The organism is Xanthomonas codiaei (assembly GCF_002939785.1).
GTDB classification, from domain to species: Bacteria; Pseudomonadota; Gammaproteobacteria; order Xanthomonadales; family Xanthomonadaceae; genus Xanthomonas; species Xanthomonas codiaei.
This window is the reverse complement of sequence record NZ_MDEC01000016.1, coordinates 1-57,671: the sequence shown is the minus strand read 5'-3', so window position 1 is coordinate 57,671 and position 57,671 is coordinate 1. Positions and strand designations below refer to the sequence as shown.

Below are 57,671 nucleotides of genomic sequence, written 5' to 3'. Positions count from 1 at the left end.
TCCCGCAGCGCTCAAGACGGTGGCCGAATGGTTTCCGCGCCGCGAGCGTGCGCTGGCCACCGGCATCTTCAATTCCGGCTCCAATATCGGTGCCATCGTCGCGCCATTGCTGGTACCGGTGGTCGCCACCGCCTGGGGATGGCAGGCGGCCTTCCTGTTCACCGGCGTGCTCAGCGCCACCTGGTTGCTGGTGTGGTGGGTCAGCTATCACCCGCCCGAGCAGCAACCCGGACTGTCGGCGGCGGAACTGGCGCATATCCGCAGCGATGCACACGAGCCGGCGCAACGGCGGCTGTCGTGGCTGCAGGTGTTGCGGCACCGCCAGGCCTGGGCGTTCGTGCTGGGCAAGTTCATCACCGATCCGATCTGGTGGTTCTTCCTGTTCTGGTTGCCGAAGTTCCTGCATGCCGAGTACGGCCTGAGCCTGTTGCAACTGGGCGCACCCTTGATCGTGATCTTCGTGCTTGCCGATGTGGGCAGCATTGCCGGCGGCTGGATCGCCGGGCGCTTCATCGCGCGCGGCTGGAGCGTCAATCGCGCACGCAAGAGCGCTATGCTGATCTGCGCGGTCTGCGTGGTGCCGATCGTGTTCGCCGCACGTGCGGACAATCTGTGGCTGGCGGTGGCGCTGATCGGATTGGCCACCGCCGCGCACCAGGGCTGGTCTGCCAATCTGTTTACGCTGCCCTCGGACATGTTTCCGCGGCATGCGGTGGCCACGGTGGTGGGCATCGGCGGATTCGCCGGTGCGGTGGGCGGCATGCTCATCGCCACGTTCATCGGATTTTTGCTACAGGCGACCGGGAGTTATGTGCCGGTGTTCCTGATGGCGGGCTCTGCGTATCTGCTGGCGCTGGCCCTCGTGCATCATCTGGTGCCGCGGCTGGAGCCGGCGCATCTGCCCGCGGCCACCATCGCGCCGCCATCTTCCTGAGGGACGCATCATGCATCTGCGCATCGTGAGAATGGGTCTGTTGCTTGCCGCAAGCCTCGCTTCGGTGGCGCATGCCGCGCCGCTGGCCGCCGGGGCCTCGAAGTTTCTCGGCAGTGCCTACAGTCCGCAGCAGACACCGGGATTTACACAGTACTGGAACAAGCTCACGCCGGAAAATGCCGGCAAGTGGGGCACGGTGGAGGCGGTGCGCGACCAGATGGACTGGAGCGCGCTGGACACGGCTTACCGGTTTGCCAAGGCCAACGGCATGCCGTTCCAGATGCATGTGATGGTATGGGGCAATCAGCAGCCGGAGTGGATCAAGACGCTGCCGCCGGCCGAACAACGCCGCGAGATCGAGCAGTGGTTCGCCGCCGTCGCGCAGCGCTACCCGGATATCGATCTGCTGGAAGTGGTCAACGAACCGCTCAACGACCCGCCCAGCAAGAACGACAGCGGCGGCGGCAATTATCTGCAGGCGCTGGGCGGTAATGGCGCCAGCGGATGGGAATGGGTGTTGCAGTCGTTTCGGCTGGCGCGCCAGCATTTCCCGCACGCAAAATTGTTGATCAACGACTACAGCATCACCAACAGCGCGCAGGCCACGCAACGGTATCTGCAGATCGTGCAGTTGCTGCAGCGCGAGCGGCTGGTGGATGCCATCGGTATCCAGGAGCATGCCTTCGAAACCACGCCCAACGTGGCGATGTCGGTGCACCGCGCCAACCTGGATGCCCTGGCGGCCACCGGCCTGCCGATCTACATCACCGAATTCGACCTGGATGGGCCCAGCGATGCGCAGCAGCTGGCCGACTACCAGCGCGTGTTTCCCATCTTCTGGGAGCACCCGGCGGTGCGCGGCATCACCCTGTGGGGATTCCGTCCCGGCCTGTGGCGCGACAAGGAGGCGGCGTATCTGATTCGCGCCGATGGCAGCGAGCGGCCCGCCCTGACCTGGTTGCGCAATTACGTGGCCACCCATCCCGGCACGCCCGCGCCATGATGCAGGTGGCCGGCAGAGTGTTTTCCGTCTTTCCCGATGCCCTGATTCCATGCCCATGCCTTCTCCCCTGACACTGCACGACGACCGGCTGTTACCCGCCGACCCTGGCACGCGGGCGATCGCGCGTCGTCTGTATGCGCAGATCGCCCGGCTGCCGATCATCAGCCCGCATGGCCACACCGACCCGGCCTGGTTTGCCAGCAACGCCGCATTCGCCAACGCCACCGAACTGCTGCTGGTGCCCGACCACTACGTGTTCCGCATGCTCTACAGCCAGGGTATCGATCTGGATGCGCTGGGCATTCCGCGTGCCGACGGCACGCGCGCGGCAGTGGACCCGCGTGCGGCCTGGCGTGTGTTCGCCAAGCATTTCGCACTGCTGCGCGGCACGCCTTCGGCGCTGTGGCTCAACCATGTCTTCCACGAAGTGTTCGATCTGCGCATCCGGCTGGACGCGGCCAGCGCCGATCACTATTACGACCACATCACCGCCGCGCTGCAGACTCCGGCATTCGCACCACGTGCCTTGTTCGAGCGCTTCAACATCGAGGTGATCGCCACCACCGAGTCGCCGCTGGATAGCTTGCAGCACCACGCCGCCATTGCCGACAGCGGATGGACCGGACGGGTGCTGACCGCCTACCGTCCGGACCCGGTGGTGGACCCGGAGCACGAGCAGTTCGCCGGCGCGCTGCAGCAATTCGGTGCACTGACCGGCGAGGATGTGCTGACCTGGCCCGGCTATCTGCGCGCGCATCGACAACGCCGCGCATTCTTTGCCGCGCACGGCGCCACCTCTACCGACCACGGCCATCCCAGCGCCGCCACCGCCGACCTGTCGCCGGGGCAGGCGCAACGCCTGTTCGAGACGGTGGTGCGCGGCGCTGCAACGCCGGAACAGGCCGAGCTGTTCCGCGCGCAGGTGCTGACCGAAATGGCCGGCATGAGCCTGGACGACGGATTGGTGATGCAGCTGCATCCGGGCTGCTTCCGCAATCACAACCAGCCGCTGTTCCAGCGCTACGGGCGCGACAAGGGTGCCGATATCCCGATGCGCACCGACTATGTGCATGCGCTCAAGCCCTTGCTGGATCGCCATGGCAACGACCCGCGGCTGCGCCTGATCGTGTTCACCCTGGATGAGACCAGCTACAGCCGCGAACTGGCGCCGCTTGCGGGGCATTACCCGGCACTGCTGCTGGGCCCGGCGTGGTGGTTCCACGATGCGCCCGACGGCATGTGGCGCTTTCGCGAGCAGACCCTGGCCAGTGCCGGCTTCTACAACACGGTGGGCTTCAACGACGATACGCGTGCATTCCTGTCGATTCCCGCCCGCCACGACGTGGCGCGGCGCGTGGACAGTGCATTCCTGGCCAAGCTGGTGGCCGAGCATCGGCTGGACGAGGACGAGGCTGCGGAGATCGCGGTGGACCTGGCCTATCGCCTGCCCAAGCAGGCCTACAAGCTGTGAGAGTGGGTCGGCGCAATGCGCGCGCGCATGCCACGACTGGCGCATTGCACGTGCAATGCGCCGAGGCACTGAGCCGATGACCCTAGCCGCCGCACAGCGCCACGCAGGCGCGGCCCAGGCACGTACGAACCCGTGCGGCGCGCGCGTACCGTTACCTCGCCTCATACCGCGACGGGCGTGGCTGTCCCGCCTGGGCAGGCGCGCCCGTGCCCTGCGCCTGGACACGCGGCAGCCGCATCTCCTGCGCATGCTGCGTGCTGGCCTGGCCGCGCTTGTCTGCAGCGTCAATGCAGCCGGTATGGCCGATGCAGTGGCAGAACAGCCGCGCAGCGCACCGCGCGAACGGCTGTCGCTGGACGCGGGCTGGCGCTTCCAGCGCGGCGATCCGCGGGGAAATACCGTGGTGCTCGATTACGACGTGCGCCCGCAGGTCGTTCGCAGCGAGGATGGCAAGGTGGCCGATGCGCGCCCGGATCAGGCGCAGCAACCGCCGGCACCGTCGAGCGCGGTGCTCAAGCCGTGGATCCTGCCAACCGGCAATGCATTGATCGCCGATCCCGCACAACGCCATCTGCGTCCGCCCGGCCACCCAGGCAGCGGCGTGGACTATGTGCAGGCAGGTTTCGACGACAGCCGCTGGCAGGCGGTGGACCTGCCGCACGACTGGGCCATTGCCGGGCCGTTTCTCGCCGAGGGGCCGTATGGCGGCATGGGCCGACTGGCGAGCTGGGGCGTGGGCTGGTACCGCAAGACCCTGGAGATTCCGGCCAGCGACCGCGGCCGCTCGCTGTTTCTCGATCTCGATGGCGCGATGTCGTATGCCACGGTCTGGCTCAACGGCGAGCTGGTCGGCGGCTGGCCGTATGGCTACAGCTCCTGGCGCGTGGACCTGACCCCGCATGCGATTGTCGGCGGGCGCAACCAGCTGGCGATCCGCCTGGACAACCCGCCCGACTCGGCGCGCTGGTATCCCGGCGGCGGGCTGTATCGCCATGTGTGGCTGACCAAGACCGCACCGCTGCACATCGCACAGTGGGGCACGCAGCTGACCACGCCGCAGGTGTCGGCGGCATCGGCGCAGGTGCAGTTGGCCGTGACGCTGGACAACGCTGCTCGCACTGCAGCGCAAGCGCAGGTCAGCACTGCCATCTATGTGCTCGACGCAGCAAGTGGTACGCCCAGTGGCGAGGCGGTCGCGCAGATCGCCGCAACGCAGATTGCCGTGCCTGCCGGCGGCAGTGCCCGTGTGCAGGGCACTGTGCAGATCGTCAATCCGCGACTGTGGGGACCACCGCCCACCCAGCAGCCGCACCGCTATGTGGCGGTGACCGAGGTCCGCCAGAACGGGCGGGTGGTGGACCGCTACGACACCCGGTTCGGGATCCGCAGCATCGTGTTCGATGCCGACAAGGGCCTGCTGGTCAACGGCGAGCATGTGTCCATCCGCGGCGTGAACAACCACCACGATCTCGGCGCGCTGGGCGCGGCGTTCAATCTGCGTGCGGCCGAACGCCAGCTGCAGTTGCTGCAGCAGATGGGCGCCAATGCGATCCGCATGAGCCACAACCCGCCGGCGCCGGAGCTGCTGGAACTCACCGATCGCATGGGCCTGCTGGTGGTGGACGAGATCTTCGACAGCTGGGAGATGAAGAAGACCCCGCTGGACTTCCATCTGGTGTTCCCGCAATGGCACGAGCCGGACCTGCGCGCGATGTTGCGGCGCGACCGCAACCATCCCTCGGTGATGCTGTGGAGCGTGGGCAACGAGGTCGGTGAGCAATACACCGGCGCGCAGGGCGCGGCGATCGCGCGCCGCCTGCATGCCATCGTGCACGACGAGGATCCCAGCCGTCCGGCCACGGTGACGATGAACTACGCTTCGCCGGACATGCCGTTGCCCGCCGCGCTGGATGTCATCAGCCTCAACTACCAGGGCGAGGGCATCCGCGATGCGCCGGAATTCGAAGGTACCGAGCGTATTCGCAAGCAGCCGCAATACCCGGCATTCCATGCGAAGTTTCCGCACAAGGCGATCCTCAGCAGCGAGACCGCATCGGCCCTGAGCAGCCGCGGGGTGTATCTGTTTCCGGTGAGCCCGGACATCAGCGCACCGGTGCGCGAGGGGCGCGGCGGCGATGCGGTGGCGCATCAGGTCAGCGCGTATGAGTTGCATGCGGTGGACTTCGGTTCCAGCGCGGACAAGGTGTTCGCGGCGCTGGACCGGCACCCCTACGTGGCCGGCGAATTCGTCTGGACCGGTTTCGACTACCTGGGCGAGCCCACGCCGTACTACAGCTCGCGCAGCTCCTATTCCGGCATCCTGGACCTGGCGGGATTTCCCAAGGACCGCTATTGGCTGTACCAGTCGCGGTGGCGCCCGGACCTGCCGATGGCGCATCTGCTGCCGCACTGGAGCTGGCCGGGGCGCGAGGGCCAGGTCACCCCGGTGCACGTGTTCACCTCCGGCGACGAAGCCGAGCTATTCGTCAATGGCGTCTCGCAGGGACGCAAGCGCAAGGGCCCGCTGCAGTACCGCTTGCGGTGGGACGCGGTGGTGTACCAGCCCGGCGAACTGCGCGTGCAGGCGTACCGGAACGGCACACCGTGGGCCAGCGACCGCGTGCAGACCGCCGGCCGTGCCGCACGCATGCAGGCCACGCCCGACCGCAGCCGCATCCGTGGCGATGGCAAGGACCTGAGCTTCATCACCGTGCGCCTGCTCGATCGCGAGGGCCGCGCTGCACCGACCGCGGGTGACCGCCTGCGCTTTCGCATCGAAGGGCCCGGCGAGCTGGTGGCCACCGACAACGGCGACCCCACCAACCTGGAGCCGTTCGGCTCGGCGCAACGCAACGCCTTCAACGGCCTGTGCCTGGCCATCGTGCGCGCACACACCGGCGCGCGCGGGCCGATCATCCTGCATGTGGAATCGGACACGCTGCAAGCGACCCGTGTGCAGGTGCAGGCCGAATGAGTCACGTGTTGCGCGGCGGCGGTGCGGGATGCTTGCGTGGCGCGTTGGGCCCCTCACTCGCCTGGGCTGGCCCAAGGAGACACGCATGCACGCACCGCAGGCGCGTCGAGCGCATGCACGGCGCCATGCGCACAGGCGATGCGGAACACGTGCCTGTGGTTGCGCATCCGGGCTATCGTGCCGGCGGTGCCCGGTGACTGCGCGATGCACGGCCGCTGCCGTCCTTCCCCCATCGGTGTGCACACGCCGCATCCCTCACCAGGCACTCCCTTTGACAGTGAGAACGTCCATGCATCACCTATCCTGGCTGTTGCGCTGCGGCTTGCTGCTCGGCTCGAGCTTGATCGCTGCAGCAGCCATGGCAGCGCCGGCGTGCGCACCCGCAGCGGTGACGCTCAAGTCCGCCTACTCCGAGGGCTTCTTGCTGGGGACGGCGGTCGATGCCGAGATCGTTTCCGGCAAGGATGCTGCCTCGGCGGCATTGGTCGCCTGCCATTTCAATGCACTCACGCCGGAGAACGTGATGAAGGCCGAGGTCGTCGCGCCGCGGCCGGGCGTGCTCGACTTCGCCGCCGCCGACGCGTTCGTCGCCTATGCGCAGCGCCAGCGCCAGCGCATGTTCGTGGTCGGGCATACGCTGGTCTGGCATAACCAGACCCCGGAGTGGTTCTTCGTCGATGCGCAGGGCACACCCAACACCTCGGCTGCGCAGGTCGAACGCATGCGCGCGCATATCGAGCGGGTTGCCGGGCGCTATGTCGGCAAGGTGCAGGCCTGGGATGTGGTCAACGAAATCATCGACGAAGACGGTAGCTACCGCGCCACCAACTGGGTACAACGCGTGGGCGATGGCGACACCGTGGTGCGCAATGCCTTCGCCTTCGCGCAGCGCTACGCGCCGGATGCCGAGCTCTACTACAACGACTTCAATGCCTGGCGCCCGGCCAAGCGCGATGGCATCGTGCGCATGGTCAGGATGCTGCAGCAGGCCGGTATCCGCATCGACGGCGTCGGCATGCAGGGGCATTGGGGGCTGAACTACCCAAGCCTGCGCGATATCGAAGATGCCATCGATGCGTACGCCGCGCTCGGCATCAAGGTCATGATCACCGAACTGGACATCGATGTCTTGCCGATCACCAAGGAAGGCCAGGTAATCGGAACGGGTCTGGCGCACAAGCAGTTCCAGCTGCCGGAATTCAAGCGTTTTCTCGATCCGTATCGCGCTGGGTTGCCGCCGCAGGTGCAGGCGCAGTTGACCGAGCGTTATGCGGAACTGTTCGCGCTGTTCTGGCGCAAGCGCGACAAGCTGGCGCGTGTCAGCGTGTGGGGCGTCACCGACGGCATGTCGTGGAAGAACGATTACCCGGTGCCCGGCCGCACCAACTATCCGCTGCTGTTCGATCGCACTCACCGGCCCAAGCCGGCACTGGATGCGGTGCTGGCGGTGCCCGCCGCCGGCGGGCAATAGCCGCGTTCGCCAGCCTGCGCGGCGCGCATGATGGCATGATGGCATGCACTTGAACCCGGACCTTGCCGATGCGCTTGTCGCCCTATCTGTTGTTGGCCGTTCCGCTGCTGGCCATTGTCGCTGCCTGCACGAAGAAGGACACACCGCCGCCGCGATTCACCGCCATCGGGCATCTGCAAAGCTTCGATGCGCGCTTTGGCAAGGTGATCGCGGCCGATGCGCGCATCGAGAAGCTCACCGAAGGCTTCACCTGGTCCGAAGGCCCGGCATGGGTGCGCAGCGGGGGCTACCTGTTGTTCACCGATGTGCCGGAAAACACGCTGTATCGCTGGTCCGAGGATGCCGGTCTGTCGGTGCTGCTGTCGCCGTCCGGCTACGTCGGCCCGGAACAGGCCACGCTGCGCGAAGCAGGCGCCAATGGCCTGTATGCCGAGCCCGGTGGCACGGTGCTGCTGGCCGATTCGGGCACGCGCATCGTGGCCAGGCTCGATCCGGCCACTCGCAAGAAGACGCCGCTGGCCACTAGCTTCGACGGCAAGCGCTTCAACAGTCCCAACGATGTGGTGCGGCGCAACGACGGCGTGGTGTTCTTTACCGATCCGCCGTATGGCCTGAAGGATCTCAACGACTCGCCGGTCAAGGAATTGCGTTACAACGGCGTCTACCGGCTCGACCCCGACGGCAGCGTGCATCTGCTGGACGACAGCCTGAGCTTTCCCAATGGGATTGCGCTATCGCCGGATGAGCGCACCTTGTACGTGTCCAATTCCGACCCCAAACGACCGATCTGGATGGCGTATGCGCTTGATGCGCAGGGTGCCGTCACCGGCAAGCGCGTGTTCGCCGATGCCTCGGACCTGGTCGCCAAGGATGCTCCCGGCCTGCCCGACGGCATGGCGGTCTCGTCTGACGGCCACCTGTTCGCCACTGGCCCCGGCGGGGTGATCGTGTTCGACCCGTCCGGCCAGCGGCTGGGTCGCATCGAAACCGGTGAGGCCATCTCCAACTGCGCGTTCGGCAACGACGGCCATACCCTCTACATGACCTCGCACGCGATGCTGACCCGCGTGCGGGTCAAGTCGCTGGGCTTGCAGTTCGTGCGTTGATAGCGCAGTGCGCGCCTGCGCACCTGGGCGGCAGCGCATGGAGACAGCCATTGCTCGATGCGCGTGGGCATCGCTGCATCGTGCGATCGCCGACGATGCAACCAGGCGTCGGCGCCAGGCTCAAGCGGCGCTTGACGGAGGCGCTGCTGCTGGATTCGGCAAGCGCGTGTCACGCTGGCGCGCGACAGCTTCCGGTCGCGAGCGATGTGCAGTCGCCAGTGAGGTGACACAAGCTCAATCGGCCGCTGTCTCGCGCTCCAGCATCAGCACATCGTCCAGCTCCGGGCCGCCGCCACGGTTGGCGCTTCCGGCGGCCAGATAGAGCGTGCCGTCGATGGCGGCCACCTGGGTGCCATGGCGGCCTTGCGGCAGTGCTGCCAGCGTGGTCCAGGTGCCGGCGTGGGGGTCATAGGCCTCCACTTCGTCGTGAGCCTTGACCTGCTGCGTGCTCTCCCCGCCCATGACCAGCAGCCGGCCATTGCGTGCGATGGCGGCAGTGCCTGCCCGCTGGGTCGGTAACGCGGCCGGTGCCACCGACCAGGTGCCGCGCCCGATGTCATAGACATCGACCTCCGGGACGGTTTGCGCCAGGGTATTGCCGCTTTCGTGCGCCGACCTGCGCCCACCGGCGGCATACAGTTTTCCGTCGATCACCACCGCATGGAAATGGTCGCGCGCGTGCGGCGCATCGGCCAGCTGCGTCCATTGCTGTGTGCGGGTATCGAAGGCATCCAGCCATGGCACATAGCCGCTCATATGCCCGCGCGTGTTGCCGCCGACCAGATACAGCACGCCGTCGTGCTCCACGGCGCCGGCAGCACCGCGGCGGCGTTGTTTGGGAATCTCTGGTCCGACCTGCCAGCGGTCGGTCTGGGGATCGTAGATCAGCAGATTGGTCAGCGACGTTTCTTCGGGATAGTCGCCGGTAAAGCCGCCCACAAAATACAGCTTGCCGGACGACACCACCGCCTGTGCATGGCTCACCATCAGCGGTGGCGCACTGCCTTGCGACCAGCGACGCGTGCGAGTGTCGAAAATCTCCAGCGGGCGCTGATCGCGTCCACCGACCAGATACAGGCGATCGCCGATGGCCACCATGCTGTTTTCATGCCGCGCATGCGGCTTGTTGCGGGTGATCAGCGCCTGCCATTGGCGCGACTGCTGCGATGGCGCCGGAGCAGCTGCCGGCGCTGCCTTGTCGGCCGCCTGACCCGGCATAGGGAGGGTGCCGATCGCGGCAGCAAGCAGGCTCGCGCAGAACGAGGTCTTCAACAGGCGCATGCAGCACTCTTCCAGTCACCTTGGCAGGCCAGTGTAGCGACACCTGCACGATGATCCACTCGCATAAGCAGGCTGATCTGCAGCCAGCGCTGGCGCGGCGGATGCTGGTGCCACGCGTGCTGTGCGAGCAGCTGGCTTGCCGAACCAACGCCATTGCAGTGTGCGCATTGGACAGCCCGCGTCCTGCTACGACGTCAATTGGCGCGCCGCATGCGCTGACCGGGCTCCCGCTCTTCACATGCAGCAGCACCACGCATGCGAACACTACGGCAACTCGATGCAGCAGGAGAGGGTTGTGGCACGCACACCAGCAAAGCAGGCGATTTCTACGACGCCGCCCAAGAACGTTGCCAGCGCCGCGGCACGCGGACTGCGGCTGCGCGAGCAGCATGGGCGTGGCGGTACCGCGATCGGCGTTGCGCGTGCACGCGATCTGTCAGCGCAAAGATCGCTTTCAACCCAGACCATCCGGCGCATGCATGCGTACTTCGCGCGTCACAGCGTGGACAAGAACGGCAAGGGATGGGCCGACCGTCGCGCGCCATCGGCTGGTTATATCGCCTGGCTGCTCTGGGGCGGCGATGCAGGCCAGCGCTGGGCGGCGCGGCTGTACCAGCGGCTGGAGGATGCCACCAACGCGAAGAGCGCAACAGGCAAGGCCGCAAGAGCCAGCAGCACGGCCGCTACCGACGCGGGGGGTAAGAAGACACGCGCGTCAAGGAAGACGGTAAAGCGCACTGCAAACACCGCCGCCAAGAAGGCCACAACAACAACGGGAGGAACCACCGCCGCGAAGAAATCCTCGGCAAGAAAAACCGCGGGCAAACGAGCGCGGGCCGGTAGCGTGGCTAAACGCACATCATCGACAGGCGCGCGCAAGGCTAGCGGCACAACGGCCGCCAAAAAGTCGGCCGTCAAGAGGACCGCAGCAAGCAAGACTGCAGCCAGGAAAGCGACGGCGAAAAAACGTCCTGCAAAGAAGGCTGCGACAAAAAAGACTGCCGCTCGCCAAGCTGCGGCCAGCAAGAGCGCTTCCACGCGCAGTACCGCGAAGAAAGGCGCGGGCAAGGCCTCTGCGCCATGGAACACGCCAGCCCCGAAGCGGGCTTCGCGGAAACGTTCGCTTTCTCCAGCGCAAAAGACACAGGCCAGACAGCGCGCCAAGGCAGCGGGTCGCCCCTATCCCAATCTGGTGGATAACATGGCCGTTGCACGCAAGGGCAATGCGAGAAGCAAGACGAGCGGATCGGGCGCTGCGAAAAACGGACGCAAGCATTAGCCACCAGCCCTTGCGTATCAGGATGGTCCGGTTTGTGCGGACGCCATCGCGTGTGAGCGCAGCCGGGTCCCAGCCGACAGCAGACTACGGTACCGGACGTTGTCGCTTGCTCTCGCCGCGGCACCGATCCGAACAGTACTTCACCTGGTCCCACACCTTTTCCCACTTCTTGCGCCAGCGAAATGGTCGCCCGCACTGAACGCAGACCTTTTCCGGCAAGTTCTGCTTCTTATGGGGTGCCATGGGGAAGGCTCCGGTGCGGTGCGGTGCGGTGTGGTTCCAGCATGTCACGGCGACGTCCCGGACCGAAGTCCCACCGTGCCGGTTTTTCACTTGGGGCACGCACGGGCATCCTAGGCGGCGTTTCGGCCACAGCGTGCGTGCATTGTCTATAGTGAGCGCAGGCTGGCCTGTACAGATGCGAGCCACACCTCCGCAAACGGCGGCATGCACTGGCCGCATCGTCAGACAAGGACGCCCATGAAACCGTTTCTGCTCGTGTTATCGGCCCTGCTGTACGGCATTGCGCTGTGTTTGCCTGCCTTGCATGGCGGCGATACCAGCCTGGGTGGGTTCGTCATTCTGCTGTTCGGCTGGATGCAGGTGATCGATGGCCAGTGCGTGGCCTGGATGAGTAATCCGTTGTTCCTGCTGGCGTGGCTGTGTTATTTGCTCAAGGTGGACAAGATGGCGGCGGCCCTGTTGGTGGCGGCTTGCCTGATCGGGCTGGATACCTTTCGCGCCACCCGGTTCGACAGGAACGAAGCCGGCCATCAGGTCATGATCGACCACGTGGGTGCTGCGTTCTATGTGTGGGAGCTGAGCTTCGTGGTGCTGCTGGTGCTGGTGCTGATGCGCATTCCCAGCACGTCCGGCACCAGGCAGGGCGTCCGGGCATCGTGATCGAGACGCAGGCCAGGGCGGCTGGACGGTGCTGCCATCCTCGACACCGAGACGGTCTACAGGTTCATCCCCATGTGGCAAATCACCGTGAATCGCAGGGCAGCCGTTGCAGTCACCGCGTTGATGATCGCCTGCATCGCATCGAACCCGCAACTTGCAGCGGCTGTGCCATTGCTGGAGATGCTGGGCATCGATGTATTCGCCTACCTGTTGGTGAGCCAGCTTGGCGCCGTGCTGCTGCAGGGCCTGGCCCCGGCACTTGGAGACGCCTACGCGCGATGGGGGCCACACGCTGCTGCGGCCATTGGGGTATGCAGCCACCTGCTGCATCGGTGGATACTTGCGGCAGGTGAGCTGGTATACCCGTCAGCTAGGGGTGGCCGTCGTGACGGGTTGCACGCGCATCTGAGCGCTTCGTGTGGCCAGCACATGCCTTACCGGTTTGAACCCGATCATCACTTCAGACGAGTTGACGATGAACGCCAAGGCCAACACCACTGACCAGACCATTCCGATCCTGCCCAGCCGATCGATCACGCAGACGCTGGCGTTCTATCGCCGGCTTGGTTTCGAGGGCGATGCGCATCCACACGATGCAGGCTACGCCATCCTGCGGCGCGGCGATCTGGAGCTGCACTTCTTCGCACACCCGGATCTGGATCCGGCAAGCTGCTATGCGGGCTGCTATCTGCGGGTGAGCGATGTCGATGCCCTCCATGCAGCGATGCAGGCAGCGGCGCTCCCGGCCCGGGGAATTCCAAGGATCGATGCGGTGGGCGACAAGCCCTGGGGCATGCGCGAATTTGCGATCGTGGACGAGAGCGGCAATCTGCTGCGGATCGGGCAGGTCATCGGCGACCACTGACCCGCGCTGTCATTGCGCGGTGTCCGGTCGCAGGCCGGTGCCGCCATTGACGTCGTGCATGGAGCCGCAAGGTAAGGATTGCATCGGGTGTCCTTGCCTGTCGGGCGACCCGAGCCCGATGCAGCAACCTGGGTCGAGCGAGCAGCGCACACGCCGGCGGCCATCCTGGCTCCATCACCTCGCTCAGGCACTCAGCGCAGCAAGGACAGCGTCCACGCGGCCTGGCGTGGCATCGCCCAGCGCGGCATAGCCGCTGGTCAGCGCATCGATGAAGCGCGGGTCCGCAGCCAGCGTGCCGAACACGGCTTCCATCGTGACAAAGCGAGCGATATCAGCGTCTGCATCGCCGGTGGCTGCACGCCCCAGCGCGCCCAGCGCATCGCTCAAGGGGTCGACCAGGGCCACGCCGTTGCGCGCCTGCCGGCGCACGAACTGCAGCCACGCGGCGACCGGCAAGCAGAGGCGGTCGATGTGCCGGCCCGCTGCAAGCGCGTCGTCGATGGTGGCGAGCAGGCGCACGGGAATCTTCTGCGAGCCGTCCCAGGCGATCTGCGCAAGCAGATGGCGGATGGCGGGATTGCGGAAGCGCGCAAGAATCGCGTCGCTGTAGCGCTGCGCATCGAAGCCCTCCATCGGTTGCAGCGTGGGTGCGATGTGGTCTCGCATCAGCGCCTCGGCGAACGCCGCCAGCGGCCGATGCGCCATGGCGTCGGCAACGGTTTCCAGCTGCAGCAAGCTGCCCAGATACGCCAGCGTGGAGTGCGGCGCATTGAGCAGGCGCAGCTTGGCGCGCGCATGGCCGGCGATGTCGTCGCTGAGCACCACGCCGACGCGCGCCAGGTCGGGGCGGCCGTTGCAGAAATCGTCTTCGATCACCCACTGGCTGTAGCGCTCGCGCTGGATCGGCCAGGCATCGTGCAGGCCGGTCTGCGCCTGTACCTGGGTGCGCAGTGCCTCGTCGGTGGCCGGGGTGATGCTGTCGACCATCGAGCACGGAAAACTGACCTGCTGTTCGATCCACACCGCCAGCGCGGCGTCGTGCTGGCGCGCCAGCAGCAGCACTGCACGACGCAGCAGGTGGCCGTTATCGGTGAGGTTGTCGCAACTGAGTACGGTGAAGGGTGCAAGGCCGGACTGCATGCGCTGGTACAGGCCGGCCACCAGATAGCCGACCGCACTGCGTGGCGCGGCGGGGTTGGCGATGTCGTGCACGATGTCGGGGTGATGCAGGTCGAGCGTGTCGCCGGCCAGGCAATAGCCTTTTTCGGTGACGGTGAGGGTGACCAGCCGCACGGCGGGATCGGCCAGGCGCGCGAGCACGGCGGCTTGCTCGTCGGCGGCGCACAGCACTTGGCGGATGGCGCCGATGATGCGCAGTTGCGGGTGCTCGTCGAGCAGGGCGAGGGTGTAGAGGCCATCTTGCGGGCGCAACGCGTCGCGCACCTGCGGGCTGTGCAGCGAGACGGCGCAGATGGCCCAGCCGGGATCGTCTGCCAGCAGGTCATCGATATAGACGGCCTGGTGGGCGCGGTGGAAGGCGCCTGCGCCTAGATGGACGATGCCGATGGTGGTGGTTGCTGGATCGTAAGCAGGCGTTGACACCGCTGGCGTCAGGGTGGCAAGGGTATCGAGCGAAAGACGGGGGGCTTGCATCGTGGTGTCCGCGCACTAGGGAGTTGATGGAGTCGCCTGCGCCGTCCCCTCACCGCAACCCCCGCTCCGCGCCCCGCCCCGCGCCAGCAGCGCGGGCGCTCCAAGGCACGCGCGCCAATGGCGCGCAAGCAGTGCCTTCTCGCCCCGAGGGAGAGAGAGGCTTGGGGCAATCGCGGCCGCGGGGGTGTTCGCCATGTCCGCAGGGTGAGGGGTTATCAAACAGGGCTAGTCGTTGGTAACGGTAAAGCGTTGCTTGCTGCGGATATCGGCGCTGGAGGCGCCGACCTGCACCTCGTAGGCACCTGGATCTACCGCATAGGTCTTGCGCTGCTCGTCGTAGATGCGCAGCGCATCGGCGGCCTTCAGCGTGAAGGCAACCTCGCGCTGTTCACCCGGTTGCAGGGTCATGCGTTGAAAACCACGCAGCTCCTTGCCGGCCCGCTCGCGCTTGGGGTCGAGCGGATGCAGGTACAGCTGCACCACTTCGTCGCCGGCGCGCTTGCCGGTGTTGCGCACCTTCAGCGTCGCGCGCAACGTGCCATCGGCGCTGAGGGTGTTGCGGTCCAGGCGCAGGTCCGAGTAGGTAAATTGCGTGTACGACAATCCGTGGCCGAACGGATACAGCGGCTTGCCGGTGAAGTAGCGATAGGTGCGCCCGCGCATGGCGTAGTCGTCGAAGGCGGGCAGGCGCTCGGCCTCGGTGTAGAAGGTGATCGGCAGGCGACCCCCGGGGCTGGCCTGGCCGAACAGCACATCGCCCACCGCGCTGCCGCCGCGCTGGCCTGGGTACCACGCCAGCAGGATCGCCGGCACATGCTGCTGCGCCCAGTCCACCGCCAGTGCGGAGCCGGTGGTCAACACTGCCACCACCGGCGTGCCGGTGGCCTGCAGTGCCTGCAGCAGCTCGCGCTGCGGTTTGGGCAGGCGGGTGTCGGTGCGGTCGCCACCGGCAAAGCCGGGGTAGTTGACGTCCATCTCCTCGCCTTCGACATCGCCGGTGAGGCCGCCGACGAACACCACCACCTCCGCGTTGCGCGCGGCATCCACCGCTTCCTGCAGCGGTGGCTTGGCGCCAGGCATGCGCCAGGCCAGGCGCACGCCGGCGTCGCGGGTGGCTTCGTAATACTCCACACGCAGGTCGTAGGCCTTGCCGGCTTCCAGGCGCACGCTGGCATTGCCGCCGCGCATGCGCGGCGCATCGGTCCACTGGTCGATCAGCAACTTGCCGTCCAGGTACAGACGCACGCCGTCGTCGGCGGCGATCTGCAGTTCGTAATCGCCGGTGACCGGCGGTAACAGCTGCCCGTGCCAACGCACGCTGAAGTCGTCTTTCTCCAAGGCCTGCCCGGGCTGCAGTTCGCCGCGGCCCACCGCGTCCTCGGTGGGTGAGTTGCGATCCCAGCGGAAGGCGATGCGCGGGTCGATGCGGGTCAGCACGGCTTTCCCGGCCAGGTTGCGTCCCTTGAAGTACTCGCCGGTCAATCCGTTCTGTCTGGCACCGGCGGCCGGGCGCAGATAGCGCGCGTCGATCGGTGCGGCAGCGTTGGGGTCTTCGCGTCCTTCCACCAGATCGCTGCCGCGTGCGTACACCACTTCCGCCTGTGGCGCCGCATCGCGGATGCCTTGCAGGATGGTGACCGGCGCGGCGGGCGTGCCGTAATAGTTGCCCAGCAGCGACATCGGATCATCGGCGGTGGGGCCGACCACGGCGATGCGCTTGAGGCCGGGTTTGAGCGGCAGCAGGCCGTCGTTCTTCAGCAACACCAGCGATTCGCGTGCGGTGCGTCGGGCCAACGCATCGTGCTGCGGCGATTGATTCACCGAGGCGGGAATCTGCGCCCACGGTACCTTGGCCGGCGGGTCGAACATGCCTAGGCGCATGCGCGTGGTCATCAGGCGCTTGAGCGAGGTATCGATGGTGGCTTCGTCGATCAAGCCGGCGCGCACCGCCTTGGGCAACGCTGCATAGGTATCGCCGCAATCCAGGTCGGTGCCGTGTTTGACGCCCAGCGCGGCGGCGGCTTCGGGCGTGGACACGATCTTGTGGTTCTGCCAGATATCGCGGATCGCCGCGCAGTCGCTGACGATATAGCCATCAAAGCCCCAGTCGCGGCGCAGGATGCCTTCCAGCCGCGTGCTGGCCGAGGCGGATTCGCCATTGACGCGGTTGTAGGCGCCCATCACCGCGGCGACATGGCCTTCCTGCACCAAGGCCTGGAACGCCGGCAGGTAGGTCTCATGCAGATCGCGTTCGCTGGGATGCACGTCGAAGTGGTGGCGGTCCGCTTCCGGGCCGCTGTGGACGGCGAAGTGTTTGGCGGTGGCATCGAGCTTGCGGTATGGGCCCTGCTGCGCCTGCAGGCCCTGTACGAAGGTCACCCCCATGCGCGCAGTCAGGAACGGATCTTCGCCATAGGTTTCCTGCCCGCGGCCCCAGCGCGGGTCGCGGAAGATGTTGATGTTGGGCGACCAGAATGTGAGCCCTTGATAACGCTTGTGCTCATCGCGCGCCAGAAACGCGTGGTGCTTGGCGCGCGCTTCGTCGCCGATGGCAGTGGCCACTTCGGCCATCAGCGGGGTGTCGAAGGTGGCTGCCAGCCCGATCGCCTGTGGAAACACCGTGGCGCCACCGGCGCGCGCCACGCCATGCAAGGCCTCGTTCCACCAATCGTAGGCGGGCACCCGCAGGCGCGGGATCGCCGGTGCGGCATTCTGCATCTGCGCTGCCTTTTCCTCCAGCGTCATGCGCGACACCAGATCGGCGGCGCGTGTCTCGAACGGCAGTTGGGTATCCAGATACGGCGGCGGCGGCGGTGCAGCCGCCTGCGTGTTGCCGGCGGCCAAGAAGGCAATCGCCAGCAGCAGGCCGGCGGCCAGGTCGCGGCGCGGGGCGGCGGTGAGACGGGCAGGGTGCGAATGCATGGTCAGTCCTCCTTGGTGCGGTCTGGTTGCAACCGGGCGAAGGGCCCGATCATGCTGCCGACGAATCCGCCGGCCTGTGCGGTGCTGAGAAAGCCGGCATCGTCGTTGCGGTGTAGCGACTGCCAGCCGGCACCGCTGGCGTCGTAGTTGAAGCTGTAGGCGCCACCATCGCCGCTGATCCGCAGCCGCAACTGCTTAGTCGTGGCCGGGATGCGGGTGCGCGCAAGCGTGGTGGTGGCGGCGCCGCCACGCTTGTCGACAAACACCTCCAATGCAGCACCGTTGCGGCGCACACCCAGCGCATACCAGGCGTCGGTGTTCTGGAACGCGGCCAGCCCAGCCTGCACGCCTGCTTGCGTGGGCACGGCCAGCGCGGTACTGGCGTCAAAGCGTGTGTGTTGCTGGCGGCGCGCAACGAACGCGGGCGTGCCGCTGCCCTCCAGCCCTTGCTCGGTTGCATGCAGCGTCAGCCAGCCAGCGCGTGCCTGCGTATCGGCCACCGTGCGCTTGGGCACGCGCAAGGTGAGCCATTCGCGCTGCAAGCTAGCGGCAGAGAAGTCGTCGTGCCAGGTGAAGTTGCCCGACAGCGGCGCCTGATCGGCAGTCGCCCTTGCCCCCGCAGGTGCATTGGCGATGTAGGGAATCGGTGCGCCGGCAGGCAGGATCGACGGCCAGCCATCGCGCCACTGCACCGGCAGCAGAAACGTCTCGCGCCCGGTGTTGTAGCGCTCGCCCGCGTACGGCCGGCTGGCCAGAAACACGGCCCACCATTGCCCGTCCGGTGTTTCGACAAAATCCGCGTGGCCGGCATTGCTGACCGGGTGCGGACGCTCGGCAGGCAGATCGCGCTGGGTCAGGATGGGGTTGCGCGGCGAGGGCGTATACGGCCCCCACACCTTGCGGCTACGCAACACCACCTGCGAGTGCTGCGGCCCGGTGCCGCCTTCGGCGCACGACAGGTAGTACCAGCCATCGCGTCGATACAGGTGCGGGCCTTCGATCCAGATCGGCTTGCTGGCCAGGTCCACGCCGCCGTTGAGCAACACCTTGCGCGGACCCACCGGTTGCCGGGTGGTCAGATCGAAGCGCTGCATCCAGATCGCGCGGTGGCCTTCATACAACGGCGTGCCTTGCGGTGGGCCGTTGTTGAGCAGATACGCGCTGCCATCGGTATCGAAGAACAACGATGGGTCGATGCCATCGATAGTTGGCAGCCAGGTCGGCGCCGACCATGGGCCCGCCGCGTCGTTGGCGCTGGCAATGAAATTGCCGCCACTGTCGACGGAGGTGCCCACCACATAGAACACGCCTGCATGGTGGCGAATGCTGGCAGCGAACATGCCGCGCGATACGCCCAGCCCCTCGTAGTCGAGCTGGTCGGCGCGCTCGACCACATTGCCGACCTGCGTCCAGTGCACCAGATCGCGACTTTCGAACACCGGAATCGCCGGGAAATACGCAAAGGTGGAATTGACCAGGTAGTAGCGCTCGCCCACGCGGGTGACGCTGGGGTCTGGATAGAAGCCGGCCAGGATCGGGTTGCGATATTGACCGGCTGCCAACGGCGTGGCGAATACCGCATCGTCGCCGCGATAGTCGAACCAATCGAAGGCGACATCGGCCCCGGCGCTGGCCTGCGCCTGCGCCACGACAGGCACAAGCGCGGCCATCAGCATGCTCAGTGCGGCTGGCAGCAGCCGCATCACCAATCCCACATCGCGCCGTCTTCCAGGCGTGCAATGGGCAACTGCTTGGGCACGTACGGATACTTGGCTGCCAGCTCCTCGTCGATGTCCACGCCATGCCCCGGGGTTTCGCCGCAGTGCAGGCGCCCGTCGCGGAACACGTAGTCGTGCGGGAACACCGCATTGGCCTCGTCGGAATGGAACATGTATTCCTGGATGCCGAAGTTGGGCACCCAGGTATCGAAGTGCAGCGCCGCGCCCATGCATACCGGCGACAGGTCGGTGGCGCCGTGGAAGCCGGTGCGCACCTGATGCAAGGCCGCGAAATCGGCCAGCCGCCGCACGTGGGTGATGCCGCCGGCGTGCACGATCGTGGTGCGGATGTAGTCGATCAGCTGCTGTTCGATCAGGTGCTTGCAGTCCCAGATCGAATTGAACACTTCGCCCACCGCCAAGGGCGTGACCGTGTGCTGGCGAATCACCTCGAACGCACGCTGGTTTTCCGCAGGCGTGGCGTCTTCCAGCCAGAACAGACGGTACGGTTCCAGGTCGCGGCCCAGGCGCGCGGCCTCGATCGGGGTGAGCCGGTGATGCGCATCGTGCAGCAGCTCGATCTCATCGCCGTGGTCGTTGCGCAGTTGTTCGAACAGCTTCGGCACCACCCCCAGGTAGCGCGGCGTGGACCACACGGTTTCGGCGGGCAGCTCGCTTTCGGCCGGCTCGTACGGCTTGCCGCCGCTGGAGATGCCATAGGTCTTCTTGATGCCGGGCACGCCGCATTGCGCGCGGATGGCGATAAAGCCCATTTCGCGGAAGCGGCCCACCTCATCGCTGGTCTCGGCGATATCGCGACCGTTGGCATGGCCGTAGACCAGCGCACCTTCGCGCGAGCGCCCGCCCAACAACTGGTACAGCGGCAGCCCGGCCATCTTGCCCAGAATGTCCCACAACGCCACGTCCACCGCAGCGATCGCGCTCATCGTCACCGGGCCACGCCGCCAGTACGCACCGCGGTAGAAGAACTGCCAGATGTCCTCGATGCGCCCGGCATCGCGGCCGATCAGGTTCGGCACCACATGCTCCTGCAGATACGCCGCCACTGCCAGCTCGCGGCCGTTGAGCGTGGCATCGCCCAGCCCGGTGATGCCTGAGCGGGTGCGGATCTTCAAGGTGACGAAGTTGCGCCCCGGGCAGGTGACGATGACGCGCGCCTCGACGATCTCGCGGTCGCGGGCAGAACCTTGCAGCGGTGCAGGGGAGTCGGAAGTCTGTGACATCGTGATCTCGCTCAGGGGGAAGGTGGGGTGGTGATGGGGAATTCGAACGGGCCAGCCGGCAGGCCGCTGCGGTCGTACAGCGTGCACACCGGGCTGTCGGCCCAGCAGTAGCGCACCCGCGTCGCCTCCACGCCGGAGGGGACGCGCAGGCTGACCACGCGCTCCTGCACGCGCGCGCTGGCATAGCGGCAGCTGCCGGCCGCTGCGCCGCAGATTTCGAAGCCGATCGGCGCATCGCTGCTGTAGCTCAGCAGCGTGGTGTCCACCTCGTCGAAGACGATGCGTACGTTATCGCCATCGCGCTGCACGGACCGTGGTACCGGGCCCGAGGGTGCGATCGCCTCGCCATACACCACATGCCGGGCCGCGCGTGCCAGCCGCCGACCCAGTTCCTGCTTGTTGGCCGGGTGGATGTCGTAGCGGTCGCCGATATCGATGGCCACTGCCAGGCCGGCATGCGCGTCTTCGGCCACGACGCGGCGCTGCGCCTCGCGCAGCTGCGCCCAGCCGCTCTCCACCGGCTGGATGGGCGGCGCGCCGTAGTTGGCCAGCTGCACGATCAGCAGCGGCAGCTGCGCACCGAAGCGGCCGCGCCAGTCGCGCCGCCAGGCATCCAGCAAGGCCGGATAATGCGCCGCATCGCCGGCATTGGATTCGCCCTGGTACCACAGCACTCCGCGCAGGCCGAGATGGCCGAGCGGGGCGATCATGCCGTTGTACAAGGTGGTCAGCCCTGCGGCCGAGGACCACGGCGCGCGCGGCGGCGAGCCCAGCTGCGGCGGCACGATGCGGTACTGCCACGGCGCGGTCAGCGGCAGCGTGCTGCCATCGGCGAACTGCAGCGCGCGCGAGGACGCGTCGCCCAGCAATCCACCACGGCGATAGGTGTTGAGCACGTTGAGCACGATGCTGTTGCGCCCGGCATGCAGATGGCCGCGCGGCAGCGCATAGCGGCGCGGTTGATCGGCCCCGTAGCTGCTGCCCACGCCAACACCGTTGACCCAGGTCTGGTCCAGCTCGTCCACCGGACCCAGCACCAGCGTCGCCTCCTGCGCCGCCTGCGCGGGCGTCAGCTCCACGCTGGTGCGATACCAGACCATGCCGTTGAAACCCACCAGCTGCGGCACGCCCCAGTCGTCCCACGCGCCCAGCGCGGCGGGTGCGGGTTGCCACGCGCCTGGCGCATCCGGCTGCCACGGCTCGCCTTCGCCATGCGCGTGCCACCACGCTTCCCACAGCCGTGCCCAGCGCGGCGCCGCGTCCGTCGGGCTGCCGGCATAACGTGCCAGCACATCCAGCGCCGGGCCATCGTCGCCGGCCGCGCGCAGCGCCGCCTCGCCGATCCAGGCTTGCAGCTGCGAGCCGCCCCACGAGGCGTTGATCAAACCCATCGGCACGGAGACGGTCTTGCGCAGTTCGCGCGCGAAGTAGTAACACGCCGCCGAAAAGTCCTTCACCGTTTCCGGCGTGGTCGGCTGCCATTGCGCCACGCCGCTAAAGTCGCGCTGTGGCGTGGGGCTGGACTGCGCCGGCACCTTGAACATGCGGATGGCTGGTTGGTCGGCATCGGCGATCTCGCTGCGCGCATCCAGCGTGCGATGCACCTGCAATTCCATGTTGGACTGGCCCGAACACAGCCACACATCGCCGATCAGCACATCGTCGACCTGTTGCGTGGTGCCATGCTCGGTGCTGGCGGTCAGCGTGTACGGCCCACCGGCCGCATGGGCAGGCAGCTGCGCCTGCCAGTGGCCCTGGCGGTCCGCGCGCACCTGTCGCTGCTGCGCATCCAGTTGCACGCGCACGCGCGTGCCCGGCGCCGCATCGCCCCACACCCGGATCGGCGCATCGCGCTGCAGCACCATATGCTCCTGGAACAGCGGATGCAGCAGCGGCGCATCGGCGGCGCAGGCCGCATCGGTTGCGAGCGCGGCAGCGGTAGCAAACAGCAGAGGCACACCACGCAGTTTCATTTCGGGTTACCCGGCGCGTACGGAAATTTCAGGCCCTGGTAGTAGGCCAGCGGATGCGCCGGCGCGGCCACGCCTGGCGGCAGGGCGCGCCCGGACACGCTCTGGAAATAGGCGATGCTGGCATCGCGCCACCACTGCGCTTCGTCCTGCTGGATCGCCAGAAACTCGGCGACCTGCTGATAGCGTTGGGCATCGATCCTGCCAGCCAGGCCTTGCCAGGTCGCCCGCATCGCGCGCACCTCGTCCACGCCATGGTCGTAATGCCACACCAGCTCGTTCCAGAGCGGACGTTCGGAGGCCATGCGCCGGTCCCAGGAGACGTGATGGAACCAGAGCAGATACCGTTCGGGTACGCGTCGCACATCGCCGAACACCCGCGCCACCGGTGCGGCATATTGCGCGGCCGCGTTGCTGCCGCTGGCGCTGCGGTCGAAGCCAATGCCGTTGCGGTCGGCGCGGTGGTAATACACCGGGTCCCAATCGGGCCGCTCGCTGCCGGCGTCCCAGGGCGCCGGGCCGTAATGGTGGCCGCGTCCCATCAGGTGGTGCAGGCCTAGCGGGGTCATGTAGTCCACCACCGCCTCGCGCGAACGCAGCATCATGCCCACCACCGGCGTGACCACGGACGGGTCGTTGGACAACGTCATGCGCACCCAGTCCTGCGCGATCGCTTGCGGCGACAGCTGCGGATCCCAGGCCAGCCGCCCGTACGCATACCAGTTGGCCTGGTCGAAGATCGAGCCGCTCCAGTTGCGGTCGGCGCCGATGTTGGCCACGCCGGCGATGCCGGTCAGCCGCGTGCGTTTGGCATCGTTGAACACGCTGCCATCCACCGTTTTCGCGACGGTCGAGCCCTTGCCGCGCGCATAGGTATCGGCCTGCAAGGTCTCGGCGAACAAGCTGCCCAGATACGCCAGATGCGTCGAAAAGCCTAGATACTCCTTGGTGATCTGGAACTCCGGCATCAGCGGCGTCTTGCGCATCGCGCCGAACAACGGATGAAAGGGCTCGCGCGGCTGGAAATCGATGGCGCCGTTCTTCACCTGCACGATCACGTTGTCGGCAAACGCCCCATCGAGCGGCATGAATTCGCTATACGCCTGCTTGGCGCGGTCGTCGGGTTGCTCGTGCGAATACACGAATGCGCGCCACATCACCACGCCACCATGCGGCGCCAGCGTAGCGGCCAGCAGGTTCGCGCCATCGGCATGCGTGCGCCGGTAATCCTGCGGGCCGGGCTGCCCTTCGGAATTAGCCTTGACCAGAAACCCGCCGAAATCCGGAATGCGCGCATAGATCGCATCGGCGGTGTCACGCCACCAGCGCTGCACCTGCGGGTCGAGCGGGTCGGCGGTGGGCAGCCCGCCGATCTCGATCGGCGCACTGAAGCGGGCGCTGAGAAACACGCGGATGCCATACGGCCGAAATACCTTGGCCAGCGCGGCGGCCTTGTCCAGATACTGCGGCGTCAGGCTCCAGGCCTTGGCGTTGACATTGTTGAGCACGGTTCCATTGATGCCCAGCGAGGCATTGGCGCGTGCGTAATCGGTGTAGCGCGGATCCAGATAGCCCGGCAAGGTCTGCCAGTTCCACAGCGAGGCGCCGGCGTAGCCGCGCTCCACCACGCCATCGAGATTGTCCCAGTGATTGAGCATGCGCAGCTGCAGCCGCGGCGCCTCACGCACGTTCAGTGCGCTAAGCGCCTGGCCGGTCTGCAGCAGACGCAGGAGATGAAATGCGCCGTACAGCGCACCGATATCGCTGCCGCCCACGATCGCGATGCTGCGGTGGCCGTCCACGTTGAGCGACTGGATCAGGTAGCCCTCGCGCCCAAGATCGGCGGTACGCAGTTTCAGGGCTGCCACCTGTGGCGCATTGGACGGACCCAGCAGCAGCGTACCGTCGCGCGTCACCGCATCGGTGGGTTGCGGCGCGGCGCCCAGCAGGCCCTGCAGGCCACGTTCCAGCTCCTGGCGCGCGGCCTGCAGCGTGGGTGAGTCGCCAGCGACCACCAGTGCCTGGGTGTGTTCGCGCAATGCCGTGGCGTTGTGCACCGGCTGGTAGCGCAACCACAGCTCGTAGCCATCCTCGGCATGCACCTGCGCAGCGGGCAGGAACACGCCGCAGAGCAGCATCAACCCCAGCAATAACCGTACCGCCATCGGGACGCGATCACCGCTGCTTGCCTGCCTGCTCATGCCATCCGCTCCACTGCGTGTGACGCATGATTGCGCGTCTCGCCGCTCTGTCTGCTTCCCGGTACCATGGCGCGCATCGTCGTGTATGCCGTGGGTGCGGACGTCATTGCCGCAGTCGGTATGCATCGTGCAGCTTCCGCACTCACTTGAAGAGGCCACGCTTGGAGAAGGTCAGGAAATCGGTCCGCCGCACCAGCCGCGCGACCACCATCGACGAGGTGGCGGCGCTGGCGAAAGTGTCGCCGATGACGGTCTCGCGCGTGGTCAACAACAACGGCAGTGTGCGCGAGGCCACCCGCGAGCGCGTCATGCGTGCCGTCGACAAGCTCGGTTACACGCCCAACCTGGCCGCCAGCGCGCTGGCCGCCGCGCAAAGCACGCGCATCGCGCTGATCTACAGCGACCCCAGCGGCGCCTACCTGCGCGAATTGTTGCTCGGCGTGTTGCGGGTGGCGTCGCGCACCTCGATCCAGCTGGTGATCGATTGCTGGGACGATCTGGATGCCGATGCCGAGCGCCGTGCCGCCCGCAAGCTCGCCAAAGGCGTGGCCGGCGTCATCCTGCCGCCGCCGTTGTGCGAGTCGCGCGCTGCGGTGCTGGAACTGGTGCGCGCCAAGGTGCCGGTGGTGGCGATCGCCTCCAATCATTTCAGCCCCGATGTGGCGTGCGTGCGCATCGACGAATTCGCTGCCGCCAAGGAAATCACCGAGCATCTGATCGCACAGGGGCATACGCGTATCGGCTATATCGCCGGCCATCCCAACCTGTCGGCCAGCACGCGGCGCTTCGAAGGATTCCAGGCCGCCTTGTCCGACGCCGGTCTGCGGCTGGACCGGCATCTGGTGCAACCGGGCGACTACACCTACCGCTCGGGGTTGCTGGCCGCGGAAAAGTTGCTGGCACGCAAGCGCCGCCCCAGCGCGATCTTCGCCAGCAACGACGATATGGCCGCCGCCGCCATTTCGGTGGCGCATCGGCGCGGCATGGATGTGCCGCGTGACCTGTCGGTAGTGGGGTTCGACGACACCTCCGCCGCCACCGCCGTCTGGCCCGAGCTCACCACGGTGCAGCAACCCATCGCGGCCATGGCCGATGCCGCACTGGACATCCTGCTGAAGACGATACGCGCCAAGGAGCGGACGCCGAAGATGGTCGATCATGTGGTCGCGCACCTGCTGGTCAAGCGGGATTCGGTGGCCGCGCCGACATCCGTCGATCCGGCCGAATAGAGAGCGCTGCGGGAAGGCTGCGCAGCCGGTGGGCTACCGCAGCCGGTGTCGGTCGCCGACCTGGTCGGACTGTGGACCCACCCAAGCACCTATCGTCTGCTGGCAGGTACGCATTCGCGCCACTGGCTTTTCCTGTCTCGCCTGCTCCTGCATGCGCCGCGCCCGCAACGCATGCAGCCAACGCACACGCACTGCCACCAGCGCGTGCATGTGGATCAACGCGTCAGATACTGATTGATCAGGTTTTCGTAGGCTTCCTGGCGGCCGCTGATCTGCGTGGGCGCATGGCCGGCGGCGTAGCTGGCCAGGTCCGCCAGCGTGCTCTTGCCCGCGGCGAAGTCCGCACCGGCGCCGCTGTCGAAGCTGGCGTAGCGCTCGGCGCGCCAGGTTTCCAGCGGCGAGGAGGTCAGCAGCGCGTTGGCCACTTCCAGCCCGCGTGCGAACGCGTCCATGCCGCCGATATGCGCCAGGAACAGGTCCTGCGGGTCGGACGATTCGCGGCGCACCTTGGCGTCGAAATTCAGGCCGCCCGGTGCCAGGCCGCCCTGGCGCAGCACCACCAGCATCGCGCCGACGGTGTCGTACAGGTCGGTCGGGAACTGGTCGGTGTCCCAGCCGTTCTGCGGGTTGCCGCGGTTGGCGTCGATGCTGCCCAGCAGGCCGGCATCGGAGGCGACCTGCAGGTCGTGCTCGAAGCTGTGGCCCGAGAGCGTGGCGTGGTTGGCTTCGATATTGAGCTTGAAGTCCTGGTCCAGGCCGTGTTGACGCAGGAAGCCGATCACCGTGGCGCTGTCGAAGTCGTACTGGTGCTTCATCGGCTCCATTGGCTTGGGCTCGATCAGGAAATTGCCCTTGAAGCCGATCGCGCGGCCGTAGTCACGTGCCAGGGTCAAAAAGCGCGCCATGTTGTCCTGCTCGCGCTTCATCTGGGTGTTGTGCAGGCAGGCATAGCCTTCGCGGCCGCCCCAGAACACGTAGTTTTCGCCGCCCAATGCAACGGTGGCATCGATGGCGGCCTTGACCTGCACCGCCGCACGCGCGACCACGTTGAAGTCCGGGTTGGTCGATGCGCCATTCATGTAGCGCGGGTGCGAGAACAGGTTGGCGGTGCCCCACAGCAGCTTGATGCCGGTGTCGGCCTGGCGCTGCTTGGCGATGCCCACCATGTGGGCCAGATTCTTTTCGTACTCGCCGATGTCATCGGCATCCGGCGCCAGGTCCACGTCGTGGAAGCAGTAGTACGGCACGCCGAGCTTGGTGAAGAACTCGAAGGCGGCATCGGACTTGGCTTCGGCACGTGCCAGCGCGGTGTTGCCCACATCCCACGGATACGCACGCGTGCCCGGGCCGAACGGGTCGGCGCCGTTGCCGCAGAAGCTGTGCCAGTAGGCCACCGCAAAGCGCAGGTGCTCGGCCATGGTCTTGTCGCCGATGGTCTTGTTGGCGTCGTAGACCTTGAACGCCAGCGGGTTGTCCGAATCGCGGCCTTCGAAGCCGATCTTGCCGATGCCGGGAAAGTATTCCTTGGCGCCGATGTAGACGGTGTTGCTCATGGGGTGAACTCCTGCAGAAAGGGGACCATGGGGGAGAGGGATGGCATCGACACACTGCGGCGCTGGCACGCACAACGATCGGTGGTGCCGCGTCCCTGCAGCGGATCTGTTGCAACGCAATGCACGGAATGTTAGCGCTACCAAAAAACCGACTGAAAAAAGCCGCGCCATGCAGCGAAGCCGAAGGTGTCATGCCGATCCCAGCTGAAACGGTCCTACGGACTTTACCCAGCCCGCCGCCGAAAGGCTTGCTGCGCTGCGAGATGCGAGCTCTTGCTTAGCGGCAAGGTGTGGTGATGGCTGGCGGTTGGTGGGTTGGCACGTAAGGCCCTCACCCGCCCTTCGGGCACCCTCTCCCGCGTGCGGGAGAGGGAAACCATCAGGCGAGTGATCATCAGGAGGGGAGACTGCCGGGAAATGGCCGGGTGCGAGGCACTCAGCCGTGGACGAGGGCTCTCTCCCTTCCCCCGTTCACGGGGGAAGGTGCCCGAAGGGCGGATGGGGGCAGCCACTCTGGCCTCACCACCAAATCCCAATCCCACTCCCCCCGGCAGCTACAATGGGCGGCTCATGACCGCTGTCCTGCCGCTGCCGCAACCCCTGGCCGACCCCGCGCCGCGCAACCCGCGCCAGCGGTTGCCGTCCGATCAGCTGCGCCTGGGCAAACGGCTGCAGCGCCAGGTGGGCCAGGCGATCGCCGACTTCGGCATGATCGCCGCCGGCGACAAGGTGATGGTGTGCCTGTCCGGCGGCAAGGATAGCTACACCTTGCTGGACATGCTGCTGCAATTGCAGCGCAAGGCGCCGGTGCCGTTCACGCTGGTGGCGGTGAACCTGGACCAGAAGCAGCCGGAGTTCCCCGCCGAGGTGCTGCCCAGCTATCTGCGCGAGCAGGGCGTGCCGTTCGACATCATCGAGCAGGACACCTATTCGGTGGTCAGCCGGGTGATTCCCGCCGGCAAGACCATGTGCTCGCTGTGCTCGCGGCTGCGGCGCGGCGCCTTGTACGCCTACGCGCAGGCGCATGGGGTGACCAAGATCGCGCTCGGCCACCACCGCGACGACATCGTCGCCACGTTCTTCATGAACCTGTTCCACCACGCGCGCCTGGCCGCGATGGCGCCCAAGCTGCGCAGCGACGACGGTGCGCACGTAGTGATCCGCCCGCTGGCCTACGTGCGCGAAGCCGATATCGCCGCCTACGCACAGCTGCGCCAGTTCCCGATCATTCCGTGCAACCTGTGCGGCAGCCAGGAAAACCTGCAACGCCAGCAGGTGGGCCGCATGCTGCAGCAATGGGACCGCGACCATCCGGGGCGGGTGGAACAGATTGCGCGTGCATTGGGCGAGGTGCGGCCCGAGCAATTGGCCGACCGCGCCCTGTTCGATTTCCTCGCGCTCGGCCGCGGCGCCGACGCCCCCACAGCTGATTCCAGCGCCTGGCACGCCGCCGCCGACAGCACACACGCTAGCGACTGACGCGCCCGCCTGGTCGCCGTCGGTCTTCCACTTCCACGTTTTTTTCTTCGGTCTTACGCATGTTCTTTCGCAATCTCACCTTGTTCCGCTTTCCCACTACGCTGGATTTCACGCAGATCGAAACGCTGCTGCCGCAAGTGCAGCTCAAGCCGGTCGGCCCGCTGGAAATGAGTTCGCGCGGCTTCATTTCGCCGTTCGGCCGCGACGAACAGGAAGTGCTCTCGCACCGTCTGGAAGAGTTCCTGTGGCTCACCGTCGGCGGCGAGGACAAGATCCTGCCCGGCGCGGTGGTCAACGATTTGCTCGAGCGCAAGGTCGCCGAAATCGAGGAAAAGGAAGGTCGCCGCCCCGGCGGCAAGGCGCGCAAGCGCTTGAAGGACGACCTGATCCATGAGCTACTGCCGCGCGCCTTCGTCAAGAGCTCGCGCACCGACGCCATCCTGGACCTGCAGCACGGCTACATCGCGGTCAACACGTCCAGCCGCAAGAGCGGCGAGAACGTGATGAGCGAGATCCGCGGCGCGCTTGGCAGCTTCCCTGCGCTGCCGCTCAATGCCGAAGTCGCCCCGCGCGCCATCCTCACCGGCTGGATCGCCGGCGAGCCCTTGCCCGAAGGCCTGAGCCTGGGCGAAGAATGCGAGATGAAGGACCCCATCGAAGGCGGCGCGGTGGTCAAGTGCCAGCACCAGGAACTGCGCGGCGACGAGATCGACAAGCACCTGGAAGCCGGCAAGCAGGTCACCAAGCTGGCCCTGGTGATGGACGACAACCTGTCGTTCGTGCTCGGCGACGACCTGGTGATCCGCAAGCTCAAGTTCCTCGACGGCGCGCTGGACCAGCTCGAACACAGCGAGGACGACGGCGCACGCGCCGAACTGGATGCGCGCTTTGCGCTGATGAGCGCCGAGATCCGCCGGCTGTTCCTGCTGCTGGAAACCGCGTTGAAGCTGAGCAAGGCCGAGTAACCGGGCCTGCAGGCGTAGCGTGGTTGAGGCGCGATCCGGGATTCAAGTCACAGCGTTGGACGAGGCGAGGGCGCGCTGCCCTCACCAGCGCCGGGACACGTCGTGAATCCATCCTTGGCGGCGTCCATGCCGCCAAGGATCCCGCAACCGCTGATGACACCGCGCCAGGGAGTTGCCCGGCTGCTTTCTCGAGAGCGTGTTGTCCGCTTTGCACTGCGCCAGGCAATGAGAGGTTGCAGGTTGCGTGTTGAAAGCCTGTCGGCTGCTCGGCCTGCATCGGTTGGCGAGACGCTGGTCGATGCACCGTGATCCGATCAGCGCAGCTCATGCGCTGCGGGCGAATGCGCATACCGACTATCTCGACGGATCCTTGCCCGCTCACCGTCATGGAACCTGGATCAGCATGGATGCCGTGCCAGGGCCGACAAGGGCGTGCTTGCGGCGTGCTCCGGGATGGTGAGCGGGCAAGGCCCCGAAGCGACGTCGCAGGTGTGCCCACCTCGGTGTGAGCATCATCTTTTCGTTAGCCGCTCCAAGCAGCGCCAGCATCAAACGAATCAATCGCCAGGTCTCACCACCTGACACATCGCGGCGCTATCCTGTGCGCATGTTCAAGCCCGTCCGCCGCCTGATCGCGCCCACCGCGCACGTCATCGAACGCGATTGCCTGCGCGTGCAGCTGGATGGCAGCGAGATCGATGTGTTGCGCGTGCGCGACCCACGTGCGCGGCGGATCAAGCTCAGCGTGGACGAGCGCGGCGCGCGGCTCACCCTGCCGCTGCGCGCGAGCCTGGTGGCCGGCGAGCGCTTCGTGCACGCGCACCTGGATTGGCTGGGCACCCAGCTGTCGCGTTACCAGCAGGTCGATGCGTTTCCCGCGCTGCAACGTGGCGTGCCCGGGTTGCTGCCCCTGCGTGGCGCGCTGCTGCCGTTGTCCTGGCACGAAGGGCGCTACGCACGCATCGAACTCGATGACGACGGCGCGCACTTCCATGTGCCGGCACGGCTGGGCGAAGCCGGCCTGCGCCGCACGCTGAAGGAATTCTACGAAGCGCAGGCGCGCGCCGACGTCGGCCGCTGGCTGCCCACCTATCTGCCCGGGTTGCCGCGCCCACCAGCGCGCCTGCGGCTGAAGGTGATGTCCTCGCAGTGGGGCTCGCTGGCACCGGACGGTTCGATGGCGCTGGATCTGGCGCTGGTGCTCGGCCGCTCCTCGGCATTCGAATACGTGCTGGTGCACGAGCTCTGCCATCTGCTGCAGGCCAACCACTCGCCGGCATTCTGGGCCGAAGTGGAACGGCGTTTTCCCACCTGGCGCGACGAGCGCAGCTATTTCCACGACCACGGCCGCCAGCTCAAGGCGCAGCTGCGGCGGTTGTTGCATACGGAATGATGCGTAGTGATGTCATTGAGGACTTCGCACAATGATGATCTCCTTGGTAACGTTCCGACGAATTGTGCTTAAGGTCGCGCCGTCGCTGACAAGTAAGACGTAAGCGTTTTCCGGAGAAAGAAAGACCAACTTGCCCTTTGTCGTTGTACCGTTCTCATAGACGATCTGTACCGGCAGTTCGCCACCAACACCATAGGCCCGTAGACCATTCGCGAGTAAGCCAACCATGTCTTTGGGGTAAAAGACTGCAAAAGAAGTCAGTACTGCAATCATTGCTATGGCCGATCTTATTTTAAACCTACGAGATGCATGTAGAGCAGCGGAAATATAAAGTGCAGTCAAAGCCGCAACTATGAGTGGAAGAAGATGTCGCTCTGTCTGCCATCCATTATTGAAAAATTTTACGGATAACAGTAGCCAACAGAATGAATTTACAATTAGGAAGAAAATCAATTCTGACCAAGGCTTTCTTCCTTTTTTCAAGCAAGCAGTTAGTGGAACGAAAATACCGAAAAGAGCCATGCTCATTACGATAAGCATTAATTCGGCCGTTGCGTAAAAAACAGTCATGCCGAATCCTCCTAGCCTAAACATGTCGTAGGAGAAGAAGTCGTATTCAGACATGAGGATGACAAACAGAATCCGAGAATAGGCGAGGATAAAAATAAACAACGCAAACATCCAAGTTGCCAACAGCTTCGTCGTTTCTAGCAAATTTTTTTTGGTGTTGTTAAATCTAGCGTTTATTAGATTGTTCGAATTACTTGCCATAAATTGATGCCCGGTTGTCCATCTCCGAAATTGATTAGGGCGTCGCCTCTACCAAGCCGACTATGCCCGTGTTGTCTTTTCCAAGAATCCATCGATCACCGCCGCCACCGGCTGCGGTGTTTCCATATGCACATGGTGCGTGCCCGGCAACAGCTCCAGGCGCGCGTCCGGCACCATCGCCACGCGGTGATCGCGCAGCGCATCGGAAAAATACGCCTGCGCCGGCGTGGCGAAGATCGCCTGGGTCGGGCACACGATGGACGACAGCACTGCGTCGATCTGCGCTTCGGTCATGCGGATGGCGGTGGGCAGGGTCAGGCGAGGATCGGTACACCAGCTGTAGCCGCCTTCGACCACGCGCAGGCCGCGCTCCACCAGCAGCCGTGCCGACGGCTCGGTGAGCTGATTGGCCATCATGCGGGCGCGGATCGGCGCTTCCATCGAGGTAAACACCCGCAATGGCCGCTGCGACAGGCTGCGGGTCGAGCGCACCGAATCGCGCAACCGTTCGGCGGTGCTGTCCACCGGTTCGGCCAGGGCGCCCAGCGCCTCGATGACCACCAGCGCTTCGATGCGTTCCGGCGCAGCGGCGGCCATCAGGCTGGCCACCCCGCCGCCCAGCGAATGGCCGAGCAGGGTGAACCGCTCCCAGCCCAGCGCATCGGCCACCTGCAGCAGATTGTGGATGGCGCTGCTGAGGGTGTATTCGGCGCCCACCGGCAGCCACGCACTGTGGCCGTGGCCGGGCAGGTCCAGCAGCACCAGATCCAGGTCCGGCGCCTGCAGGTGCGCACTCAACGGAACGAAGCTGGCCGCATTGTCGAGCCAGCCATGCAAGGCCAGTATCCGGCGCGGTCCCCGCCCGGTGTTGCGCAACCCGGTCACCCGGCCGATGGCCAGTTCGCAGGCAAACGGCTCCAGCCTCACGCGCGACGCACCAGTGCGGCCAAGGCCTGCGCATGTGCCGGGGTGGCGTTGAGGCAGGGGATGTAGCTGAGCGTGGCACCGCGCTCGGCCAGTGTCTCGGCAAAGCCCAGCGCCACTTCTTCCAGGGTTTCCAGGCAATCGGTGGCAAAGCCCGGGCACACCAGGTCGAAGCTGCGCACGCCGCCTTCGGCCAGTTTCCACAGCGTGGGCTCTGCGTACGGCTGCAACCAGCGCTCGGAGCCGAAGCGCGACTGGTAGCCCATCTGCCACTCGTCCGGCCCCAGGCCCAGCGCCGAGGCGATCGCCTGCGCGCTGCGCTCGCATTGCTGCGGGTACGGGTCGCCCGCATTGGCCACGCGTTGCGGCAGGCCGTGGAAGGAGAACATCAACTTCTCGCTGCGCCCATGTACCTGCCAGTGCGCGCGGATGGAGTCGGCGATCGCCGCCACCCAGCCGGCGTCCTCGCAATAGTCCTGGATCACCGAGACCGCGATCTCCGGCGCGCTGCGGCGCCAGGCGTCCACCACGTCCTGGATCGAGGCGGTGGTGGTGGTCGAATATTGCGGATACAGCGGCAGCACCACGATGCGCTTGATGCCGCGTGCGCGCAGGGCATCGAGCGTCTTGCGCAGTGCCGGCTCGCCGTAGCGCATGGCCCATTCCACCTGCCAGTCGGGCATGACGTCCTGCAGGCCCTCGGCCAGGCGCCGGGTATACACCGCCAGCGGCGAGCCGTCCGGCAACCACACCTTGGCGTACTTTTCCGCCGACTTGGGGCCACGGATTGGCAGGATCACCCCGTACAACAGCGGTTTCCAGAACAGCGGCGGGATCGCGACCACGCGGCGGTCGCTGAGGAACTCGGCCAGGTAGCGGCGCACGGCCGGCGCGGTGGGCGCTTGCGGCGTGCCAAGGTTGACGACCAGCAGGGCGGAATCGGGGGACATGTTCATCGGTCCATTCTGGCAGAGCCGGGCAAGCCTGCCGACAACAGCGCGCCGATCGCTGCGATCGGTGCCATCCTGGGCGCCGCTTGCGCTCACCACCGATTCATTGCGCCACCACTAACGTCGCGCCATTGCTATCTTTGACGGACCGCCCCTTGGAGCTTGTCATGCCTCGTTTGTCGCGCCTGGCCCTGTTGTTGTCGCTGACCCTCGCCGCCGGCCATGCGGTCGCCGGCCCGGAAGAGGACCAGCGTGCGCGTAACGCGGTGCGGGTGCTCAACGAGATCATGAAGATTCCCGAGCAGTCCATCCCGGACAAGCTGCTCGATGAGGCACGCGCCATCGTAGTCATTCCCGACACGCTCAAGGCCGGCCTGGTGATCGGTGGTCGCCGCGGTCATGGCCTGATGTCGATGAAGAACGCCGACGGCAGCTGGTCGCAGCCGGTGTTCGTCAAGCTCACCGGCGGCAGCATCGGTTTCCAGGCCGGCGTGCAGTCCTCCGACGTGGTGCTGGTGTTCCGCAACGACCGCAGCCTGGACAACATCGTCAACGGCAAGTTCACCCTGGGCGCCGATGCCGGCGTGGCCGCAGGCCCGGTGGGACGCAATGCCGCCGCCGCCACCGACGGCCAGCTCAAGGCCGAGATCTGGTCGTGGTCGCGCGCGCGCGGGCTGTTCGCCGGCGTGGCGCTGGATGGCGCGGTGCTGCAGATCGACGATGCCGCCGACCTCAACGCCTACGGCGGTGGAGCCACCCCGCGCATGATCTTCGAGGGTCGCACCAACGAGCGCCCCTCCGCCGACGTGGTGGCCTTCCGCGACCGTCTGGAAGAAGTCACCTATACCGCGCGCGCCAATCGCACCAGTGACAGCGACAGCGGGGAGACCGCGCCGCCACCGCCGCCGCGCGCGTCGGCTGCGACTCCGGCCCCGGCGCAGCCCGCACCGCCGCCGGCCAACGCCGCCAGCACCGTACCGATGCAGCCCGCGACTACGCCGCCGGCGCAGCAGGGCTTCCAGCCGGTGTCCGAGGGCGAGATCCGCACCGAGTCCCTGGACGGAACGCGCTGACCGACTGTCATCCCCCTGCGCGGTGCGCTGGGGTATCCTGCGTCTTCCTTCTTTTTCAGCAAGCGAGCAGATCATGGGCGGTTTCAGCATTTGGCACTGGCTGATCGTACTGGTGATCGTGTTGCTGGTGTTCGGTACCAAGCGGCTCACCAGCGGTGCCAAGGATCTCGGCAGCGCGGTCAAGGAATTCAAGAAAGGCATGCACGACGACGACAAGCCGGCCGGCAAGCTCGGCGACGACTCCCGCACTGCCGAGCAGGCGCGTGAGGCGCAGGCCGAACGCGACCGCGACGCGCGCTGATCCGGAGCAGCGTCGGTGTTTGACATTGGTGTTGGCGAACTGACGCTGATCGCGATCGTCGCCCTGGTGGTGCTCGGCCCCGAGCGCCTGCCCAAGGCCGCCCGCTTCGCCGGGCTGTGGGTGCGCCGTGCGCGCGCGCAATGGGATTCGGTCAAGCAGGAACTGGAACGCGAGCTGGAGGCCGAAGAGCTCAAGCGCAGCCTGCAGGATGTGCAGGCCTCGCTGCGCGAGGCCGAAAGCCAGCTGCGCAACACGCAGCAGCAGGTCGAGCAGGGCGCCCGCGCGCTGCATGACGATGTCGGTCGCGATATCGACATCCGTAGCAGCACCACGCTGGCGGCCGCGCCGCTGGAGCTGGCGCCTGTGGAGTCGGCGGCAGATGCCGGTAACGAATTGGCCGCTGACGCAGCAGATGCTTCCGGCCACGCGCCTGCCGCCCCCGTCATTGCACAGGCGCAGCCGATCGCCCCGGCGCCGCATCAGACGCTGGTACCGGCTCCGCACGACACGCTGGTGCCGGCACCGCATGCCGCGCAGACCGCCAGTGCACAGACGCCGGTAGGCGCAACATCGAACCAGCCGCGCACCGCGCCGGCGCCGGCCGCACCGAGCACCCTCCAGGAGAAGCAGCCGTGAGCCTGTTCGACGACGCGCAGGCCGAAAGCAGTCTGATCGAGCATCTGGTGGAATTGCGGGCTCGCCTGGTACGCGCGCTGATCGGCCTGGGCGTGGTGCTGCTGATCCTGCTGCCGTTCTCGCGGGCGATCTATTCCTGGCTGGCCGCGCCGCTGATCTCGCAGTTGCCGCTGGGGCAGACCATGATCGCGATGAACCCAGCCGGCGCGTTCTTCGCTCCGTTGAAGCTGACCTTCTTCGTGGCGGTGTTCATCAGCGTGCCGTGGTTGCTGTTCCAGGCCTGGGCCTTCGTGGCGCCGGGGCTGTACCAGCGCGAAAAGAAGCTCGCGTTCCCGCTGCTGGCCTCGGCGGTGGCGCTGTTCTACATCGGCTGCGCGTTCGCCTATTTCCTGGTGCTGCCGGCGGTGTTCCATTTCCTGACCACGTTCAAGCCGGACGTGATCGCCATCACCCCGGACGCCAATTCCTATCTGGATTTCGTGCTGGCGATCTTCTTCGCCTTCGGCGCGAGTTTCGAACTGCCGGTGGCCTTGGTCATCCTGGTGCTGCTGGGCTGGGTCAGCCCCAAGCAGCTCAGCGAAGGCCGCGGCTACGCCATCGTCGGCATCTTCGTGCTGGCCGCCGTGCTCACCCCGCCAGACGTGGTCTCGCAGCTGATGCTAGCCATCCCGATGTGCCTGCTGTATGAGCTGGGCATCATTGCCTCGCGTGCGGTAGGGCCGAAAGCAAGTTAGGCCTTCGCGTTTTTGTTCTGAAGTTCTTAGCCGAGATCCGTCTTCAATGCTCCTAGATAGGCTTTTCGAGCCGAGCGATAGTGACATGCTGTACCACTATTGCTCCGCTGCTACGTTTCAGGCCATAGCTAGCTACGGCACAATTAGATTTACTGATATCAACATGCTGAATGACGAAAGCGAAGTGCGCTTGGCGTATTCAGTATTCGAGGAAGCTGCAACAAAGCTTATAAGGAGGGAGGGAATTCTTCCCAATGCTCCTGCTATGCCGAAGGAATTCTTCGATAAAGTTGATTCAATAGTTGCTCCTTCTCAGTTAATTGCCCATCCATTTATCGCATGCTTTTCTCTAGAGCCGGACATGCTTGGACAGTGGCGATCGTATGCAGATGACGGTAGGGGCTATGCAGTCGGGTTCAAAGCTCAAGAACTCCAAGACCTCCTTCCGGCCACTTTCCTGCGGGTTTTGTATCAACGCGATCAGCAGGTCAAAGAAATGATGCACGCGCTGGCGACGATCTTCCTACGGCAGCAAAGTGAGGATGAGATAGAGCGAGCGCAGTTTTTTGAGGACTGCATGCTTCTGTCGGTGTACATGACAGCCTTCAAACACCCTGCGTTCGAAGAAGAGAAGGAAATCCGAGCGGTACACGCGATCAACCTTCAGCAGCAAGGCAAGTTGATCAAATTCGTTGATGCCGGCGGTACAGTCCGTGGGGGCAGCATCCCTGTTCCAGGTGATCCAGTGAATTTCCAGATCCGTGACAACCACCTAACAGCTTACTTCGATCATCAGTTCTCAGTGCCAGGTCCCGACACACCGATAAAAGAGATTATTCTGGGACCAAAGAACTATAGCGCTTCGGGAAACATTGAACTGTTCCTTGGAGGGCTGGGATACGTCGAAATGGATCTCCAAGTCTCAGGCGCCCCTTATAGGTAGAGATCGCTCGCTCAATGAAGTTGAAGAAGTCAAGTTTAGGCGACGACTTCAGGTTTATGCCTTGCGACTAAACGATGCCAGTGCTGCATTCAGGATTGTTTGGGCTATTTCAGAGCTTGGCGATGCTAATCATATGCTCGATGACGATTCCAGATCGGCCCCCTTCGCAAAGCGGCTTCATACAAACGCCAGAACTCAGCCATGCAGCTAGCGGCATCGATTCTTGAAATGCAGTTCCGCATGATGACAGCCTCTAGAAACAGAGATTACGCGGCAAGCGCGCGCCTGGTTTTGCGTAGTATCAAGCCGCAAACACATCCGGTCGTGAGGGCTTGATCGGCTGGGCGGCGGCGTCTTCGTGGGTGAACATCTGCTTCCACGCGGCGTAGACCGAACCGGCGAACACCGGCATCAGCACCGCCATCAGCAGCAGCTGGGCCAGCCACATCGCCACGGTCTGGCCGGCCACCAGGCCGACGATCAGCGCCACGATCATCACCGCGAAATAGATCGCGAAAATGGCGATGAAGGCCAGCACGAAGAACACCAGCATCGCCGGCAGGTTGTGCAGGCTGGCGCGCAGGCTCTCGCGCAGCGCATGGCCGCCGGTGCTGCGGTCGAACATCACCTGCGGCGGCATCACGAACAGCGCCAGCGTCATCGCCGCGAAGGTGGCGATGGTCAGCAGCAGCCACAGCAGGATGCGCCCGGCCGGCAGGCTGGCGGCAAGCTGCTCGATCTGCACCGGGTCCGGCTGCGCGCCGGACTGGCTGATCTGGTTGATCTTGATCATCACCTCCGACAGCTGCTGCAGCCCGCTGGAGCCGATCATCGCCAGCAGCAGCACGCCCAGCAGCAGGCCGGCGATCAACTGCGGCAGCAGCGATACCAGCAGGTGCGGCGCGCGGCCGTCCTGCAGGCCGTGCAGCAGATGCGACGGTTTGGCGATGCGGCCTTCGTCGACCTCGCGGATCGCCCACAGCAGGCCGCCCATGAACAGCGGGCCGGCCAGCACCAGCAGGAACTGCAGCGCCGGGCCCAGCAGCGGCACCAGCACCGACAGCGATACCAGCAGCGAGGCGGCCACGCTCCAGATCACCCCCAGCGAGCCCAGCGCCAGCGGCGCCCGCTTCAACAGCGAGAAACCGGTCAACAGCCACTGCGCGCCGGCAGATGCTGGCACCTTACGAATTTCGTTCATTCCCATTCCGGATCGCTACGCGCGCCGGACCATCCGGCGTGACGCGATTATCGCTGCTTTTAGGTGTGCGCGGCGGGACGAGCGTTCACTGTTTGCAGGCCGCGCGCATGGTGCACGAACCGGCGCAGCAGCTTGCGGGCCACCGGCGCGGCGGTGACCTCGCGGGCGACGGTGCGGGCGCAGTGGCCATGGCGGGCGATGCACTCCGCCCGCGCCCGCACGTAGCCGCGCATGTGATGGGTGGCGAATTCCGGGTGGAACTGGACGCCCCAGGTGGCCCGGCCCCAGCGGAAGGCGTGGCAGCGGTCCTGGCGCGAGTGGGCCAGCACGATGGCACCGTCCGGGGCGCGCAGCACCGTCTGCAGATGGGTGGCGTGGGCCGGGAACTGCGCCGGCAACCCGGCGAACAACGGGTCCTGCTCGGCCGGCGGGTGCAGTTCCAGCGCGATGGTGCCCGATTCGCGCCCGGCCGGGTTGTAGTCGACCTCGCCACCCAGCGCATGCGCCAGCAGCTGATGCCCGTAGCAGATGCCCAGCAACGGCATGCCCTGGTGCGCGGCGGCGCGCAGCCAGTCGGCGCTGCGTTCGCTCCAGTCGGCGCGGTCGGTGACGAAGGCGGCCGAGCCGCTGACGATGATGCCGGCGAAGGCGGCCGGGTCGGGCAGCGCATCGCCACTGGCGACGTCGATGGCCACCGTTTCATGCTCGGCCAGCCCGGCGGCCACGCGGATCCAGTGCGGAAAACGGCCGTAACGCTTCATCTCCGGCACGGGTTGCCCGGTTTCGATGATCAGGAACGGCAAAACGGACATGCGCGAAGATCCGGACACGACAGATGTGCCCGATTGTAGGCGGCAGGGGCGGCCTTGTTTCAAGCGTCTCCCCCGGATGGGCCCTGCGCGTCATTGCCGAATGACATGTCTTGATTCCCTCCAGGCGGGGTCGACGGGATCACCACGGCGGTGGCATGCCCTGGATATCGGCAGCGAGCGGCGCTACTGGATTGTCGGCGAGTTCGCCGCCTCGCTGCTTCAGGATGCCGCTGCCTGCCTGGACGGGAGGCGGCATGGCTGGGGCGACTCCGGGCGTGCGGAAAGGGCTGCTGGGTAGTGCGTGTCCGGCGCCCGGCGTGCGCCGGATGCTGCGTTCGCGCGCATGGGGCGTAGGGTGGGTGTGCGGCAGCTGTGATGACTGATTCAGCGCAGCCACCCAGGTAGCCAAGTCGTGTCTGTTTCAGCCGACCATCTGGGTCTTCGCCGCAGGGACCTTCGCCCGTCCAGCGTCGCCGGACACGCTGCAAGTACGTCCATGTGGCCCCATGGCGGCCGCCATGGGGCCCGCAACAGTGAGCGAAGGACCAGTCGCGGTGGTCGGTGGGTCGGTGCAGGCGACAGGCACGGTCCGCTGGCTATGGGAATGCGCGCGGCCAGCCTGCAGCGCAAGCGCGAAGCCGCTCCGCCTTTGCGCCATGAGCAGCCTCATGAAAACCGCCCTCCAACGTTCTGGTGCGTGTTCTTGCGATTGGCAGGCCCTTGGCGGCATGGATGCCACCATCGCGCCTTCGGACGACATCGCGAAAGGTTCCGGCCAGCGGATCGGATGCCGTGCGCTGGACCAGACAGGCCTGCGTTGCATCCAAGACGGCGAACAGAACGCCGCGCTCCCCACATCGGACGCTCGCTATGGTTGTCGGCCGCGTTTCGTTACTCCCGCGGCGGGAGCACCGAGAGCACTTCCTCGATAGTGGTCAGCCCGGCGGCGACCTTCTCCAGGCCGGTGCGGCGCAATGTGCGCAAGCCTTCGCCGCGGGCGGCGTGGCTGAAGCTGGCCAGCTCGGTGTCCGGGCGGATCAGGGTGCGCAGGCGCGGGGTGACCGGCAGCAGTTCGTACAGGCCCACCCGGCCCAGGTAGCCGGTGCGGCGGCATTCCAGGCAGCCGACCGGCGCGTGCACGTTCACCACCTCCGGCAGCGTTTCGCCCGGCTCGCGGATCGCCGCCCACTCGTCGTCGCTGAGCGTATGCGGGCGCTTGCAGTGCACGCACAGCGTACGTACCAGCCGCTGCGCCAGCACGCCGTTGAGCGTGGAGGCCACCAGGTAATGCGGTACGCCCAGGTCGAGCAAGCGGGTGATGGCCGAAGCGGCATCGTTGGTGTGCAGCGTGGACAGCACCAGATGCCCGGTGAGCGAGGCCTGCACCGCCATCTGCGCGGTTTCCAGGTCGCGGATTTCGCCGATCATGATGATGTCCGGATCCTGGCGCAGCAGGGTGCGCACGCCGCTGGCGAAATCCAGGTCGATGTTCTGCTGGACCTGCATCTGGTTGAATTCCGGCGCGATCATTTCGATCGGGTCTTCCACGCTGCACACATTCACGTCCGGCGTGGCCAGTCGCTTGAGCGTGGAATACAGGGTGGTGGTCTTGCCCGAGCCGGTGGGGCCGGTGACCAGCACGATGCCATGCGGGCGCTCGACCAGCGCGCTCCAGCCGGCCGCTTCCTCCGGGCTGAAGCCGAGTTGCTCGATGCTCTTGAACGCCGAATCCGGGTCGAAGATGCGCATCACGCATTTTTCGCCGAACGCGGTGGGCATGGTGGACAGGCGCATTTCCACCTCGCGCCCGCCCGGCGAGCGGGTCTTGATGCGACCGTCCTGCGGGCGGCGGCGCTCGGCCAGGTCCATGCGGCCCAGCACCTTGATACGGCTGACCACCGCGGTCATCACCGAGGGCGGCACTTCCAGCACCTTGTGCAGCACTCCGTCGATGCGGAAGCGCATGCGCCCGGCCTCGCGGCGCGGCTCCAGATGGATGTCGCTGGCGCGCTGTTCGTAGGCATATTGCAGCAGCCAGTCGACGATATGCACGATGTGGTGGTCGTCGGCGTTAACGTCGCCGGCGCGGCCCAGTTCCACCAGCTGTTCGAAGCTGGGCAGGCCGGCATTGGATTCGGTACTGCGCGCATCGCCGCGCGCGCCGCGCACCGACTGGGTCACGCCGAAGAACTCAATCGTGTAGCGATGCAGATCCAGCGGGTTGATCAGCGCCAGCTCGATGCGGCGGCGGCTCAGGTGCTGCACATCGGCCAGCCAGTCCAGCGCCAGCGGCTCGCTGGTGGCGATCAGCACGCGCTCGGCATCCAGCGCCAGCGGCAGGATGCGATGCCGGCGCGCATAGGCGTGCGAGACCACGCCGGTGACGGCGGCCACGTCGATGCGGGTGGGGTCGATGCGCAGATAGCGCAGGCCGGTGCGGGTGGCCAGCCATTCGGTGAGACGTTCCAGGCCCAGTTCGCCGGCCGGCGGCTGCGCGGCATGCAGCTTGAGGTTGGCCAGCAGCACCAGCGGATGCACGTCGCTGGCGGTGCGTGCACCGCTGGCGGAGAACTGCACGCGCTCGTGCTCGTGCGGCACCACCATGCCGTCGGCCAGCAAGGCGGCAGCCACCGGGTCGAACATCAACCGGCCGCGCGGCAGGATCGCCGCTGCGCTGTCCGGGTCGGCGCTACGCCGCTGTTCCATGCTTGTTATCCCCTGCGGCAATCGCCCGCGGCAAAGCGCCGCGGGTGGGCCGGTATACTAGCGCACCCCTTTCGCACGGCCCTTGCTGCATGTCCGATTCCCGCCGCGTTCCAATCACGTTCCAGGGCCTGATCCAGACCCTCAACCAGTACTGGGCCGAGCAGGGCTGCGTGCTGATCCAGCCCTTGGACCTGGAAGTGGGCGCCGGTACGTTCCATCCCGCCACCTTTCTGCGCGCACTGGGACCGGAGCCGTGGAATGCGGCCTATGTGCAGCCCTCGCGCCGCCCCACCGACGGCCGCTACGGCGAGAACCCCAACCGCCTGCAGCGCTACTACCAGTACCAGGTGGCGATGAAGCCCAACCCGGACAACATCCAGGACCTGTACCTGGGCTCGTTGAAGGCGCTGGGCATCGATCCGCTGGTGCACGACCTGCGTTTTGTCGAAGACAACTGGGAATCGCCCACGCTCGGCGCCTGGGGCCTGGGCTGGGAAGTCTGGCTCAACGGCATGGAGGTCACCCAATTCACCTACTTCCAGCAGGCTGGCGGGCTGGAGTGCAAGCCGGTGCTGGGCGAGATCACCTACGGGCTGGAACGGCTGTGCATGTATCTGCAAAGCTGCGACAACGTCTACGACCTGGTGTGGACCTACGGCCCGGACGGCACACCGGTGAGCTATGGCGATGTGTACCACCAGAACGAAGTGGAGCAGAGTGCCTACAACTTCGAGCATGCGAATGTGGCCGAACTGTTCCACCGCTTCGATGCCTGCGAGGCCGAGGCCAGGCACCTGGTGGAGGTGGGGCTGCCGTTGCCGGCCTACGAGCAGGTCACCAAGGCCAGTCACGCCTTCAACCTGCTGGATGCGCGTCGCGCGATCAGCGTGACCGAGCGCCAGCGCTACATCCTGCGCGTGCGCGCGCTGGCCCAGGGCGTGGCGCAGGCGTATCACGCGCAGCGCGAGAAGCTGGGGTTTCCTGGTGTCAAACGCTGATGCCGGCGCCTTGCTGATGCAGTTCTCTTCCCCCGCCTGCGGGGGAAGGTGCCCGAAGGGCGGATGGGGGCGGTACGCCATCCGACCTGGCACCACCCTCTTCCGGCGCTGCGCGCCACCTTCTCCCGCCAGCGGGAGAAGCACATCCTCCAGTCACCTTCGTCCGTTGACGGCAGAAAGGAAGCAACAAGCCCCTCTCCTACGGGAGAGGGGTTGGGGTGAGGGTACGGTGCGCAGCCCTCATGCACCCAACCTCCACAGAGCTTCGCCCGTACCCTCATCCGCCCCTTCGGGCACCTTCTCCCGCAGGGAGAAGGGAATACGCAAAGGTCCATGTCATATGAGCGAACAACTTCCCCTGCTGATCGAACTGGGCACCGAAGAGCTGCCGGTCAAGGCGCTGCCGGGTCTGGCGCAGGCCTTCTTCGATGGCGTGCTGAGCGGCCTGGAAAAGCGCGGCGTTGCGGTCACCCGCGGCGATGCCAAGCCGCTGTCCACCCCGCGCCGCTTGGCGGTGCTGTTGCCGGGCGTGGCCACCGAGCAGCCGGAGCAGCGCTCCGAAGTGCTGGGGCCGTATCTCAACATCGCCCTCGACGCCGAAGGCCAGCCGACCAAGGCACTGGCCGGCTTCGCCGCCAAGGCCGGCATCGACTGGACCGCGCTGGAGCGCACCAGCGATGCCAAGGGCGAGCGCTTCGTGCACCGTGCGGTGACCCCGGGCGCGCGCACTGCCGACCTGCTGCCGGACGTGTTGCGCGAAGCCATTGCCGCGATGCCCATCCCCAAGCCGATGCGCTGGGGCGCGCACGAATACGCCTTCGCGCGGCCGGTGCAATGGCTGGTGCTGCTGTTCGGCAGCGAGGTGATCCCGGCCCAATTGCTGGGCGTGCGCGGCGACCGCGTCAGCCACGGCCATCGGTTCATGCATGAGGGCACGGTGTCGCTGGCAGCGCCTGGCGAGTACATCGATGCATTGCGCGCCGCGCACGTGCTGGTGGATGCCGACGCACGCCGCACGCGCATCGTCGAGGAGGTCGAAGCGGCCGCCAGGCAGGCCGGCGGCAGCGCGCGCATCAGCGACGACAACCTGGAGCAGGTGGTCAACCTGGTGGAATGGCCGTCGGCGGTGCTGTGCAGTTTCGAGCGCGATTTCCTGGCGGTACCGCAGGAAGCGCTGATCGAAACCATGGAGATCAACCAGAAGTTCTTCCCGGTCCTCGATGACGGCGGCAAGTTGACCGAACAGTTCATCGGCATCGCCAATATCGTCTCCAGGGACGTGGCCGAAGTGGCCAAGGGCTACGAGCGCGTGATCCGCCCGCGTTTTGCCGATGCCAAGTTCTTCTTCGACGAAGACCTCAAGCAGGGTCTGCAGGCGATGGGCGAAGGCCTGAAGAGCGTGACCTACCAGGCCAAGCTGGGCATGGTGGCCGACAAGGTCGCGCGCGTGGCGGCACTGGCCGAGGCGATCGCACCGCAGGTCGGCGCCGATCCGGTGCAGGCGCGTCGCGCCGCGGAACTGGCCAAGAACGACCTGCAATCGCGCATGGTCAACGAGTTCCCGGAACTGCAGGGCATCGCCGGGCGCCATTACGCCAAAGCCGCCGGCGAGCCGAGCGAGATTGCCCTGGCCATCGACGAGGCCTACCAGCCGCGGTTTGCCGGCGACGACATCGCGCTCTCGCCACTGGGCAAGGTGCTGGCGATCGCTGAGCGTCTGGATACGTTGGCCGGCGGCTTTGCGGCTGGCTTGAAGCCGACCGGCAACAAGGATCCGTTTGCGCTGCGGCGCAATGCGTTGGGGTTGGCGCGGACGATGATTGAGAGTGGGTTTGATCTGGATTTGAAGAACCTAATTCATGATGCGTACTCTTGCGTCAATGAAGGCATCGCCGACGTAGCTGCTACCCGAAAGACCGACGCTGCTATGACCGCCGCATCAAAAGGTGTAAAGGTCGAGGTCTCGCACTTGGGTGAATCTAGTTTTACGAATAAGGATCTCGCTGAGGTCTACGACTTCATCCTCGACCGCCTACGCGGCTACTACGCCGACAAGAGCGTCCCTGCCACGCACTTCAATGCCGTCGCAGAATTGCGACCCGCTTCTCTCTACGACTTCGACCGCCGCATCGATGCCATCGGCAGTTTCGCCACCTTGCCCGAGGCCGAAGCGCTGGCCGCAGCCAACAAGCGCATCCGCAATATTCTGCGCAAGGTCGAGGGCGAGATCCCCGGCGACATCGATACTACGCTGCTGCGCGAGCCGGCCGAAGAAGCGCTGGCCGAAGCGGTGGAAGCGGCCATCGGCGACACCGGCGATGCGCTGCACCGCCACGACTATGTCGCCGTGCTCGCGCGCCTGGCCCGCCTGCGCCCGCAGGTCGATGCCTTCTTCGACAACGTGATGGTCAATGCCGAAGACCCGCAGTTGCGTGCTAACCGCCTGGCCCTGCTGAAGAAGCTCGGCGACCGCCTGGGCAGCGTCGCCGCCATCGAGCATCTGTCCAGCTGAAGTGCGTGCACACGCGTGGCGATGGCCGGCCGTGCGCGCCGGCCAACACGGACCTGGCCAGCCAACCGCATCGCCACGTCGACGGGAACGGGACGGCTTCCGCCACTGGCGGCTGATCGGTTCATCGACCGGAGGGGCCGGCCGCGCGCTACCAGCGCCGTGTCTCGAAACCGCCGATCGCCAGCCTTGCCGCCGTACGCCAGCGCCCGTGCTTTCCTTCGCACCCGAGGCGTCCCGCGCGTGGCGCTGGTGCGGGCTGGCCGTGCGCCAGGCAGCCATGGTGATGGACGTGCATGCGCACGTGACGGGCAACGTGGCAGGCTTGGATGCCTAGACGTTCCATTAACAGACCTCTGCGGTCCTCCCGGTATCCTGCGCCGATGCGATTCATCTTCCGGGTTCGCCCCGTTCTCCTGCTCCTGTGCCTGCTGGCCGGTCCGGCCTTTGCCCGCGCAACCATCGACAAGATCGAGGTCAAGGGGCTGGACGACGGCGACGACGCCGAGATGATCGAGAACATCGAGGTCTCGTTATCGCTGTATGAGGCCGTGGGCAAGGAGCAGGGCGAGTCGCGACTGGAGTACCTGCTGGCACAGGCCGAGCGACAGACGCGCGAGGCGCTGGAGCCGTTCGGCTACTACTCGCCGACCATCGAACTGGCCGCGCCGCGCACCGGCGACCGGGTGACGGTGGTGATCACGGTGGATCGCGGCGAGCCGGTGCGGGTGCGCACCTCGCATATCTCCATCACTGGCTGGGCCGAGCAGGACCGCTACCTGGGCCAGGATCTCAAGCAGTTCGAGCCGCGCGAAGGCCAGGTCTTCAGTCATCCGCAGTACGAGGCCAGCAAGGTGCGCATCACCCGGCGGCTGGCCGAGCGCGGCTATTTCGATGCCGACTTCACCCAGCGCCGGGTGGCAGTGGCGCGTGCCGAGCATGCAGCCGACATCGATCTCAATTGGGATAGCGGCCGCCGTTACGACATGGGCAAGGTGCGCTTCGAGTACGACTATTTCCGCCCGGGGCTGTTCGATCCCCTGGTTTACTGGGAGGAGGGCAGCTACTACCACGAAGGCAAGCTCGACCGGCTGCGCGAGTCGCTGACCAAGCTGGATTACTTCAGCACCATCGATATCCAGCCCAAGCCGGAAGAAGCCGATGACCAGGGCCGCGTGCCGGTGGATGTGAAGCTCACCCGCGCCAAACGCACCATCTACACCTCCGGCCTGAGCTACGGCAGCGAGAGCGGTGCCGGTGTGCGTGGCGGGGTGGAGCGGCGCTACGTCAATTCGCGTGGCCACAAGATGGACACGCAGCTGGACTACGCGCAGAACCGCAAGAGCCTGACCACCAGCTACCGGGTGCCGGCGTTCCGCTGGCTGGACGGCTGGTATACCGCCTCGGCGCGGCTCTACGACGAACAGACCGAGTACATCGACCTGCGCAACGTCAAGCTCACCGGCAGCCGCAGCGGCCAGATCAACGAGCGCTGGAGCGCCATCGCCTCGATCAACGCCCTGCGCGAGCGCTGGCGCTTCAGCAGCGGCGACGATTTCGAAGGCGCGGTGTACGAGACCTCCACCCTGGTCTATCCGCAGCTGCAGGCCAACTACGTCAACGTCGACGACCGGCTGTTTCCGCGCAGCGGCGTGTCCGGGCAGATGTTCATCCGCGGCGGCGCCGAAGGGGCCGGCTCGGATACCAACTTCGGCCAGCTGTACGGGCAGCTGCGCTGGTTCCTGGGCGCCGGCGACAACGGCCGGCTGATCCTGCGCGGCGAAGGCGGCACCACCTGGACCAGCGACCTGGTGGCGATGCCGCCCAGCCTGCGGTTCTTCGCCGGTGGCGCCAACAGCATCCGCGGCTATGCCTTCCGCGAAGTGGGCCCGCGCACGCCCAAGCCGGACGAATTCGCGCTCGGCGCCAAGAACGTGGTCACCGCCAGCGCCGAATACGAGCATTACCTCAAGGGCGGCCCCTGGGGCGGGGCGGTGTTCGTCGATGGCGGTAGCGCCTTCGACGACCGCCCGGACTGGCACACCGGCATCGGCTTCGGTCTGCGCTGGCGTTCGCCGGTGGGGCCGGTGCGGGTGGATATCGCGCATGGCTTGAACGACCCCGACTCGCAGTTCCAGCTCTACATCGATATCGGGGCCAACCTGTGAGCGCGCCCACGCCGCCGCCCGCCGCCCGCCGCCCACGTTTCTACCGCCGGCGCCGCTTCTGGGTGGGCTCGGGCCTGACCGTGCTGGGGCTGGTGCTGCTGGCCCTGATTGCGCTCTATTGGTTGCTGCAGACCGTGGCCGGGCGCGATGTCTTGCTGGCGCAGGTGGTTGCGCGGCTGCCGGTAGGTGCCAGTTTCACCTACGGCAGCGTCGAGGGCCCGGTCGCCGGCCCGCTGACGCTGCGCAATGTCGATTTCAAATACCAGGACATCCACTTCACCGCCGAGCGCGTGTATCTGGAGCCAGACCTGCGCCCGCTGCTGGGCCGCAAGCTGCAGCTCGACGCCGTGCAGGTCAGCAATGCGAGCTTGAACCTGGGCAAGAGCGAGGAGCCGTTCACCCTGCCCAGCTGGCCCGACTCCCTGCCGCAGATCACCGTGCCGCTGGCGATCCAGGCCGACAAGATCGATGTACAGAATCTGCGTATCACCCAGTTGCAGCAGCCGATGATCGTGCTGCGCAAGATGCAGGGTGGCCTGGAAGTGGCCACCGGCGAACTGCGCACGCGCGATCTGGTAATCGACACCGATATGGGCGATTTCCGCCTGCATGGCGACTACGTCCCCAGCGACGACTACCGCGCCGATCTCACCGCCACGGCGGTGCTGCCGGCCGCACGCGGACGCACCCCGGCCAGCCTGGGGCTGGTGGCACGCGGGGACTTGGACAAGATGGAAGTGGCCATCGCCGGCCGGGCGCCGGCACCGCTGCAGGCCAGCCTGGTCTTCACCGGCCGCGACGACCCAACCTGGGCCTTCAAGGCGGTGACCGAGGCGCTGGACACCTCGCTACTGATGCCGGCGGCCGATGGCGAGCCGGCCGCGCCGGCCACGCCGATCGCACTAAACCTGCAGGCCTCCGGCAAGGGCGGCAAGGCCGACCTGCAAGGCAGCGTCAAACAGGGCGAGTTGAGCGTGACCTTGCAGCCCTCGCATATCAGCCTGGTCGATCAGGTGCTGACCGTCGAACCGCTGGTGATCGACACCTTCGAAGGCCGCACCGAATTGCGCGGCACCGCCGATTTCCGCGACTCCCAGAACCCGAGCTTTCGCTTCGCGGTCAATGCCAGCGGCCTGCGCTTCACTCCCACTCTGGATCCGGCCACGCCGGATGCGCCGTTGGTGCCGGTGGAACTGCGCCAGGCGCGGCTGGGCGTGGCCGGCACCTTGAAGGCGTGGGCGGCGATCGGCCGCGCCACGGTGGAGCGCGACGGGCAGCAGGCCAAGCTGATGTTCGACACGCGCGGCAACGATCAGCGCGCACAGCTCAAGCAGGTGCAGGCCACCACCCCGGGCGGTGCGCTGGAGGTGACCGGCGAGGTGGGCTGGACGCCGGAACTGCACTGGGACCTGGCCGCGCAATTGGCCAAGTTCGACCCGGGCTATTTCGTCCCGGGCTGGAACGGCAACCTGTCCGGCAAGATCGCCTCCAAGGGCCGTCAGCTGCCGGCGCCGGCCGGGGGCGTGTCGCCGGGCCTGGAGGCCACTGCCAACATCCCCAGCCTGACCGGCCAGCTGCGTCAGCGCGCGCTGTCGGCCAATGGCAAGTTCGCCCTGCGCGGCGAACAGGGCGAGGGCGAGCTGCAACTGGCGCTGGGCGCCAGCCGCATCACCGCCAAGGGCAAGGTCGGCGACCAGCTGGACATCGCCGCGCAGCTGCAGCCCTTGCAGCTGGACGATGTGCTGCCCGGGGCCACCGGCGTGGTGCGCGGGCAGCTGCAGGTCAGCGGCAGGCGCGATGCACCGGACATCACCGCCGACATCGCCGGCAATGGCCTGCGCTGGAACACCTACAGCGCGCAGAGCCTCAGCCTGCGCGGCCGGCTGCCGTGGCGCGGCAGCGACGGGCAGCTGGCCCTGCAGGGCAGCGCGATCGAGGCCGGCGTGGTGCTGGACAGCGTGCGCGTGCAGGCACGCGGCGCGGTGGAAGCGCTGCGCCTGGATGCCGACATCGCCAACAGCATGGCCGCCGTCGCGCTGCAGGGCGATGTCAAACGCAACGGCGCGCGTTGGCAGGGCCAGGTCGCCACGCTGCGGATCGCACCAGCCAAGGGCGATGCCTGGGCATTGCGCCAGCCGGCACAGTTCAGCACCGACGGCGCGGCCTTCACCCTGTCCGACACCTGCCTGGGCGCCGCCACCGGCGGTGCGCTGTGCGCCAGCGCCAACTGGCCGCGCGAGGGCATGGTGGTGCATGGCGACGCGCTGCCGCTGTCGCTGGTGCAGCCGTGGTTGCCCAAGCAGGAAGGCCGGCAGATCTACCTGCGTGGAGAACTGACGCTGGACGGCAGTTTCAAGCCGCGCGGCAACGCCTGGGAAGGCAGCTTGCGTATCGCTTCGCCCGAAGGCGGCATCCGCCTGGGCGAAACCCGTTACGCCGCGGTGGCCGGCAACCCCAATCGTGGCGAGTTGCTGCGCTACGACCAGTTCAGCATGCAGGCCGATTTCACCCAGCAGCAGATCCAGGCCAAGCTGGGTATCGGCTTCCAGGGCGCCGGCTTCGTCGATGCCAAGTTCAACACCGGCTGGGATGCCTATGCCCCGCTCAACGGCGAGCTGTATCTCAATATGTCGCGGCTGTACTGGCTGGAGCTGGTGGTGGCCGACGTGGTGCGGCCCAAGGGTCTGGTCGAAGGCCATGTGAGCCTGCGCGGTACCCGCGACAAGCCGTTGCTGGGCGGCGACGCCACCCTGAGCGATTTCACCGCCGAGTATCCCTCGATGGGTTTGACGTTGAGCGAAGGCAAGGGCCGCTTCGACGCGTTGCCGGATGGCTCGGGCAAGATCACCGCCTCGGCCAAGTCCGGCCCGGGCACGCTCACCGTCGACGGCGGGCTGTCGTGGTTCGGCACCAGCACGCCGCTGCTACTGAATATCCGCGGCGACAACGTGCTGGCCTACAACACCAGCGAACTGCGCATCATTGCCAACCCGGACATGCAGTTCGGCATCACCGACAACACCATGCAGTTGCGCGGCAAGGTCACCGTACCCGAGGCCGACATCGACCTGGAACGCCTGGACCGCGGCACCTCGGTGTCCGAGGACGTGGTGGTGCTGGACCCGGTGGATCCGGAAGAAACCCCGGCCTCGCCGCTGGATATGGACCTGGCCATCGTGCTCGGCGACAAGGTCAACATGAGCGGCTTCGGCCTGAAGGGCGGACTGAGCGGGCAGATGCAGATCCGCGCGCGCCCGGGCCGCGAAATGACCGCCAACGGCGGGCTGGACGTGCGTGGCCGCTACAAGGCCTATGGACAGGACCTGACCATCACCCGCGGCCAGCTGACCTGGAACAACAACATCGTCTCCGACCCGCGCGTGAGCCTGCGTGCCGAACGCAAGATCGGCGACGTCACTGCCGGCATCGACGTCAGCGGCCGCGCCGAATCCCCGCGTGCCGATGTGTGGTCGGAACCGGCGATGTCGCAATCCGAAGCGTTGTCCTACCTGGTGCTCGGCCGCGGCCTGTCCACCGCCAGCAGCGACGAGACCCAGCAGGTCAGCGCCGCCTCGGCCGCACTATCGGCCGGCAGCAGCCTGATCGCCTCGCAGATCGGCGCCAAGCTCGGCCTGGACGACGCCGGCGTCAGCCAATCCAGCACCCTGGGCTCGGTGGTGGGCTTCGGCAAATACCTCTCGCCCAAACTCTACGTCGGCTACGGCGTCTCGATGATCGGCAGCGGCTCGGTGCTGACGCTCAAATACCTGCTCAGCCGCGGCTTCGACATCGAGGCCGAATCCAGCACGGTGGAGACCAAGGGGTCGATCAATTGGCGGCGGGAGAAGTAGGTAGCCGGTGAATGCCGCGGAGGCAGTACCGTGCGTCCAAGCCCCGGCGCACTGCCGCCGGCATGGTGCGGAAACCATTGATTGCCTGGTGCGAAGCGGTGCCAGCACAAGCATCCACGCTGCCCCCGCCTACCGTTCAAGACGGCAGGCTCTCATCGATGCACGGCAGTGTCGGTCAATGCGCCGCGGTTCTGCGCGCATTCCATTGCGAGATCAGGTCTGCGCTCCAGGCGATCGCAGTCCCCAGCAGCGCGGCTTGGGGGTAGAGGACCAGATAACCGAATCCCATGAAGGCGGCCTTGGTGCAGAGAAGTGCCACCCATGCCCATCCCCAGCTCCATTGAAACTGGAAGGTCACTCTGTCGCGGCGTATCCAGCGCAGGAGTGCGATCGGCAGCAGCGGCAGCGCAATAAAAGTTGCCATCTGCTTCAGGTCGACGAAAATCAAGCCTCCCGCGAGCATGCCAACGGCGGGGATGAACAGCCGTTGCAACAGCGGACGTGTCAGCCGTGGATCTGTCTCCGGCCGGCATTGCCAGCGCAGCAGCGACATCACGCAATACCATGTTGCCCAGCCAACGATACACGTGGCCGCGCCATAGAGTCCGACCTCCAAGACCGGCGACATTCCTGGCGAGGGATTGTGATCGATCATCGCCAGCAGCAGGAAGAGTAGAAAGATTGCGGTGCCGACGATTGCACTGCGTGCCAGCCCCAATATGGCAATGACCGGATTGAATACGTCCCGTTGGCTGGCGACATACCAACGCTGGGCGCTTTCCCGATCCAGCGGTGGTAGTGGCTTCCTACCGTCTGGGACATAGCCGATCAGATCAAGCAGAAGGCGTACCTGGTTGGCGCGCCAAGGCCATAACAACGCAGCGAAGGCCGCGCCTTCGGACTCGGCTGGCCCAAGCCATTCCAATAGCTTACGCACCTGCAGAACGCTGGCTGATGCATCGCCAAGATGCTGCAGGTGTATAGCCAATTGAGTGTGCCCCTCCGGTTGCAGCAGCCAACGTCGATGCATCTGTAAACGCGCGGATGCGACCAAATAGGGGTCTGGCGCATCCAGAGCGCGTTCCCAGTCGAAGAAGTCTGCCAGCACATCGTAGTTGTCTTCGCTAAGCGCGTGAGTGCCGGCCAATAAAGAGTGCTGCAAGGCGCTACTGATCTGCGACTTGTGTTCCAGCGACCATAACTCCGGTTGCGCCATTAGCCACTGCTGCAGTTCCTGCGGGTGTATCGCGCCGGCTTGTTGCAAGACGCGTCGCTGCACTTGCTGCACATCGACAGCGGCTTGCGGGACCTGCGGCGGCGAGATCCAGTCGGCAGCAATCGTCGGGACCGGGCGCGGGATTGCATCCAGCTGCGTCATTTCAGGCGATTCGGTCCGGCGTGTGTCGATGGCCTGGACCTGCGGCGGTACGGGAACGGCGATCCGCGGGGGCACGGTGGCAGAGTCGTTGCGCAAGACGGCAAGCTCTGGCGTATCGTCATTCGGCAATTGGGCGGAGTCGTTCGCGTTCACCATCTCGGCGCGGTGGCGCGACCAGGCAAGCGCTGCCTGGTAGGTCTCATGCAGCTGCTGGAAGCCAGCCGGATCGTCATCCGGGCGGGTGAGCTTCAGGCGTGCCGCGTACGCACGCTTGATCGCACGTGCATCTGCATCGACATCCAACCCCAGCGCATCCAGCGCCCAATTCACGCGCGTGCTTCCAGTTCGTCCAGTGCCTGCGCAAGTTCGTCGCGGTGGCGTTCGATGCGTCGCAGATCCTGGCTCTCGAGCACCTCCCGGAACTGCACGATCCACTGCTGCACCAGATGGCGCGCGTCGATGTATTCCTCGTAGACGCGCTCGGTACGTGCCATCAGCGCGATGTTTTGCTGCTGGTCGCGAGGATGTATTTTGAGCGCCTCCAGCGCTTGCAGCCGGCGCACGATTTCTTCGCGATCGAGCAACCCGGGGTTCTGTTCCAGCACCAGTTCGTGACGCCTGCCGGTGGCATCTTCGATCACCTCCACCTGCAACAGCCCGTCGACGTCATAAGTGAAGCGGGTGAGCACGCCTTGCTCGCTACGTGCGCGCCTGGGGTCCAGGGGGACGCGTATTTCGCCCAGTTTGATGTTCTTTTCCACCATTGGGTTTTCACCCTGGTAGACATCGATGACGACTTGGCTCTGCTGCTCGTTGATCGGGTAGAAGCGATCCTCGCGGCTCACCGGTACCACGCTGTTGCGCGGGATGATGGGATGGAAGTAGCCCGATCGCACCTGGCCGTCGTTGCCGTGACGTGCGACCTGGGTGCCCAGGGTGTATGGGCAGACATCGGTGAGCACCACTTCGCGCAGGCTTTCGTCGCGGCTCTTCAGGCCAGCGGCGACGACTGCCCCCAACGCGATGGCATGATCCGGGTTGACGTGACGCAACGGCAGGCGGCCAAGCATGCGCGTGGCCAGGCGGCTGATCATCGGCATGCGCACCGCACCGCCGACCAGCACGATGTCGTCCAGCTCCGACGGTTTGAGCTTGGCATCGCGCAAGGCGCGCTCGATCGGAATGCGCATCCGCTGCAACAACGGCTCGGCCAGCTGTGCAAAGCGCGCTTCGTCGATCTCCCAGGCATAGCTCTGTCCGGCCATGCTCAGGTTGATGGCACCTTGCGCCTGCGTACTCAGTTCGCGCTTGAGTTGTTCCAGACGGCGGCGCAGCTGCGCACTGTCGCCGGGCGCAAGCTTGGCTGCATCGAGGCGATGCTCGGCACAGAAGCCTTCCACCATTACCTCAAGAAAATCCTCGCCGCCAAGGAAATTGTCGCCAGCACTGGCGTGCACTTCGACCACGCCATCGAACATTTCCAGCAGTGACACGTCGAACGTGCCACCGCCCAGGTCCAGCACCAGCACCCGGCCTTCGCCTCCACGTTCCTGTAGCCCGTAGGCCAGCGCGGCAGCGGTAGGCTCGTTGATCAGCCGTTCGACGCGGATGCCGGCCAGCTCGCCGGCCACGCGCGTGGCCTTGCGCTGTGCATCGGAAAAGTACGCCGGCACGCTGATGACGGCTTCTTCGATCTTGCTGCCGAGTGCCGCTTCGGCATCGGCGATCAACGAGCGCAGGATCAGCGCCGATAGTTCTTCGGGACGGAAGCTGCGCGCATCCAGCTTGGTCTCGCGCGGGCTTCCCATCCAGCGTTTGAACGCCGCAACGCTGTGCTGTGGATGCGTTACCAGCCGCTCCCGGGCGGGTTGGCCCACTAATAGGCTGCCGTCGTCGCCGATGCTGATCACCGACGGTGTCAGCAGACTGCCGTGCGGATTGGTGAACAACCGACCACCCTCGGCATCGTGTACGCCGATCAGCGAGTGTGTGGTGCCGAGGTCGATACCTACGATCATGACGAAATCCCTGGGCGTTTATGAAACTTCAATTGAGAATGGACAGATCGTCGTGTTGCGCGTCCTGGACCAGCGACACGAGCCAGAGTATTAGAGCGACGGCCAATCCGGGCCACAGGATTGCGCCCATGGCTGCCGATGCCAGCCCGATCATCCCCGAGATGAGGAGCGATTGTGGCGCCTTGACTGCCGGTGGCGGAACCATGCGGCCCAGGACGCGGTAAATCGCCATGTGGGCCAAGGCAGTGCCCATGGCCGCACCCACCACGCCATTGCCCCATCCACCCGCTGTGCAGGCAATGCCTGCAGTCATGGCCGCGGGCAATAACCAACGGTGCGCAGTGCGCTTGTGCGTGCCGGGCGTGAGTCTGCGCGCCTGCCAATGTGCACCCATCTGGACGAGCACCAACGCAATCCAGCCTACCAAACCCCATCCAATGTCCAAGAACGCCCAAGTAGCACTCTCAGTGTCGGGATGAACGGCAGAAAGGACGGCCAACAAGCTAGCACCGATGGCAAGCAGGGCGGCGACGCAAAGTCCTCGCGCCAGTGCCAGGCCCAGCTGACGTCCGTGGGGGCGCTGCGGGTTGCCGATCTGTGTCCAGAAACGCAGATTCTCCGCGTGCACTGATTCGGGCAACTGGTGTGGAAACCATTGCTGCACGATGCCGCAAAAGCGGTACATCCAGGAAGGCCGTGCCGGTAGTAGCGCGGTCGCCAGGGAGCGCCATGGCGAGGGTGGCCGTGCTAGTCGTGAACGCAGCGCGGTTGCCCATTGCGGCGTCATCGCGTCCCATCCAGCCGCTCCCAATTCGTAGGTCAGGATCTCAGCATCGCCATCGAGTGCCAGCGCCGACTCCCGCCTTAGCGTTAGTTCCTGCTTGCGCGCAGTCCTGCGTGCTGCATGAAGCCAGGCGAGGTTGTCACCGTCCTCCTGCGCCTGCCAACCGAAGGCCTTCATTAGCGTATCGATGGTCGCCAAGCGTAGCGATGGGCGCTGAGTACCGAGCGCGTGCGATATGTGGAGGCCGATCATGAAGCGCTGGTAGTCTGACCACGTGTCAGCGTAGCTCTGCATCCACTGTTCGAAGGAGTCTGGCGACTGTTCCAGAGCTACACCGAGCAAGCGCGCGGACCACAGCACATGGGAGGCATCGGACTCCGGATCATCTGCGAAACTCGTGATCAGCAGATCGAACGTCGCATCGGTGATCGGTATGCATCGGTTTTTCATGAGGCCTGCGAGAGCGTGGCCGATCTGCGGACGCAGCTCCAGCGACCACCATTCTGGTAGTTCGCTCAACCATGCGGAGAAGCTCTGGTCGGTCATGTCTTGCGCTGCGGCCAGGATACGTGCCGCGCAGTTCTGCACGTGCGTGCCATCCCGCCAGCGCTCGATCTCTGCCTCAAGGGCAGGGTCCTGGATATAGGCAACCAGCGAGCGCGGTGCGTGATTCCTCAGAGCCTGATCTCCTCGTAGCGCTTCCGCCGTTGATGCGGCGGTCTGCGTGCCCGCACGCGCTTCGTCAGCATCGTCTTTGTCAGCTCGTTCGGTGCGTGCTGCGTAAGCCAATGCGGCCTGGTAGGTTTCGTGCAGTTGCTGGAATGCCGCCGGATCATCGTCCGGACGCGTGGTTTTCAGGCGCACGGCGTACGCGCGCTTGATCGCGCGCGCATCAGCATCCGCTGTGAGACCCAACGCTTCCATTGCCCAGCTCATCGTTGCAGTCCCGCTGCTTCGATGGTGTGATCGCATTCCATCCTGACCTGCCCCTGGATCTAATCACGCGTTATCGGCCGGTGGCTTCCAAACTTTACGGCGCTGCCTACAGGGAGGATAGGACTTGAATGAATTGGTAAGAGCAGCTAGCAAACCTACTGTGCGGCCGCCAGGCGGGCGCGGTCGGTGCTCGGAATCCTCATGTACCACGCGTACACTGCGGTTCCTCCGCGCCGTCCGCACCCACCTGACGACCGCTCGCTACGTTTTGTTAGCCGCTCTAAGGAAGGTCTGAACAACGATGCCTGACAGGGCGGAATGTGGCATCGCTCCGGAGAGTCGCGTTTGGAGCCTCGGGTTCTCG

Annotated in this window: 41 protein-coding genes and 1 other RNA gene (1 of these 42 running past the window's edge); 24 read left to right on the top strand and 18 right to left on the bottom strand. The window is 65.9% G+C overall.

The features are described 5' to 3' along the window. The 6 genes from XcodCFBP4690_RS12755 to XcodCFBP4690_RS12730 form a co-directional block, all read left to right on the top strand. Window positions 1-934, top strand: the 3' portion of a protein-coding gene (locus XcodCFBP4690_RS12755; protein ID WP_208622739.1) for an MFS transporter. 383 nt of this gene lie to the left of the window's left edge; 934 of the gene's 1,317 nt are visible here — the last part of the coding sequence; the start codon falls outside the window, past its left edge; the stop codon is at window positions 932-934. 10 nt (window positions 935-944) lie between these two features. Continuing rightward, window positions 945-1,937 (top strand): endo-1,4-beta-xylanase, encoded by a 993-nt coding sequence (locus XcodCFBP4690_RS12750; RefSeq protein WP_104541287.1) that lies wholly within the window; start codon window positions 945-947, stop codon window positions 1,935-1,937. Window positions 1,938-1,992: 55 nt separating this feature from the next. Continuing rightward, entirely contained in the window at window positions 1,993-3,408 is a 1,416-nt protein-coding gene (gene uxaC, locus XcodCFBP4690_RS12745; RefSeq protein WP_104541286.1) for a glucuronate isomerase, read from the top strand. A gap of 298 nt (window positions 3,409-3,706) precedes the next feature. After that, window positions 3,707-6,382, top strand: coding sequence for a beta-galactosidase GalB (gene galB / locus XcodCFBP4690_RS12740; RefSeq protein WP_104541320.1), 2,676 nt, complete (start codon window positions 3,707-3,709; stop codon window positions 6,380-6,382). Window positions 6,383-6,740: 358 nt separating this feature from the next. After that, window positions 6,741-7,853, top strand: a complete 1,113-nt coding sequence (locus XcodCFBP4690_RS12735; RefSeq protein ID WP_244183645.1) for an endo-1,4-beta-xylanase — start codon at window positions 6,741-6,743, stop codon at window positions 7,851-7,853. Window positions 7,854-7,921: 68 nt separating this feature from the next. After that, window positions 7,922-8,959 (top strand): SMP-30/gluconolactonase/LRE family protein, encoded by a 1,038-nt coding sequence (locus XcodCFBP4690_RS12730; protein WP_104541285.1) that lies wholly within the window; start codon window positions 7,922-7,924, stop codon window positions 8,957-8,959. 234 nt (window positions 8,960-9,193) lie between these two features. Here XcodCFBP4690_RS12730 and XcodCFBP4690_RS12725 read toward each other — a convergent pair whose 3' ends face one another. Continuing rightward, the gene (locus tag XcodCFBP4690_RS12725) at window positions 9,194-10,240 is read right to left on the bottom strand and encodes a Kelch repeat-containing protein (protein WP_104541284.1); all 1,047 of its coding nucleotides are present in this window, start codon (window positions 10,238-10,240) and stop codon (window positions 9,194-9,196) included. Window positions 10,241-10,478: 238 nt separating this feature from the next. On the opposite strand from XcodCFBP4690_RS12725, the gene XcodCFBP4690_RS23430 reads away from it, so the two are divergent. Further along, on the top strand, window positions 10,479-11,519 hold the full coding sequence (locus tag XcodCFBP4690_RS23430; RefSeq protein WP_244183641.1) for a DNA-binding protein: 1,041 nt from the start codon (window positions 10,479-10,481) through the stop codon (window positions 11,517-11,519). 84 nt (window positions 11,520-11,603) lie between these two features. Here the strand turns inward: XcodCFBP4690_RS23430 and XcodCFBP4690_RS12710 are convergent, their stop codons facing one another. Then, the gene (locus XcodCFBP4690_RS12710; RefSeq protein ID WP_104541283.1) at window positions 11,604-11,762 is read right to left on the bottom strand and encodes a DUF2256 domain-containing protein; all 159 of its coding nucleotides are present in this window, start codon (window positions 11,760-11,762) and stop codon (window positions 11,604-11,606) included. A 237-nt stretch (window positions 11,763-11,999) separates the two neighbouring features. Here XcodCFBP4690_RS12710 and XcodCFBP4690_RS12705 point away from each other — a divergent pair, with 237 nt between their 5' ends. The 3 genes from XcodCFBP4690_RS12705 (at window position 12,000) to XcodCFBP4690_RS12695 (ending at window position 13,287) form a co-directional block, all read left to right on the top strand. Continuing rightward, window positions 12,000-12,422, top strand: a complete 423-nt coding sequence (locus XcodCFBP4690_RS12705; RefSeq protein ID WP_104541282.1) for a hypothetical protein — start codon at window positions 12,000-12,002, stop codon at window positions 12,420-12,422. A 72-nt stretch (window positions 12,423-12,494) separates the two neighbouring features. After that, entirely contained in the window at window positions 12,495-12,923 is a 429-nt protein-coding gene (locus tag XcodCFBP4690_RS12700) for a hypothetical protein (RefSeq protein WP_244183640.1), read from the top strand. Then, window positions 12,898-13,287 (top strand): bleomycin resistance protein, encoded by a 390-nt coding sequence (locus tag XcodCFBP4690_RS12695; protein WP_167394598.1) that lies wholly within the window; start codon window positions 12,898-12,900, stop codon window positions 13,285-13,287. The genes XcodCFBP4690_RS12700 and XcodCFBP4690_RS12695 overlap by 26 nt, the downstream gene beginning before the upstream one ends. A 183-nt stretch (window positions 13,288-13,470) precedes the next feature. Here the strand turns inward: XcodCFBP4690_RS12695 and XcodCFBP4690_RS12690 are convergent, their stop codons facing one another. From XcodCFBP4690_RS12690 to XcodCFBP4690_RS12660, 6 genes are all read right to left on the bottom strand, one after another. Beyond that, window positions 13,471-14,940 carry a mannitol dehydrogenase family protein gene (locus tag XcodCFBP4690_RS12690; protein WP_104541280.1) on the bottom strand — a complete coding sequence of 490 codons (1,470 nt, stop codon included), beginning with the start codon at window positions 14,938-14,940 and terminating at the stop codon, window positions 13,471-13,473. Between the two features lie 225 nt (window positions 14,941-15,165). Beyond that, window positions 15,166-17,862, bottom strand: a complete 2,697-nt coding sequence (locus tag XcodCFBP4690_RS12680; protein ID WP_104541278.1) for a glycoside hydrolase family 3 protein — start codon at window positions 17,860-17,862, stop codon at window positions 15,166-15,168. A gap of 2 nt (window positions 17,863-17,864) precedes the next feature. Further along, the gene (locus tag XcodCFBP4690_RS12675; RefSeq protein WP_410049752.1) at window positions 17,865-19,532 is read right to left on the bottom strand and encodes a glycoside hydrolase family 43 protein; all 1,668 of its coding nucleotides are present in this window, start codon (window positions 19,530-19,532) and stop codon (window positions 17,865-17,867) included. Between the two features lie 32 nt (window positions 19,533-19,564). Continuing rightward, complete coding sequence (gene manD / locus XcodCFBP4690_RS12670; protein WP_104541276.1) at window positions 19,565-20,824, bottom strand: D-mannonate dehydratase ManD; 1,260 nt, start codon at window positions 20,822-20,824, stop codon at window positions 19,565-19,567. Between the two features lie 11 nt (window positions 20,825-20,835). Further along, a complete protein-coding gene (locus tag XcodCFBP4690_RS12665; RefSeq protein WP_104541275.1) occupies window positions 20,836-22,797 on the bottom strand; it encodes a sialate O-acetylesterase in 1,962 nt (653 codons plus the stop codon). Further along, window positions 22,794-24,959, bottom strand: a complete 2,166-nt coding sequence (locus XcodCFBP4690_RS12660; protein WP_104541274.1) for an alpha-glucuronidase family glycosyl hydrolase — start codon at window positions 24,957-24,959, stop codon at window positions 22,794-22,796. Before XcodCFBP4690_RS12660 ends, XcodCFBP4690_RS12665 begins: the two co-directional genes overlap by 4 nt. Window positions 24,960-25,156: 197 nt before the next feature. Between XcodCFBP4690_RS12660 and XcodCFBP4690_RS12655 the strand changes: the two genes are divergently transcribed. Further along, window positions 25,157-26,224: a LacI family DNA-binding transcriptional regulator gene (locus XcodCFBP4690_RS12655; protein WP_064510064.1), complete on the top strand. Its 1,068-nt coding sequence runs from the start codon at window positions 25,157-25,159 to the stop codon at window positions 26,222-26,224. Between the two features lie 215 nt (window positions 26,225-26,439). On the opposite strand, the gene xylA is transcribed toward XcodCFBP4690_RS12655, so the two are convergent. Beyond that, entirely contained in the window at window positions 26,440-27,777 is a 1,338-nt protein-coding gene (gene xylA / locus XcodCFBP4690_RS12650) for a xylose isomerase (protein ID WP_104541273.1), read from the bottom strand. A gap of 570 nt (window positions 27,778-28,347) precedes the next feature. Here xylA and ttcA point away from each other — a divergent pair. The 3 genes from ttcA (at window position 28,348) to XcodCFBP4690_RS12635 (ending at window position 31,614) form a co-directional block, all read left to right on the top strand. Then, window positions 28,348-29,256, top strand: coding sequence for a tRNA 2-thiocytidine(32) synthetase TtcA (gene ttcA, locus XcodCFBP4690_RS12645; protein ID WP_104541272.1), 909 nt, complete (start codon window positions 28,348-28,350; stop codon window positions 29,254-29,256). A 59-nt stretch (window positions 29,257-29,315) separates the two neighbouring features. After that, on the top strand, window positions 29,316-30,221 hold the full coding sequence (locus XcodCFBP4690_RS12640) for a recombination-associated protein RdgC (protein ID WP_104541271.1): 906 nt from the start codon (window positions 29,316-29,318) through the stop codon (window positions 30,219-30,221). Between the two features lie 607 nt (window positions 30,222-30,828). Beyond that, on the top strand, window positions 30,829-31,614 hold the full coding sequence (locus XcodCFBP4690_RS12635) for a YgjP family zinc-dependent metalloprotease (protein ID WP_167394597.1): 786 nt from the start codon (window positions 30,829-30,831) through the stop codon (window positions 31,612-31,614). Window positions 31,615-31,626: 12 nt separating this feature from the next. Here the strand turns inward: XcodCFBP4690_RS12635 and XcodCFBP4690_RS12630 are convergent, their stop codons facing one another. From XcodCFBP4690_RS12630 to hemH, 3 genes are all read right to left on the bottom strand, one after another. After that, window positions 31,627-32,256 (bottom strand): hypothetical protein, encoded by a 630-nt coding sequence (locus tag XcodCFBP4690_RS12630; RefSeq protein ID WP_104541317.1) that lies wholly within the window; start codon window positions 32,254-32,256, stop codon window positions 31,627-31,629. 189 nt (window positions 32,257-32,445) lie between these two features. Further along, window positions 32,446-33,306 carry an alpha/beta fold hydrolase gene (locus tag XcodCFBP4690_RS12625; protein WP_167394603.1) on the bottom strand — a complete coding sequence of 287 codons (861 nt, stop codon included), beginning with the start codon at window positions 33,304-33,306 and terminating at the stop codon, window positions 32,446-32,448. Between the two features lie 2 nt (window positions 33,307-33,308). Continuing rightward, window positions 33,309-34,265, bottom strand: coding sequence for a ferrochelatase (gene hemH / locus XcodCFBP4690_RS12620; RefSeq protein ID WP_104541268.1), 957 nt, complete (start codon window positions 34,263-34,265; stop codon window positions 33,309-33,311). Between the two features lie 161 nt (window positions 34,266-34,426). On the opposite strand from hemH, the gene XcodCFBP4690_RS12615 reads away from it, so the two are divergent. The 5 genes from XcodCFBP4690_RS12615 to XcodCFBP4690_RS12595 all read left to right on the top strand — a co-directional run bounded on the left by XcodCFBP4690_RS12615 (window position 34,427) and on the right by XcodCFBP4690_RS12595 (window position 37,946). After that, window positions 34,427-35,332, top strand: a complete 906-nt coding sequence (locus XcodCFBP4690_RS12615) for a lipid-binding SYLF domain-containing protein (protein WP_167394596.1) — start codon at window positions 34,427-34,429, stop codon at window positions 35,330-35,332. A gap of 73 nt (window positions 35,333-35,405) precedes the next feature. Then, a complete protein-coding gene (gene tatA / locus XcodCFBP4690_RS12610; RefSeq protein ID WP_003484969.1) occupies window positions 35,406-35,633 on the top strand; it encodes a Sec-independent protein translocase subunit TatA in 228 nt (75 codons plus the stop codon). A 15-nt stretch (window positions 35,634-35,648) separates the two neighbouring features. Further along, window positions 35,649-36,269 carry a Sec-independent protein translocase protein TatB gene (tatB, locus tag XcodCFBP4690_RS12605; RefSeq protein ID WP_104541266.1) on the top strand — a complete coding sequence of 207 codons (621 nt, stop codon included), beginning with the start codon at window positions 35,649-35,651 and terminating at the stop codon, window positions 36,267-36,269. Continuing rightward, a complete protein-coding gene (gene tatC / locus XcodCFBP4690_RS12600) occupies window positions 36,266-37,003 on the top strand; it encodes a twin-arginine translocase subunit TatC (RefSeq protein ID WP_104541265.1) in 738 nt (245 codons plus the stop codon). The genes tatB and tatC overlap by 4 nt, the downstream gene beginning before the upstream one ends. 163 nt (window positions 37,004-37,166) lie before the next feature. Continuing rightward, complete coding sequence (locus XcodCFBP4690_RS12595) at window positions 37,167-37,946, top strand: DUF2971 domain-containing protein (protein WP_167394595.1); 780 nt, start codon at window positions 37,167-37,169, stop codon at window positions 37,944-37,946. A 301-nt stretch (window positions 37,947-38,247) separates the two neighbouring features. Here the strand turns inward: XcodCFBP4690_RS12595 and XcodCFBP4690_RS12590 are convergent, their stop codons facing one another. From XcodCFBP4690_RS12590 to XcodCFBP4690_RS12575, 3 genes are all read right to left on the bottom strand, one after another. Next, complete coding sequence (locus tag XcodCFBP4690_RS12590) at window positions 38,248-39,147, bottom strand: BPSS1780 family membrane protein (protein ID WP_104541263.1); 900 nt, start codon at window positions 39,145-39,147, stop codon at window positions 38,248-38,250. Window positions 39,148-39,206: 59 nt separating this feature from the next. Next, complete coding sequence (locus XcodCFBP4690_RS12585; RefSeq protein ID WP_104541262.1) at window positions 39,207-39,959, bottom strand: glutamine amidotransferase; 753 nt, start codon at window positions 39,957-39,959, stop codon at window positions 39,207-39,209. Window positions 39,960-40,850: 891 nt separating this feature from the next. Continuing rightward, complete coding sequence (locus XcodCFBP4690_RS12575) at window positions 40,851-42,665, bottom strand: GspE/PulE family protein (protein ID WP_104541260.1); 1,815 nt, start codon at window positions 42,663-42,665, stop codon at window positions 40,851-40,853. A gap of 89 nt (window positions 42,666-42,754) precedes the next feature. On the opposite strand from XcodCFBP4690_RS12575, the gene glyQ reads away from it, so the two are divergent. The 4 genes from glyQ (at window position 42,755) to XcodCFBP4690_RS12555 (ending at window position 52,191) form a co-directional block, all read left to right on the top strand. Then, a complete protein-coding gene (glyQ, locus tag XcodCFBP4690_RS12570) occupies window positions 42,755-43,663 on the top strand; it encodes a glycine--tRNA ligase subunit alpha (RefSeq protein ID WP_104541259.1) in 909 nt (302 codons plus the stop codon). Window positions 43,664-44,003: 340 nt separating this feature from the next. Next, window positions 44,004-46,175: a glycine--tRNA ligase subunit beta gene (gene glyS / locus XcodCFBP4690_RS12565; RefSeq protein WP_104541258.1), complete on the top strand. Its 2,172-nt coding sequence runs from the start codon at window positions 44,004-44,006 to the stop codon at window positions 46,173-46,175. Window positions 46,176-46,555: 380 nt separating this feature from the next. Then, window positions 46,556-48,340, top strand: coding sequence for an autotransporter assembly complex protein TamA (locus XcodCFBP4690_RS12560; protein WP_104541257.1), 1,785 nt, complete (start codon window positions 46,556-46,558; stop codon window positions 48,338-48,340). Continuing rightward, window positions 48,337-52,191: a translocation/assembly module TamB domain-containing protein gene (locus tag XcodCFBP4690_RS12555; RefSeq protein WP_104541256.1), complete on the top strand. Its 3,855-nt coding sequence runs from the start codon at window positions 48,337-48,339 to the stop codon at window positions 52,189-52,191. Before XcodCFBP4690_RS12560 ends, XcodCFBP4690_RS12555 begins: the two co-directional genes overlap by 4 nt. A gap of 175 nt (window positions 52,192-52,366) precedes the next feature. Here XcodCFBP4690_RS12555 and XcodCFBP4690_RS12550 read toward each other — a convergent pair whose 3' ends face one another. From XcodCFBP4690_RS12550 to XcodCFBP4690_RS12540, 3 genes are read right to left on the bottom strand one after another with little or no spacing between them, the layout of a single operon-like run. Beyond that, window positions 52,367-53,899: a J domain-containing protein gene (locus XcodCFBP4690_RS12550; RefSeq protein ID WP_104541255.1), complete on the bottom strand. Its 1,533-nt coding sequence runs from the start codon at window positions 53,897-53,899 to the stop codon at window positions 52,367-52,369. Continuing rightward, window positions 53,896-55,587 (bottom strand): molecular chaperone HscC, encoded by a 1,692-nt coding sequence (locus XcodCFBP4690_RS12545; protein WP_104541254.1) that lies wholly within the window; start codon window positions 55,585-55,587, stop codon window positions 53,896-53,898. The genes XcodCFBP4690_RS12550 and XcodCFBP4690_RS12545 overlap by 4 nt, the downstream gene beginning before the upstream one ends. 28 nt (window positions 55,588-55,615) lie before the next feature. Continuing rightward, complete coding sequence (locus XcodCFBP4690_RS12540) at window positions 55,616-57,307, bottom strand: J domain-containing protein (RefSeq protein ID WP_146091893.1); 1,692 nt, start codon at window positions 57,305-57,307, stop codon at window positions 55,616-55,618. A gap of 201 nt (window positions 57,308-57,508) precedes the next feature. On the opposite strand from XcodCFBP4690_RS12540, the gene XcodCFBP4690_RS12535 reads away from it, so the two are divergent. Then, a non-coding RNA gene (locus tag XcodCFBP4690_RS12535) (sX9 sRNA) lies at window positions 57,509-57,584 on the top strand. The last annotated feature ends 87 nt before the right edge of the window (window positions 57,585-57,671 follow it).

What these genes read in the sequence shown, in the direction of transcription:
- XcodCFBP4690_RS12660 (WP_104541274.1), bottom strand. Translation starts at nt 24,959, where the DNA reads ATGGCGGTACGGTTATTGCTGGGGTTGATGCTGCTCTGCGGCGTGTTC.
- ttcA (WP_104541272.1), top strand. Translation starts at nt 28,348, where the DNA reads ATGACCGCTGTCCTGCCGCTGCCGCAACCCCTGGCCGACCCCGCGCCG.
- XcodCFBP4690_RS12710 (WP_104541283.1), bottom strand. Translation starts at nt 11,762, where the DNA reads ATGGCACCCCATAAGAAGCAGAACTTGCCGGAAAAGGTCTGCGTTCAG.
- XcodCFBP4690_RS12585 (WP_104541262.1), bottom strand. Translation starts at nt 39,959, where the DNA reads ATGTCCGTTTTGCCGTTCCTGATCATCGAAACCGGGCAACCCGTGCCG.
- xylA (WP_104541273.1), bottom strand. Translation starts at nt 27,777, where the DNA reads ATGAGCAACACCGTCTACATCGGCGCCAAGGAATACTTTCCCGGCATC.
- XcodCFBP4690_RS12615 (WP_167394596.1), top strand. Translation starts at nt 34,427, where the DNA reads ATGCCTCGTTTGTCGCGCCTGGCCCTGTTGTTGTCGCTGACCCTCGCC.
- XcodCFBP4690_RS12725 (WP_104541284.1), bottom strand. Translation starts at nt 10,240, where the DNA reads ATGCGCCTGTTGAAGACCTCGTTCTGCGCGAGCCTGCTTGCTGCCGCG.
- XcodCFBP4690_RS12575 (WP_104541260.1), bottom strand. Translation starts at nt 42,665, where the DNA reads ATGGAACAGCGGCGTAGCGCCGACCCGGACAGCGCAGCGGCGATCCTG.
- XcodCFBP4690_RS12640 (WP_104541271.1), top strand. Translation starts at nt 29,316, where the DNA reads ATGTTCTTTCGCAATCTCACCTTGTTCCGCTTTCCCACTACGCTGGAT.
- XcodCFBP4690_RS12680 (WP_104541278.1), bottom strand. Translation starts at nt 17,862, where the DNA reads ATGCATTCGCACCCTGCCCGTCTCACCGCCGCCCCGCGCCGCGACCTG.
- uxaC (WP_104541286.1), top strand. Translation starts at nt 1,993, where the DNA reads ATGCCTTCTCCCCTGACACTGCACGACGACCGGCTGTTACCCGCCGAC.
- tatA (WP_003484969.1), top strand. Translation starts at nt 35,406, where the DNA reads ATGGGCGGTTTCAGCATTTGGCACTGGCTGATCGTACTGGTGATCGTG.
- manD (WP_104541276.1), bottom strand. Translation starts at nt 20,824, where the DNA reads ATGTCACAGACTTCCGACTCCCCTGCACCGCTGCAAGGTTCTGCCCGC.
- XcodCFBP4690_RS12705 (WP_104541282.1), top strand. Translation starts at nt 12,000, where the DNA reads ATGAAACCGTTTCTGCTCGTGTTATCGGCCCTGCTGTACGGCATTGCG.
- XcodCFBP4690_RS12540 (WP_146091893.1), bottom strand. Translation starts at nt 57,307, where the DNA reads ATGAGCTGGGCAATGGAAGCGTTGGGTCTCACAGCGGATGCTGATGCG.
- XcodCFBP4690_RS12590 (WP_104541263.1), bottom strand. Translation starts at nt 39,147, where the DNA reads ATGAACGAAATTCGTAAGGTGCCAGCATCTGCCGGCGCGCAGTGGCTG.
- XcodCFBP4690_RS12675 (WP_410049752.1), bottom strand. Translation starts at nt 19,532, where the DNA reads ATGGCCGCGCTTGTGCCTGTCGTGGCGCAGGCGCAGGCCAGCGCCGGG.
- XcodCFBP4690_RS12635 (WP_167394597.1), top strand. Translation starts at nt 30,829, where the DNA reads ATGTTCAAGCCCGTCCGCCGCCTGATCGCGCCCACCGCGCACGTCATC.
- XcodCFBP4690_RS12545 (WP_104541254.1), bottom strand. Translation starts at nt 55,587, where the DNA reads ATGATCGTAGGTATCGACCTCGGCACCACACACTCGCTGATCGGCGTA.
- galB (WP_104541320.1), top strand. Translation starts at nt 3,707, where the DNA reads ATGGCCGATGCAGTGGCAGAACAGCCGCGCAGCGCACCGCGCGAACGG.
- XcodCFBP4690_RS12690 (WP_104541280.1), bottom strand. Translation starts at nt 14,940, where the DNA reads ATGCAAGCCCCCCGTCTTTCGCTCGATACCCTTGCCACCCTGACGCCA.
- XcodCFBP4690_RS12665 (WP_104541275.1), bottom strand. Translation starts at nt 22,797, where the DNA reads ATGAAACTGCGTGGTGTGCCTCTGCTGTTTGCTACCGCTGCCGCGCTC.
- XcodCFBP4690_RS12750 (WP_104541287.1), top strand. Translation starts at nt 945, where the DNA reads ATGCATCTGCGCATCGTGAGAATGGGTCTGTTGCTTGCCGCAAGCCTC.
- XcodCFBP4690_RS12560 (WP_104541257.1), top strand. Translation starts at nt 46,556, where the DNA reads ATGCGATTCATCTTCCGGGTTCGCCCCGTTCTCCTGCTCCTGTGCCTG.
- glyQ (WP_104541259.1), top strand. Translation starts at nt 42,755, where the DNA reads ATGTCCGATTCCCGCCGCGTTCCAATCACGTTCCAGGGCCTGATCCAG.
- XcodCFBP4690_RS12695 (WP_167394598.1), top strand. Translation starts at nt 12,898, where the DNA reads ATGAACGCCAAGGCCAACACCACTGACCAGACCATTCCGATCCTGCCC.
- XcodCFBP4690_RS12595 (WP_167394595.1), top strand. Translation starts at nt 37,167, where the DNA reads ATGCTGAATGACGAAAGCGAAGTGCGCTTGGCGTATTCAGTATTCGAG.
- XcodCFBP4690_RS23430 (WP_244183641.1), top strand. Translation starts at nt 10,479, where the DNA reads ATGCAGCAGCACCACGCATGCGAACACTACGGCAACTCGATGCAGCAG.
- glyS (WP_104541258.1), top strand. Translation starts at nt 44,004, where the DNA reads ATGAGCGAACAACTTCCCCTGCTGATCGAACTGGGCACCGAAGAGCTG.
- XcodCFBP4690_RS12730 (WP_104541285.1), top strand. Translation starts at nt 7,922, where the DNA reads ATGCGCTTGTCGCCCTATCTGTTGTTGGCCGTTCCGCTGCTGGCCATT.
- XcodCFBP4690_RS12700 (WP_244183640.1), top strand. Translation starts at nt 12,495, where the DNA reads ATGTGGCAAATCACCGTGAATCGCAGGGCAGCCGTTGCAGTCACCGCG.
- hemH (WP_104541268.1), bottom strand. Translation starts at nt 34,265, where the DNA reads ATGAACATGTCCCCCGATTCCGCCCTGCTGGTCGTCAACCTTGGCACG.
- XcodCFBP4690_RS12735 (WP_244183645.1), top strand. Translation starts at nt 6,741, where the DNA reads ATGGCAGCGCCGGCGTGCGCACCCGCAGCGGTGACGCTCAAGTCCGCC.